Here is a 55,801-nt window from a genome sequence, read left to right on the forward strand (position 1 = left end):
GACGCGAAACCGTCCCTGCTGATCGCCTCTGACGATCAGCTTTCGCGCTTTAGCGATCTGCCGGTCCCTGTATTTAGTTACAACACACTATTACCCCCAGCGGGCAGTGAACCGCTGCGGCTGGCAAAGCCGGCGCACACGGCGTACATCATCTTTACCTCAGGCTCAACGGGGCGGCCAAAAGGCGTGATGGTAGGGCATACCGCCATCGTTAATCGCCTGATGTGGATGCAGGATCACTATCCGCTGGACGCGCATGACGTGGTGGCGCAGAAGACGCCGTGCAGTTTTGACGTCTCGGTCTGGGAGTTCTGGTGGCCCTTTATCGCCGGCGCGAAGCTGGTGATGGCCGAGCCGGACGCGCACCGCGATCCGCAGGCGATGCAGAACTTCTTCGCGCATTATGGCGTGACCACGACACACTTTGTGCCGTCGATGCTGGCGGCATTCGTTGCCTCGCTGACGCCGGGAAATGCCGACTGCTGTCAGACCCTGAAGCAGGTGTTCTGCAGTGGGGAAGCGCTGCCGACAGAACTGTGTCGGGAGTGGGAGCACCTTACTCATGTCCCGTTGCATAACCTTTATGGTCCAACAGAAGCGGCGGTGGACGTGAGCTGGTATCCGGCGTCGGGTCCGGAACTGGCGGCGGTAGCGGGCAACAGCGTGCCGATTGGCTTCCCGGTGTGGAATACGGGGCTGCGCATTCTGGATGCGATGATGCGTCCGGTGCCGTTCGGCGTGGCCGGTGACCTCTATCTTACCGGGATCCAGCTTGCGCAGGGGTATCTCGGTCGTCCGGACCTGACCGCCAGCCGCTTTATTGCCGATCCCTTTGCACCTGGCGAGCGGATGTACCGCACCGGTGACGTGGCGCGCTGGCTGGATAACGGCGCGGTGGAATATCTGGGCCGCAGTGACGATCAGCTGAAAATTCGTGGTCAGCGTATCGAACTTGGCGAAATCGATCGTGCGATGCTTTCGCTGCCTGACGTGGCGCAGGCCGTAGCGCACGCGTGCGTCTTTAATCAGGCGGCGGCAACCGGGGGCGATGCCCGACAACTGGTAGGGTATGTCGTCTCCGGGTCCGGCTTGCCGCTGGACCGCGATGCGCTGCTGCACTCGCTTAAAGCTCAATTGCCGCCCCATATGGTGCCGGTGGTGCTGCTGCAAATCAGCGCGCTGCCGCTCTCTGCCAACGGAAAGCTTGACCGCAAGGCGCTTCCGTTGCCGGAATTGACCCGCAAGACGTCCGGGCGGGCGCCAGAAACAGACGCTGAAGTGGCCGTCGCGCAGGCATTTTCTGCCCTGCTCGGTTGTGAGGTGAACGATATCGATGCCGATTTCTTCGCCCTCGGCGGTCATTCCCTGCTGGCGATGCGCCTGGCCGCGCAGCTCAGCCGTACGTTTGCCCGCAGGGTCACGCCGGGACAGATTATGGTGGCCTCGACGGTCAGCATGCTCAGCGCGCTGCTGGATTCATCGATGAATGACGAGCAGGCGCAGCGTCTGGGCTACGAGACCCTTCTGCCGCTGCGTGAAAGCAACGGTCCGACGCTGTTCTGTTTCCATCCGGCATCCGGCTTTGCCTGGCAGTTTAGCGTGCTGGCGCGCTATCTCAGCCCGCGCTGGTCAATCACCGGCATTCAGTCGCCGCGTCCGGAAGGGCCGATGCAGCAGTGCGCTACGCTGGACGAGGTGATCGAACAGCATCTGCAGACGCTGCGCGCGCAACAGCCGCAGGGGCCGTATTATCTGTTCGGCTACTCGCTTGGCGGCACGCTGGCGCAGGGCATTGCGGCCCGTCTGCGCGAGCAGGGGGACGCGGTGGCGTTTCTCGGCTTGCTGGATACCTGGCCGCCGGAAACCCAGAACTGGGCAGAGAAAGAGGCCAATGGTCTCGATCCGGACGTACTGGCAGAAATTGAACGCGAGCGTCAGGCGTTTATCGCCGCGCAGCAGGGACAAGGCTCTGGCGAGCTCTTTAACGCCATCGAAGGGAATTACGCCGATGCCGTCCGCCTGCTGACAACGGCGCACAGTTCACGGTTCGACGGTAAAGCGACGTTGTTTGTTGCCGGGCGCACGCAAACGCTGGATCCGCAGCAGGCCTGGGCGCCGTGGGTGGGGGAACTGGAGGTTTACAGCCAGGATTGCGCCCACGTGGATATCATTTCACCGCAGGCGTTTGAGACGATAGGACCGGTGCTGAAGGCGATATTGGGGTAGCGGTTTCCCCTCACTCTCACCCTCTCTTTCTGGAGAGGGTGAGGGCATCAGACTGCACGCTTGCCCAACGGCACCACCAGCGGCGTACCGGCCACGGGATCGTCGATAATCATGCAGCGCATGCCGTAGATCTGCGCGATCAGATCCGGCGTCACAATCTCTTTTGGCGCACCCTGCGCCACAATTTCGCCGTCGCGCAGCGCAATCAAATGCGTGGCATAGCGGCATGCCTGATTTAAATCATGCAGCACGGCCGCCAGCGTATAGCCCTGCGTGCGGTTCAGCTCGCTCAACAACTCCAGCAGATCGATCTGATGGCTGATATCCAGCCACGTGGTAGGCTCGTCCAGCAGCATGATGGCGGTTTCCTGCGCCAGCACCATCGCAATCCACGCCCGCTGGCGCTGCCCGCCGGAGAGCGTATCCACGCTTTGCCGGGCCAGATCGGTAATGCCCGTCGCCTGCATCGCCCGCTTCACCGCCTCATCATCCTCTTTACGCCAGCGAGTAAACAGCGGCTGATGCGGATAGCGCCCGCGCGAGACCAGTTCCTGCACCGTGATATCCCCAGGCGTGGTGGCGTTTTGCGCCAGCAGGCCAATACGGCGCGCCACCTCTTTGCTGGCAAAGTGCTGGATCTGCTCGCCGTCGAGATACACGCAGCCCTCAACCGGCGTCATCAGGCGGCTGAGGGTGCGCAGCAGGGTCGATTTACCGCAGCCATTCGGGCCGATAATCGCCGTAAAATGGCCGTCCGGGATAGCCACCGTCAGGTCACGGGCAATGATTTTTTTGCCATAGCCGAGGGTTAAGTGTTCGCCGCGCAAGCGGGTTGTACTGTTTGTCATTTCTTGCGTGACTCCTGAACTAACAAGACGATGAGATAAATCCCGCCGAGACTGACGGTCACGACGCCTACCGGAAGTTGATAAGGCATAAATAACCGCTGGGCGCAGAGGTCGGCGGCCAGCAGTAACGCTGCGCCACACAGCGCCGCCTGGGTTAATCCCCAGCGCGCCGTGCCGCTGATGCGCCGGGCAATGTGCGGTGCAACCAGCGCGATAAACGAGATCGGCCCGGCGATGGCGGTGGCGGCAGCGGTCAGTAACACTGCCACCAGCATCAGCATCAGGCGCGAGCGCTCAACGCCCACGCCCAGCGCACAGGCGCTGTCATCGCCCATCTCCAGCAGGCGCATCCGGCGTACCAGCAACACCGCGCCAATAAACATTACCAGGATCAGCGGGGCAGCGGGCCAGGTTTTGCCCCACGTCAGGCCATTGAGTGAACCGGCATACCACAGCCCGGCAGAGAGCGCGGTGTCGAGCGAAGCCTGCAGCAATAGCCAGGTGTTGAAAGCCATTAACATGGCGCGAATGCCGATACCGATAATGATCAGGCGGAAGGTGTCGATACCGTTGCGCCAGGCCAGCGCCCAGATAATGAGCGCGGTGACTATCCCGCCGGTCATCGCGGTGAACGTGATGGCCGTCAGGTGCTGACCAAACAGCACCATCGCCACCAGCACGCCGCTCCAGGCGCCGGTGTTCAGCCCCATTACGTCCGGGCTGCCAAGCGGGTTGCGCATCAACGACTGAAAAATGGCACCGCTGACGCCGAGCGCCGCGCCCACCAGAATCGCCATCGCCACGCGCGGCAGTCGCCACTCGGTGACCACCAGGGTGACATTGCGCGGTGCACTGCCAAGCAGCGCGTTAAAAACCTGCGCGAAATCGAGCGTGACCGCGCCGCTGCGCAGGCTCCAGACCGCCAGCATCAGAATGACGACGGCCAGCAACGACACGCTGGTGACTAAACGTCGGGACGGGGCCATCATGCGCCACCTCCGCGTTTACGTCGCACGAGGAAGATCAGCACCGGTGCACCGATAAACGCGCTTACCACCGAGACGCGCAGTTCACCAGGCACCAGCAGGCGACCCACAACATCCGCGAACAGCAGCAGGGCAGGGGTAGCCAGCAGCGTGACCGGCAGCGACCAACGGTGATCGGCACCCACCAGCCAGCGTGCCATGTGGGGCATCATCAGGCCGATAAAAGCAATGGGGCCGACTACCGCAGTTGCGCTGCCGCACAGTACGGTGATCGCGACAAGACCCGTTAGCTGCGTGCGCGCCACGCGGTTGCCGAGCGCGGTTGCGGTGTCGCTCCCGAGGCTCAGGCTATTGAGCGCCCGGCTTAAACACAGCGCGACGGCGGCGGCGATGACGACCGGGATCACCACCACTTTTAAGGTTGCCAGGGTGCGGATATCCAGCGAACCGGCCTGCCAGAAGCGCAGCTGGTCGTAAACATCCGGGTTAAGCAGGGCGATGCCGTTGGATAACCCTTCCAGCACGGCGGCAAGCGCCACGCCCGCCAGCGTCAGGCGTACCGGACTCAGCTGTCCGCCACCCTGGCTACCGGTAAACGCCACCACCAGCGACGCCGCCAGCGCGCCGCAGAAGGCCATCACCAGTTGTTCAGAGGGAGAGGTAAAACCGAAGAGCGCCGCGCCAAGCACAATCGCAAAGCTGGCGCCGCTGTTTACCCCAAGAATACCGGGGTCGGCCAGCGGGTTACGGGTGAGCGTTTGCATTAAGGCACCGGCAAGACCCAGCGCCCCTCCTGCCAGCAGTCCGGCAAGGGTACGGGGAAGGCGGGCATCAAGCACGATGGTGCAGTCGGCGCTCTGACAGCTGCCAGTGAGCGCATCGACAATAACGGACGCGGGCAGCGGCTTCGCGCCGACCAGCAAACTGAGTGCAATCGCAAGGATTAACAGTAGCAATAACACGGGCACGGCAACGGCGCGCACCGCGGAAGAGGAAAACGACATAGCAACATCCATGATTTGATAATGATAGTGATTATCGTTATCTATCTTATTTGGCTATGTTAGCATGTGCGCCAATGGAATTGGTAGAAATACACTCAAGGCCTTGTCATGAATCAAAAATCCTGGCTGCTCAACCTCAGCCTGCTGAAGACGCACCCCGCATACCGCGCTGTCTTTATCGCCCGTTTTATCTCCATCCTCTCCCTCGGCCTGCTTGGCGTTGCCGTGCCGGTGCAGATCCAGTCCATGACCCACTCCAGCTGGCTGGTGGGGCTTTCGGTCACCTTAACCGGTGGGGCAATGTTTATCGGCCTGATGGTGGGCGGCGTGCTGGCGGACCGGTACGAGCGTAAAAAACTGATCCTGCTGGCACGCGGCACGTGCGGCGTAGGCTTTATCGGGCTGTGTCTGAACGCCATGCTGCCGGAGCCGTCACTGATTGCCATTTACGCCCTCGGTCTGTGGGACGGTTTTTTTGCGTCACTCGGCGTCACGGCGCTGCTGGCAGCCACGCCCGCGCTGGTCGGGCGCGAAAACCTGATGCAGGCGGGGGCAATCACCATGCTGACCGTGCGCCTCGGGTCGGTAATTTCACCGATGGTCGGTGGCCTGCTGCTGGCGACCGGCAACGTGGCGTGGAACTACGGGCTGGCGGCGGCGGGCACCTTTATCACTACGCTCACGCTCCTGCGTTTGCCGCGTCTGCCGCCTCCGCCACAGCCGCGCGAACATCCGCTGACATCACTAATGGCCGCGATCCGTTTTCTGTTCAGCAATCCGTTGATAGGTGGCATTGCGCTGCTCGGCGGTCTGCTGACGATGGCCAGCGCCGTACGCGTGCTTTACCCGGCGCTGGCGGGCGTGTGGCAGATGAGCGCGTCGGAAATCGGCGTGCTGTACGCGGCTATTCCGCTCGGCGCGGCATGCGGCGCGCTGACCAGCGGTAACCTGGCGCAGAGTGCGCGTCCCGGGCTGATCATGCTGCTGGCTACCCTGGCGTCGTTTATTGCGATTGGTTTCTTCAGCCTGATGCCGGTATGGGCGCTGGGCGTAATGTGCCTGGTGATTTTTGGCTGGCTAAGCGCCATCAGTTCATTGCTGCAGTACACCCTGATCCAGACCCAGACGCCGGAAGGGATGCTGGGGCGTATCAACGGTCTGTGGACCGCGCAGAACGTGACGGGCGATGCCATTGGCGCGGCTATCCTCGGCGGGCTGGGGGCGATAATGACCCCGGTGGCTTCAGCGAGCAGCAGCGGCTTTGTCCTGGCTATGCTGGGAGTGATATTGCTGGTGGTCCTGGTTGAGCTGCGTCGGTTCAGGCAGGAGGTTGTGTTGAACGACAGTGCGGCCTGACGCGTTCACACCGGCCCTCTCACCAAGAGGGCCGGGTTAGCCTCTTACCTGAACAGTGCGTCTAAACGCTGCAGTACCCGCATTGCACTGTAATAATCCAGGCGGAACGTCTCTGTTCCCAGTGCCCAGACGCGCTTGTTCTGCACGGCAGGAAGGTGCGCCAGCAGCGGATTGGCGTAAATCGCATCCACATCTTTCTGATCACCGGCAAACAGGAACAGCCCTTCGCCGTTCAGCCCGGTTGCCAGATTTTCCCCGCCTAACTGAATAATATCGTGACGCTGACCCTGGCTTTTGGAGGTGTGCAATCCGGCAGGCAGTTCAGCCAGCGTAAAGCCCAACTGCTGTAATAACTGGCCCTGAGCGGATTCCGTCGTCCACAGGTTTGCCGAGTGTGCGGCGGCGGTGTAGACGATGGCGTTCACCGGCTGCGGCGGTAATGTCATCTGCTGTTTCACCTGGGCAAGCTGCTTATCAAACGCGGCGATGCGCTCGGCGGCCTGTTTTTCCTGACCCGTGATTGTGCCGAGCTGTTTTAGCAGCGCCTGCCAGCTTTTGTCGTCGTAGTTAATAACAAGCGTCGGCGCGATAGCTGAAAGCTGGTCATACAACGCCAGCGCCGAATCCCCGCCGGTGGCACTGATCAAAATCAGGTCCGGCATCTGGGCGGCCACCGCTTCGGCGCTCGGCTCGCCAATGTACAGACGCGCAAGCTGACGCTGTTTCGCAATATCGCCCCACTGGCGCAGGAATCCCTGCGCATCCGCCACGCGATTGTTGGGCGTGGTGGCGCCGCTGGCAATGACCGGCGCGTCAATCGCCAGCAGGGAGCCGGTCAGGGTCACGCTGGTGGAGACGATGCGCGTCGGTTTGTGCTCAAGCGTATGCACGCCGCGGCTGTCTGTCACCTGACGCGGCCAGTCGGCGGCAAGCGCTGAGGTAAGTCCTAAAACAAAAAGTCCGATGAAAAGCAGGGGATTACGGCAGACGGCAAGACATTTCACAACGTGGCATCCTGTTTCTGTTGAAGTTAATGCTTCTCATTTTCATGTCTGCGACGACGGGATGCAAGCGTTACCCGAAGAAGATGTTTGCTCTGCGGTTGACAGCGACGCGATGTGAGATTAGGTTAGCGAGCGTAAATATAAATGATAATCATTATTACTGCCTTTATCATTTTAGGAGGATGAAATGGATACGTCCCTGGCTGAGGAAGTTCAGCACACCGCCAGCACGCTGCAATCAGACAGCTTTTTCTTTATGTCGCCTTACCGCAGTTTTACCACGTCCGGCTGTTTTTCCCGCTTCTCTGAATCCGCCGTCGGGGGTGACGATCCGGCAGGACAGTTTCAGCAGAAATTAGCCCAGGCTTTCCGCAACGCAAAAGCCAGCGGCATTGCCCATCCTGTGATGGTGGGTGCCATTCCGTTTGATACCCGCAAGCCGTCGTCTCTGTTTATTCCGCAACGCTGGCAGACCTTTTCTCGCCCGGCGCGTCAGCAGTCCGCCCGCTATGTTGCTGGCTCACAGGCGCTGAAGGTGGAAAAACGCACCGAGATCCCGCCGCAGCCGGTATTTGAAGAGATGGTCGCCCGCGCGGCTGCCCTCACCGCCACGCCGCAGGTGAACAAAGTGGTGCTGTCGCGCCTGATTGATATCGTCACCGACAAACCGATTGATAGCGGTGCGCTCATGGAGCGGCTGATCGCCCAGAACCCGGCAAGCTACAACTTCCACGTACCGCTGGAAGACGGTGGCGTGCTGCTCGGCGCAAGCCCGGAACTGCTGCTGCGTAAAGAAGGGGCGCATTTTAGCTCTCTGCCGCTGGCAGGCTCCGCGCGTCGTCAGCCGGATGACGTGCTGGATCGTGAGGCGGGCAACAAGCTGCTGGCGTCCGAAAAAGATCGTCACGAGCATGACCTGGTGACCCAGGCGATGAAAGCCATTCTCAAACCGCGCAGCCATCATCTCAGCATGCCGTCCTCCCCACAGTTGATCACCACTCCCACGCTCTGGCATCTGGCCACGCCGGTGGAAGGTGAGGCGCGTGAAAACGAAAACGCGCTGACGCTGGCCTGCCTGCTGCACCCGACGCCAGCCCTGAGCGGTTTCCCGCATCAGGCTGCTAAGGCGTTGATCGCCGGGCTGGAGCCGTTCGATCGCGAGCTGTTCGGCGGCATCGTCGGCTGGTGTGACAGTGAAGGCAATGGCGAATGGGTGGTCACCATCCGCTGCGCACGTCTGCAGCAGAATACCGTTCGTCTGTTTGCCGGCGCGGGCATTGTCCCGGCCTCTTCACCCGTGGGCGAGTGGCGTGAAACCGGCGTAAAACTCTCCACCATGCTCAATGTTTTCGGTTTGCATTAAGGAACACTCATGACCCTTCCCTTTACCCGTTGGCCCGAGGATTTTGCCCGGCGCTACCGTGAAAAAGGCTACTGGCAGGATCTGCCGCTGACCCACATCCTGACGGATCAGGCGAATAACGATGCGGTGGCGATCGTCGACGGTGACCGTCGCATAACGTACCGCGAGTTTAACCAGGCCGTGAATAACCTGGCATCGCGGCTGCAGGCGTTGGGGCTTCATCGCGGTGAAACGGCGCTGGTGCAGCTTGGCAACGTGTGCGAGTTTTACATGACCTTTTTCGCTCTGCTGCAGGTGGGCGTGGCGCCGGTCAATGCGCTCTTTAGCCATCAGCGCTCGGAGCTGAACGCCTACGCCGCGCAGATCAAACCTGCGCTGCTGATAGCCGATCGCGAGCACGCCCTGTTTGCAGGGGATGACTTCCTCAATACTTTTGTCGATGAGCACCGTTCGGTACGTGTCGTGCTGCTGCGCGGCGACAAAGGTGAACATGCGCTGGACGCGGCGATTGCGCATCCGGCAGAAAATTTCATTCCGAACCCGACTCCTGCCGACGAAGTGGCGTTCTTCCAGCTCTCGGGCGGGAGCACCGGCACGCCGAAGCTGATCCCGCGTACGCATAACGACTATGACTACAGCATCCGTCGCAGCAATGCGATCTGCGGGATTACCGCGGACACGCGTTATCTGAATGCGCTGCCAGCGGCCCATAACTACGCCATGAGCTCACCCGGCTCGTTAGGCGTCTTTACGGCGGGGGGCTGCGTGGTGCTGGCAAACGATCCGAGCGCCACAATCTGCTTCCCGCTGATAGAAAAACATCAGATTACGGTTACCTCGCTGGTGCCCCCGGCTGTCAGCCTGTGGCTGCAGGCGATTGCCGACGGTGCAGGGAATGCTCCGCTCTCATCGCTGACGCTGCTGCAGGTCGGTGGGGCGCGCCTGTCCGCGTCGCTCGCGGCGCGTATTCCGGCAGAAATTGGCTGCCAGCTGCAGCAGGTGTTTGGTATGGCGGAAGGGCTGGTGAACTACACCGCGCTCGATGATACGCCGGAACGCATTATCAATACGCAGGGGTGCCCGATGTGCCCGGATGACGAAGTGTGGGTGGCGGACGAGCACGGTAATCCGCTCCCGCGCGGTGAAGTCGGGCGCCTGATGACCCGCGGGCCGTATACCTTCCGCGGCTATTTCAACAGTCCGGAGCACAACGCCAGCGCCTTTGATGCAGACGGCTTTTACTGCTCCGGGGATCTGATCGCCATTGACGAACAGGGCTACATCACCGTTCAGGGACGGGAGAAAGATCAGATCAACCGCGGCGGCGAAAAGATTGCCGCAGAAGAGATTGAAAACCTGCTGCTGCGCCACGACGCGGTGATCCACGCGGCCCTGGTGAGCATGGAGGACAGCCTGCTGGGTGAAAAGAGCTGCGCGTATCTGGTGGTGAAAGAGCCACTGCGTGCGGTGGAGGTGCGCCGCTTCCTGCGTGAGCAGGGCGTTGCAGAATTTAAACTGCCGGACCGCGTGGAGAGCGTTGATGCGCTTCCGTTAACGCCCGTCGGCAAAGTCGATAAGAAACAGTTGCGCCTGTGGCTAGCTGAACGCGCCCGGGGCTAAGGAACAGAGTATGGCCATTCCACAATTAACCGCTTATGCGCTGCCGACGGCCGCAGATCTGCCAGACAACAAAGTGAACTGGGCGTTTGAGCCAGAACGTGCCGCGCTGTTGATCCATGATATGCAGGAGTATTTCCTGAACTTCTGGGGCGAAAACAGCCCGATGATGGCCCAGGTGGTCGCGAATATCGCCAGACTTCGCGATTACTGCAAGCAACACAATATTCCGGTTTACTACACCGCTCAGCCGCAAGCGCAGAGCGATGAAGACCGCGCCCTGCTGAACGATATGTGGGGACCGGGGCTGACCCGCTCACCAGAGCAGCAGCGCATTGTGTCTCAGCTGACGCCGGATGAAGCCGATACGGTACTGGTGAAGTGGCGCTACAGCGCGTTCCACCGCTCGCCGCTGGAGTTGATGCTGAAAGAGACGGGGCGCAACCAGCTGCTGATCACCGGGGTTTACGCCCATATTGGCTGCATGACGACCGCTACAGACGCCTTTATGCGGGATATCAAACCGTTCTTTATCGCCGATGCGCTGGCCGATTTTTCCCGCGATGAGCACCTGATGTCCCTGAACTACGTCGCAGGGCGCGCCGGCCGGGTGGTTATGACGGACGACCTGCTGCCGTCCATTCCGGCCACGAAAGCGGCGCTGCGTGACATCATCCTGCCGCTGCTGGATGAATCAGATGAGCCGATGGATGACGAAAACCTGATCGACTACGGCCTGGACTCGGTGCGCATGATGGCGCTGGCCGCCCGCTGGCGCAAAGTGCACGGCGATATCGACTTCGTGATGCTGGCGAAAAATCCCACCCTCGACGCCTGGTGGGCGCTGCTCTCCCGCGAGGTGAAGTGATGGCCGGGTTCGATTTTACCGGCAAAACCGTCTGGGTAACGGGCGCGGGTAAGGGCATCGGTTACGCGACGGCACGGGCGTTTGTTGAAGCGGGCGCGCAGGTCACCGGATTCGACCTGGCCTTCCCGCAGGAAGCGTATCCCTTTGCCACCGAAACGCTGGACATCGCGGATGCCGCACAGGTCCGCGAGGTGTGCGGGCGCGCGCTGGCGAGGCTTGAGCGTCTGGACGTGCTGGTGAACGCGGCGGGAATTCTGCGTATGGGCGCGACCGACCAGATTGCGCAGGAGGACTGGCAGCAGACCTTTGCGGTTAATGTCGGCGGGGCATTTAACCTGTTCCAGCAGACGATGGGCCAGTTCCGTCGCCAGCAAAGCGGGGCGATTGTCACCGTGGCGTCTGACGCGGCCCACACGCCGCGTATCGGCATGAGCGCCTACGGTGCGTCGAAAGCGGCGCTAAAAAGCCTGGCGCTGACCGTCGGGCTTGAGCTGGCGGGCAGTGGCGTGCGCTGTAATCTGGTGTCGCCCGGGTCAACGGATACCGATATGCAGCGCATCCTGTGGAAAAGCGACGATGCTGAGCAGCAGCGTATTCGCGGCTTTGGCGAGCAGTTCAAGCTCGGTATTCCGCTGGGCAAAATCGCCCGTCCGCAGGAGATTGCCAGCACGGTGCTGTTCCTCGCGTCCGATGCTGCCAGCCATATCACGTTGCAGGATATCGTGGTGGACGGCGGCTCCACGCTGGGGGCGTAGATGATCTGGAAACGTCACTTATCGCGTGAAGAAATGAACGCCACCAGTCTGAACTCCATGGTGGCGCATCTGGGCATCGTCTATACCCGCATCGGTGACGATACGCTTGAGGCCGAAATGCCCGTGGATGCGCGTACCCATCAGCCGTTCGGTCTGCTGCACGGCGGGGCGTCGGCGGCGCTGGCGGAAACACTGGGGTCGATGGCCGGGTTTCTGATGACCCGCGACGGACAAAGCGTGGTGGGAACGGAGCTGAACGCAACGCACCATCGCGCGGTATCGCATGGGAAGGTGCGCGGAGTGTGTCAGCCGTTGCATCTTGGGCGAACCAGCCAGAGCTGGGAGATTGTGGTGTTCGACGAGCAGGGGCGGCGGTGCTGTACCTGCCGGTTGAGTACCCAAATTTTGGGCTAGCGTTGCACGGTCAACATCCCTCTCCCCGCTGGGGAGAGGGGGAAGGCTTACAGCATTGAAATCACCCGCTTCAACAAGCGTATTCTCGGCGCAATCGACGCTTTATCCAGCCACTCCGCCGGGCTGTGGAACCCGGCACCGATTGGCCCCAGCCCGTCCAGGGTCGGAATGCCCAGCGCGGCGGTGTGGTTGGCATCACTGCCACCACCGACCGCCTGCCAGGTAATGGCTATTCCTTCCGCCTGACCTGCCGCTTCGACCTGCTGCATCAGCGCCTGCGTGGCTTTACTCGCTGCCATCGCCGGTTTGTGGTTCACGCGCGTCAGCGAGGTCGTGACGCCCTCTAAAAAGCCTTTTTCACACAATGCCTCAAGCGCCTGGTTCACCCGGCTGTACTCATCGTTTTCCCAGAAACGCACGTCCAGCTCGGCAGCGGCTTTATCGGCCACCACGTTTGCCGCGCTGCCGCCGTGGATCACCCCAACGTTGAGCGTGGTGCCACGTTCCTGGTCGGTCAGGGCATTAATGGCAATAATGCTGTTTGCCAGGGCGGTTATCGCCGAGCGGCCTTTCTCTGGTTCGTTACCCGCGTGTGCCGCCACGCCGCTGAACGTCAGGTGATAGCCCGCCATCCCTTTGCGAGCCTTCACCAGCGAACCGTCGGCGCGCGCGGCTTCGCATACCAGCACGCAGCGGGCGCGTTTTGCCAGTTCGCCAATCCATTCGTGTGAATAGACGGAGCCGGTCTCCTCGTCGGGATTCATGGCGATCGCAATGGCCAGACGATCGTGGTCGGCTGCGTCCAGCTCACGCATCGCCCACAAGATATTCAGCAGGCCGCTCTTCATATCCGATACGCCAGGGCCATAAAGACGGGTGGCGTCCTCGCTCAGCGGGCGCTCAGCGACGGTGCCGGGGGCAAATACCGTATCAAGATGGCCGACCAGCAGAACGTCGAACTGTGCCGCCTGTGGCTTATTACTGACGAATACGCCCGGGCCGACCTTGTCGCCCAGATTGACCCGTTCGGTGTGCCAGCCTTCGCGCTGCCAGAGCGTTTCAATAATGCCAGCCACGGTTTCGACGCCTGCGACAGTACGGGTGCCGCAGTCCACGTTCACCAGGGTTTTCAGCTCTTCAATATAATGGTCAAGGTTCATATTAACGTCCTGTTCAGAGAATAATGCGCATCAGCAGCATGGCTAAGAAGGCGTTGATGACCGAAATGGCAATCATCAGCGGAATACGTTTGGCGCGGGTGCCGATCACACCCAGAATGCGGCCGAGATACTGCACCTGTGAGCCCATCAGATAGATAGCAGGTGCCAGAATCGCCAGGTGCTCGCCGGTAATAATCCCTTTATCAAACAGGCCGATCGCCACGCCGATCCCACCGCCCATCGACATCCAGCCGCCAATCAGCACGGCAGCCGCTTCACCCGGCAGGCCAAACAGGCCCATCAGCGGGGAGAAGATCATCCCCAGCCCTTTCAGTGCCCCGGTAATTTCCAGCGCCTTGATGATGATAAAAGCCATGACCACGTTGGGCAGGGTGCTGCCGGTGGCAATACTCCAGCCCTTGCGTGCGCCTTCGACAAACACATCGGTAATCACGGGATGAGATTGTGGGGCACTCATACGGTCTCTCCTTGTGTCGGTTGTTGCTCAGGGGCATCTTTGCCGATGACGGTCAGGATCAGGCGCAGCAGATTCGCGCCGACAATCTTCATGATGAACATCACGGCGATGCAGGCACCAATGGAGGTCGGCAACGCGGCCGTCCCGTCAACGGCGACCAGGGTAAAGAGGATGGCACCAGAGGAGAAAAAGTTGGTGATCATCGCCCCGGCGGAGAACTGGAACATGGCGAAAACGTCTTTCTCTTTTTCGCTAATCTGCCCTTCATCGGACAGGTTGCGGGTGAGGGATGCACCCACATCGGTGCTCTGCAGGCTGCCAATCAACGCCAGCCCGGTGGTGCCCGGAATGCCCAGCAGCGGGCGCAGCAGCGGCGTTAACAGCTTACGTGCCGCACGCAGCGCACCATAGTGCTCCAGCACGTTGATCATCCCGAGGGCAAACATCACGGCCGGAATTAAACCGAGCGCAAAGAGAAACCCGTCCATTGCGCCACTGCCGCCGGTACCGCGAAAGGCGCTGGTGGCGGTAGTCAGGGTGCCGTCTTCAAGGCTGGCCTTGCTGACCACCTTGCCAAACGCACCGTTGAGGGTGGTGAAATCAAACACGCCGTACCACTCTTTTCCGCCCAGCAGGCCAGAGAAGAAAACGGCTGCGAATGCCAGCGCAACGTACGCGCCGGGCCCGACCTTGAGATCCTGAGGTACTGAACTGTTCATATCCTTTTCCTTGTATGCACGCGATTGCGCAGGGTCATTCTGGCGAGGTTTTGAGCAAAAAAAATGATACAAATCATTTCGTAAGGCGGTGTCGGGACGAAAAAAGCAAAAGTGTGACCCGTGGCGGCAGGGGTGTTTCAGTGGAAGGTGATCGGCTTAACAATGTGGTGTAAATGTCTGGTTTGACCACGCATTATTGCGTTTCAAAGTTGTTAAATTTTGAGCGTTGTTCTAGAAACAAAATGTAACATCTCACTGTTTCACAACAACGGACAACAACTATGAACAACTCAGGGAAATACCTTACGTGGGCAGGGCTCTCCGTTGTGGGAGCATTTGCCCTGGGCTATATCGCCCTCAACCGGGGGGAACAGATCAACGCGCTGTGGATCGTTGTCGCCTCGGTCTGTATTTATCTGATCGCGTACCGTTTTTATGGCCGCTATATCGCGAAGACGGTGTTAGGGGTCGACGGCACGCGCATGACGCCTGCGGTTCGTCATAACGACGGTCTGGACTATGTGCCTACCGACAAGAAAGTGCTGTTCGGTCACCATTTTGCGGCGATTGCCGGCGCGGGCCCGCTGGTGGGGCCGGTCCTGGCGGCGCAGATGGGTTATCTGCCGGGGATGATCTGGATCCTCGCGGGCGTCGTACTGGCCGGTGCGGTGCAGGACTTTATGGTGCTGTTCGTCTCCACCCGCCGCGACGGACGTTCGCTCGGTGAGCTGGTGAAAGAGGAGATGGGAGCCACGGCCGGGGTGATCGCCCTGATCGCGACCTTTATGATCATGGTGATCATCCTCGCGGTGCTGGCGATGATCGTGGTGAAAGCGCTGACCCACAGTCCGTGGGGAACCTATACCGTGGCCTTTACCATTCCGCTGGCGCTGTTTATGGGGATCTACATTCGCTACCTGCGTCCGGGACGCATTGGTGAAGTGTCGGTCATCGGCCTGGTCTTTCTGGTGTTTGCCATTATCTCCGGCGGCTGGGTGGCTGAGAGCCCGACGTGGGCACCGTTCTTCGATTTCACCGGCGTACAGCTGACGTGGATGCTGGTAGGGTACGGATTTGTGGCGGCGGTGCTGCCGGTGTGGCTGCTGCTGGCCCCGCGCGATTACCTCTCCACCTTCCTGAAAATTGGCACGATTGTGGGGCTGGCAATCGGCATTTTAATTATGCGCCCAACGCTGACCATGCCTGCGCTGACCAAATTTATTGATGGCACCGGCCCGGTCTGGACCGGCAACCTGTTCCCGTTCCTGTTTATCACCATCGCCTGTGGCGCGGTGTCTGGCTTCCACGCGCTGATTGCCTCCGGTACCACGCCGAAAATGCTCGCTAATGAGAATCAGGCCTGCCTGATTGGCTACGGCGGCATGCTGATGGAATCGTTCGTGGCGATAATGGCGCTGGTCTCCGCCTGTATTATCGACCCGGGCGTTTACTTCGCGATGAACAGCCCAATGGCGCTGCTGGCACCGGCCGGCACCGTTGACGTGGTGGCCTCTGCCGCGCAGGTGGTGAGCGGCTGGGGCTTTGCCATTACCCCAGACACGTTGACCCATATCGCCAGTGAAGTGGGCGAGCAGTCTATTATTTCCCGTGCGGGGGGCGCGCCAACGCTGGCGGTGGGTATGGCGTATATTCTGCACGGCGCGCTGGGCGGGCTGATGGACGTGTCGTTCTGGTATCACTTCGCCATTCTGTTTGAAGCGCTGTTTATTCTGACGGCGGTGGATGCAGGAACGCGTGCGGCACGCTTTATGTTGCAGGATCTGCTGGGGGTGATCTCACCGAACCTGAAACGTACCGATTCATTACCGGCGAACCTGCTGGCAACGGCGCTGTGTGTACTGGCGTGGGGATATTTCCTCCATCAGGGCGTCGTCGATCCACTGGGGGGGATTAACACCCTGTGGCCGCTGTTTGGTATTGCCAACCAGATGCTGGCGGGCATGGCGCTGATGCTCTGTGCGGTAGTGTTGTTCAAGATGAAGCGTCAGCGTTATGCGTGGGTGGCGTTACTGCCAACCGCATGGCTGCTGATTTGTACCCTGACGGCAGGCTGGCAGAAAGCCTTCAGCCCGGACAACAAAGTGGGCTTCCTGGCTATCGCCAACAAGTTCCAGGCGATGATCGACAGCGGTAAGATCCCGGCGCAATATACGGAATCACAACTGTCGCAGCTGGTGTTTAACAACCGTCTGGACGCCGGACTGACCATCTTCTTTATGGTGGTGGTTGTGGTGCTGGCGTTGTATTCTCTGAAGACTGCACTGGCGGCGCTGAAAGAAGACAAGCCGACGGCAAAAGAGACACCGTATGAGCCAATGCCTGAGAACCTGGAAGAGATTGTGACCCAGGCGAAAGGGGCGCATTAATCGCTCAACCTCACCCTCTCCCCGCCGGGGAGAGGGGATAAAAGACGAGATACCCACTATGTTCGACACCCTCTCCAAAGCAGGAAAATACCTGGGCCAGGCCGCCAAAATGATGATCGGCGTTCCGGATTACGACAACTACGTCGAGCATATGCGCGTCAACCACCCTGACCAGACGCCAATGACCTATGAAGCTTTCTTCCGCGACCGCCAGGACGCCCGCTACGGCGGCAAGGGCGGCGCGAAGTGCTGTTAACCCTCTTTCGGTAAACAAAGGCTGCTCTGCTTTTGTTTACATTCAATATGCGATCAGGCGTTTAACCCGCCATCGACATCCAGTCCCGTGCCGGATATTTGTCCGGCGGCAGGACTGGCCAGGAAGGTGACCGCGGCGGCGATGTCTTCCGGCTGGCCGTAATGTCCTACCGCAATCATCTGGCGCTGAGATTCAGCCTGTTCTCCATCCTCCGGGTTCATATCGCTGTTTGTCGGGCCAGGATGCACAAGGTTCACGGTAATGCCGCGCGGGCCGAGATCGCGAGCCAGACCCCGGGTAAGGGAGTTGAGTGCAGATTTGGTCATCGAATAGACGGCAATACCGGGCATCGCCACACGGTTTGCCAGACAACTGCCGATGTTGATAATGCGCCCGCCGTCAGACATATGCACCAGCGCTTCCTGAATGGCGATCACCACGCCCCGGATATTGACGTTAATCAGGGCGTCAATATCCGCCAGCGTCATGGACTCCAGCGGACCGCCGCGTGCGATCCCGGCGTTGTTGACCAGAATATCCAGCCCGCCCAGGGAGCGCGCCGCATGGGTAACCGCATCCTGAATGGCCTGTGCGCTGGCGCTGTCGGCCTGAATCGCCTCGCTGTGGCGCCCAAGCGCCTTTATCTCTTCGGTGACCGCCTGGGCTTTGTCGGCGGATTTTTCATACGTAATAACCACATCGGCACCGGCGCGTGCCAGTGAAAGTGCGATGGCACGACCCAACCCACGGCTGGCGCCGGTAACCAGCGCCTTCTTACCTGTTAAATCGATCTGCATGATGACCTCGTTGCGAGAGTGATGAGAATCATCATTAGGTATAGTCGGTCGGAACGATTAACGGCTGAAGGATTCCACTTTCTCAAACGCGGCGCGCAGAACCGCAGGGGTGAGCGCGACCGGCAGATAGTGGATAGATTCCACCGGGCGCAGCGTATGGGCAATGACCTTGTCCAGCTCGTCGCGGTTGTTGATATCCACCTCCAGTTCGCGAAGTGTGGTGGGCAGGGTAAAGCGCTGATAGGCCGCCACCAGCTCGGCCAGCACGTCATCCTGGCCGAGCAGCGCACTTTGCACCAGGATGCCGTAGGCCACTTTGGTACCGTGCAGGTATTTTTCCGTTTGCGGCAAAACGGTTAAACCATTGTGCACCGCATGCGCGGCCGCCACGCGGGTATAGCGCTCGCCCAGACCGCCCACCATTCCGCCCCCGGCAATAATGGCATCCACAACGTCCCTGAACGCCTGCGTCGCTTCGCCACGCTGCTGGTCGGCCAGCGCCTCTTCGCTACGGGAAAGCAGCACGTCGCGGATCGCCAGCGCGCCGTTGATCCCCAGACGAACGGTCAGAGGCAGGTGTTCGGGTTGTGGGGCCAGGACCACCGCTTCATACCACTTCGCCAGCGTATCGCCGATGCCTGCCAGCAGGTACTCCGCTGGGGCATTGAGGATAATGTGCGGTTCCACCAGCACCAGGAAGTTAGCATCGTCGAACACCTCAAACTGCAGCGCCTGACCGGCATCGTTATACCAGACGGAGAGCGGCGTCCAGGCGGCGCAGGTGGCGGCGATGGTGGGAATAGCCACCACCGGCACGCCGAGACGGCGCGCCACCGCTTTGGCGGTATCAAGCAGTGCGCCACCGCCGACACCAATCACCACGCTGGCGTTATTGCCAGACGCCGTCACCAGATCGGTGACGTCACGTTCGCTGCAGTGCCCTTTAAAGCGCAGATGTTTTGCCCCCGGCGCGTGAAAGCTTTCCGGCAGGAAAGGGCGCGCGCCTTCAATGGCGCGTTCGCCATAAATCCACACCGCGCGGGAGAGCTGTTCCGGCGTAAAGAATTCATTCAGGTGCGCAAGGCTTCCCGGATGCGAGAAATAGTTCGCCGGGCCCGGCACGACGCGGATATCGGTGTTGCTCATGTGTTGTCCTTTTTTTAGCAAGCGCTAACCCGATGTTATGTCTGGACATCCGGATGGCTAATAATATTTCGCTTTATCTTATGCCTTTTCCGTCGTTGTCAGTCAACCGGAGCTGTGAAAAATTCGATAAATCACAATATGAAAGAAGGATTTAACGCGGATGGTTTCCAGTCGCCTTGAGATGCGCGGTATCAGCCTGGCCTTTTCCGGCTTTCAGGCGTTGTCGCGCGTGGATTTGACGTTAATGGGCGGCTCCGTACATGCGCTGACCGGCGCAAACGGCGCGGGGAAATCGACGCTGATGGCGGTGCTGTGCGGCACTTACGATCGCTACGAAGGTGAGATCTGCATTAATAACCAGCCGGTGACGATCCGCGAGCCGCTTGATGCCAAACGGCTGGGTATCCACCTGGTGCAGCAGGAAGTGGACGTCGCGCTGATACCAGGGCTGAGCATTGCCGAAAACATCATGCTCGATCAGCTCGCACAGCCGGGGCATCGCTATCGCTGGCGCGCAATCCGCCAGCAGGCGAAACAGGCGCTGGCGCAGCTGGGTATCGCTCTGGATGTGCGACGCATCGTCGACACCTGCACGCTGGCAGAAAAGCAGCAGATTTTGCTGGCGCGGGCGCTCTCACACCACTGCCGTTTTCTGATTCTGGATGAACCGACCGCGCCGCTGGATAGCCATGAAAGCGAACGGCTTTTCGCCGTAGTGAGACGTCTGCAAAAGCAGGGGATTGGCGTGGTGTTTATCTCTCACCGTATTCACGAACTGAACGCTATTTGCGACACCTTAACCGTGCTGCGCGACGGCAAGCTGATTGAATCCGGCCCGATGGCGAACCTCAGCGGTGACGCAATCGTTGAGAAGATGCTTGGCCATGAGCTTAACGATATCTATCCGCCGGCCCGTCCTGCGCACAGTGACGAGACGTTACTGCGCGTGGAAGGGCTGCACGATGACGCGCTGTTGAAAGATATCTCCCTGCACCTGCGAAAAGGCGAAATTCTGGGCATTGCCGGGCTGGCGGGAGCGGGCAAAACGGAACTCTGCAAGGCGCTGTTTGGGGCCAGCAAAAGCCGTGTAGCGCGTGGTGAGCTAAATCATCAGCCCTGGCAGCCGCGCGATCCGGCGGATTCGGTATTGCGCGGTCTGGCGCTGGTACCGGAGGAACGGCGCAAAGAGGGCATTTTTATTGATGAACCGGTGAGCATGAACCTGGCGGTCACCGCGGATAACAGCTTCTCGCGCTGGAGCCTGTTCGGCCACCGTCAGGCGTGGCGCTGGGCGGAAGAGGTGATTGCCCGCGTCGGCGTGCGTGCGCGTGGGCCGGGGCAGGTGCTGCGTCGTCTGTCGGGGGGCAACCAGCAGAAGATTGCCATCGGCAAGTGGCTGCGCAACGACGCCAGCGTGTTGATTTTCGATGAGCCGACCAAAGGCGTCGATGTCAAAGCGAAAACCGATCTGTTCCAGTTAATTGACGGCCTGGCGCGCGAGGGCAAAGGGGTGATTTACGCCTCCGGTGAATTCGCTGAACTGGTGGGGCTGTGCGATCGCATTTGCGTGCTGTGGGACGGACGTATCGTGGCGGAAATCGCCGGGGCCGAGGCCCACGAAGAGACACTACTTTATTATTCAACCGGAGGAACGGCGTCGTGAGCAAGGCCCTTTCAGTAACGGCGGCGGCGTCTGGCCGTCAGCAAATTTTTGATTTTCTCTACAAGTGGGGCATGTTGCTGACCGTGGTGGCGCTGGTGGCCATCTTTGGCCTGGCGTCGGACAACTTCCTCGATCCGAACAACATTATCAATATCCTGCGCTCAATTGCCATCGTGACGGTGATTGCTATCGGGGTGTCAATTTCGCTGACCATCGGCGGGTTTGACCTGTCGGTTGGTTCAACGGCATCGCTGGCTAACGCGCTGGTGGTGTCACTGTTCGTCTGGTACGGCTTCGGCACCACCGAATCGATACTGATTACCCTGGCGCTTTGTACTCTGGTTGGCCTGTTTAACGCGTTTCTGATTGTCATCCTGCGGATCCCGGACATGCTTGCCACGCTTGCCAGCCTGTTTGTTATCCAGGGCGTGGCGATGACCTACAGCTACGGCGGGTCAATTACCGAAAACATGGTGCTGCCGAGCGGCGACATGGCTGAAGGGACCATTCCGGCGGCATTCAGCCTGCTGGGACAGGTGCCGACTATCGTGATCATCATGCTGGTGGTGACGATCCTCGCACAGCTGGGGCTGTCACTGACCACCCACGGACGACGCATGTATGCCATCGGCGGTAATCCGGAGGCGGCACGTCTCTCCGGTATTCGCACCACGCGCTACAAGGTGGCGGCCTACGTGATTGCCTCTCTGCTCGCCGGATTAGGCGGCATTTTACTGGCCTCCCGGATTGGCTCGTCACAGGTGAATGCGGGCGGCGGCTATCTGATGGATGCGGTTGCGGCGGCGTGGATTGGCTTCTCGCTTGCCGGGTCCGGAAAACCGAACGCGCTGGGTACGCTCGTCGGGGCAGTCATTCTTGGCGTGCTGTCGAACGGTCTGGTGATGCTTTCCGTACCCTATTACGCGATGGACATTATAAAAGGGCTGGTGCTCGCCGTGGCGCTGGCGATTACCTACATACAAAAACGCTAACGATTGATCACAACACAACGGGAAAACAGAATGAAAAAAATCACCCTCTCTCTGGTGGCATTAGGGTTACTGACGTCGCTGCCAGGCCTTGCGGCAACCCCCGCACCGCTTCCGCCCGCCATTGCAAATCATGACGGCCCCATCCGCATTGCGGTGATCCGTAACCTCGGCTCTGACGACAACACCACGCAGTTTGTCGCCGGTGCCATTCAGGAAGGCAAAAAGCTCGGCTTTAAGGTCAGCACCTTTTTGAGCAATGGCGACGACGCCAAATTCCAGGACTTCGTTAATCAGGCGATCAGCCAGAAATATGACGGGATTATCCTCTCTCAGGGGCGCGACCCCTATGCGACCGCGCTGGTGAAAAAAGCCGTCGATGCCGGCATTAAAGTGTCGGTGTTTGATACCGCCGTTCAGGGCGACATTCCCGGGGTGACCGTGACCCAGCAGGATGATGCTTCCCTGACCCATCTCTCTTTCGGCCAACTGGCGAAAGATTTCAACGGCAAAGCCAACATCGTGAAGCTGTGGGTTGCCGGTTTCCCGCCGATGGAACGTCGTCAGGCAGCCTATAAAGCGCTGCAGAAGCAGTATCCGGACATTAAAGAGCTGGAGTCTATCGGTGCCGTTTCGTCTGACGTGCAGGGAGATACCGCGAATAAAGTGGGCGCTATTCTGGCGAAATACCCGAAAGGCAAAATTGACGCCATCTGGGGAACCTGGGATGCCTTCAGCCAGGGGGCCTACAAAGCCCTGAAAGAGAACGGCCGCACCGAAATCAAACTCTACAGCATCGATATCTCAAACCAGGATCTTCAGCTGATGCGCGAGCCAGGTAGCCCGTGGAAAGTGAGCGTGGCGGTGGATCCGAAGCTGATTGGTGCAACCAACGTACGTCTGATTGCCAACAAGATTGCCGGTGAAACCACACCCGCCACGTATGATTTCAAAGCGGCGGCGATCCCGCAGGCGCTGCTGACCGCACAGCCAGGCGCGGTGAACGTGGCGTCGCTGGGGAAAATCATTCCAGGCTGGGGTCAGACCGAAGATTTTATCGCCCCGTGGTTTGCGACGCTTGAAGCGAAACATCAATGAGTGTGCTTCCCACGCCTGAATACAGCCGCAATATGCGGCTGATTGGCCATAGCGATCAGGGCGGTCGCCCGGACGGCGTGCAGCTGATGGTGCATCGCGGTTTCGCGTACATCGGGCATATGGTCTCGCAGGGCTTTTCCATTGTGGACGTGCGTGACCCTAAACATCCCAAACCGGCAGGCTATATGCCCGCGCCGCCCGGCACCTGGAACGTTCATCTTCAGGCGCACGACGATCTCCTGCTGGTCATTAATGCGCGAGACTTGTTCGCGGATGCCCGTTTCGCTGACGAAAAGGTCTACTACACCCGTCAGGTAGGAGAAACCGTACGCGACGTGCAGAACAAAGGCTGGAGCGCCGGGTTGCGGGTGTTTGATATCTCCACCCCTGACAAACCGCGTGAGATCGGCTTTTTATCCCTGAGCGGCATCGGCATTCACCGTATCTGGTACGTCGGCGGGCGCTGGGCGTATGTTTCGGCGCTGATCGACGGCTTTACCGACTATATTTTCCTGACGATCGATCTGGCCGACCCGCAAAAGCCTGAGGTGGCCGGGCGCTGGTGGCTGCCGGGGATGAACCAGGCCGACGGTGAGCAACCCAATTGGCCGGAAGGTAAACGCTACGCGCTGCACCACGCGATTATTGCCGGGGATACCGCTTACGGGAGCTGGCGCGACGGGGGACTGACGCTGCTGGACGTGAAGGATCGCACGCAGCCGAAGCTGATTAGCCATCGCAACTGGAGCCCGCCGTTTGGAGGTGGCACGCACACCGCGCTGCCATTGCCGGATCGTGACCTGCTGGTGGTGCTGGATGAAGCGGTACTGGATAACCAGGAGGACGGTGAGAAGTTCATCTGGCTGTTTGATATTCGCGAGCCGTCGAACCCGGTAAGTATTTCCACATTCCCGCAGCCGCAGGAGCGGGATTATGTGGCGAAAGGGGCGCATTTTGGACCACACAACCTGCACGAGAACCGGCCGGGAAGCTTTGTCAGCTCTACGCTGATTTTTGCGACCTGGCAGAATGCGGGCGTGCGCGCGTTTGATATTTCCAATCCTTACCGTCCGGTTGAAACCGGTGCGCTGGTGCCGGCGGCGCCTGAGAGGATGATGGATACGCGGCCGAATCGACCGCAGGTGATCCAGTCATGCGATGTGTTTGTCGATGCGCAGGGCATTATCTACAGCACGGATTATAACGGTGGATTGTCGGTGATTGAGTATCTGGGGTAACGGCGCGCTGGTGTCTTTCTGACGGCCCTCTTCATCGGGAGAGGGCCGAGGCGTTTAACTGTACTGACGCACCCGCGCCACCAGATCTTCGGCGGTGTCGATACGGTCGGCAATCACAATCAGCGCCTTGCCAAGCGTAATCGCGTGGCGCAGGCATTCGTGGCGCATTGCTTCATCCTGAATGGTCTCGATATCCGCCACGTGCGACAGACCGACACTGCGGCGAATCAGCTCCGTGCCGCAGAATCCGATCGCGTCTTTCCAAACCTTTTTCAGGAATTCAGAGGCGTAGCCCGGGGCAGCAAGTGCCGCATCGCGCGTTTTCTCACTGGCCAGGATCTGGAAGCGCTCCGCGAAGGTGTTCCACAGCGTCTGAATGTCGGCCAGACGCTGTTCACGGGCCGCGGCGGCATCGCGAATACCCAGATGCCCCGGCAGGCCGCAGAAATTGAGCAGCAGGTTGCCGATGGCGGTGCCGACGTCAAAACCGATGGGACCGAAGTAGCCGAACTCTGCGTCGATGGCTTTCAGACTGCCGTCTGCCACGAAAATCGAGCCACTATGAATATCGCCATGCAGCAGGGCTTCAGCGTGTGAGAAGAAGCGGTGCTTCAGCGAGGCCACGGCAATTTTTAACTGAGCGTCATCGCGCAGGGCGGCAACGTCTTTTTCCAGTTCAGCAGGGTAGTTGTTACGTTCGTGGACCTGGTACGGATCGTTGAAGAACAGATCTTCGGTGATCTCGCACATCTCCGGATTAAGGAATTTCGCGACCTGCGCTTTCTTGTCATGCGGGTGCAGGTAAAAGTCGCTGGTATGGAACAGCGTGTGCGCGAGGTATTCACCCAGCTGACGCGCCGCCTGCGGGTAGTAGGTATTTTTGATCAGCTCCCCGCGCCAGATGGCATGGCTGGAGAGATCTTCCATCACCATCACCGCCAGTTCGGGGTCGAAGTGGTGGATTTTCACCGTGTGCTGCGGGCTGTGCTGGTAGTGTTCGACCAGCGTTTGCGCCTCCAGGCGGGCGCGATCCAGGGTCAGTGGCCAGGATTCGCCGACGCAGCGCACATACGGCAGCGCCTGCTTAACAACGATGCGGCTTACGCCCTCGGTATCGTAAATTTTGAACACCAGATTGAGGTTACCGTCGCCCACTTCCTGCGCCTCCACCAGCGATGAGGGATCATCAAGGACGCCGAACTGCTTTGCATACTCCACGGCATCCTGGGCGGTAAAGGTACGGTATTGCGACATTGCCTGTTCCTCACTGGTTTAGCTAATAAAGACATTTAGACGTCTATACATCTGGATTTCATCCTGACACAATGTGCTACAACAACGCAACAGGGAATTAACGACATGCAGACATTACAGACGACCAGCCTGCGAGTGGCGGAGAATCAGTTATTTATTCTCGATCAGCAGGCGCTTCCTCAGGAGAAACGCTGGCTTGACGCCTCGACGGTAGAGGCGCTGGTCGGCCATATTCACGCCCTGCGCGTACGCGGGGCACCGCTGATTGGTCTCTCTGCAAGCCTGCTGCTGGCCCTTCTGGCGGAAAATGGCAAAAGCCGTGATGAACTGGCTGTGGCGCTGGAGACCCTGCGGGCATCCCGCCCGACGGCGGTGAACCTGATGAACAACCTCGACCGCATGAAGCTGGCTCTCTGGCAGGAGGATTTTGTGCCTGCGCTGGTGGCGGAAGCGCTGCGTCTGATTGATGAAGACAAGCAGCTGTGCGAGGCCATCGCGAACGCCGGCAGTACGCTGGTGAAACCCGGCAGTCGTCTGCTGACCCACTGCAATACCGGCGGGCTGGCGACGGCAGGGGTTGGCACCGCGCTCGGCGTGATTGCCCGCGCGCATCAGGAAGGACGCGTCAGCTCTGTCTGGGTGGATGAAACCCGCCCCCTGTTGCAGGGTGGAAGACTGACGGCATGGGAGCTCGGCGAGCTGGGCGTGCCGTATCAGCTGATCGCCGATTCCATGGCCGCCAGCCTGATGGCAAAAGGGCTGGTTGACGCGGTGTGGGTGGGCGCAGACCGTATTGCGGCTAACGGCGACGTGGCGAATAAAATTGGCACTTATTCTCTGGCGGTTCTGGCAACGTTCCACGGTATTCCGTTCTATGTCGCTGCCCCGCATACCACGCTTGACCCGGCGTGCCCGAACGGTGAGGCAATCCCCATTGAACAACGTGCGGCCAGCGAAGTGACGGGCGTGGCCGGGAGCTTTGGCGCGGTGCAGTGGGCTCCTGAAAACGCGCAGGTCTACAACCCAGCCTTTGACGTCACGCCAGCGGCATTGATAAGCGGTTGGGTGCTGGATACGGGCATCGTCACGCCGGAAGAGGTGGCAAAAGGGAAATTCACCTGAGGACGACTATCCTTTAAGGGGTTCCCTTTAGGAGGACAGTCACGTGACGCTTGATCCTGATACAGACTTAAAACTGGAACGCGTGGTGGATGCTCCGCGCGATCTGCTGTGGCTCTGCTGGACGACACCCGAGCACATCAAAAACTTCTTCATTCCGGTTCCGCACAAAGTGACCGAGTGTGATCTTGACCTGCGCGTTGGCGGGCGGTTTAACACGGTGTTTGAGGTAGACGGGCAACGGATGGATAACCGGGGGGTGTTTCTCGAAATCGATCCCGGCAGGAAGCTGGTCTTTACCGACGGTTATACGGAAGGCTGGAAGCCCGCCGAAAAGCCGTTTATGACCGCCATTCTACTGCTGGATGATGTGGGGGAGGGCAAAACGCGTTATACCGCCATTGCTCGCCACCCAACGGCGGAAATCCGCGAGCAGCATGAACAGATGGGCTTCCACGAAGGGTGGGGCATTGTGCTGGACCAGCTGGTGGCATATACGAAGGGATTGAAACACTGACGTTTTTTCGCCCCCTCTCCCTGAAGGGAGAGGGGAAAAATCATGCCAGACGCGGATACGCATCCGCAATCGCATCGCCGGTGAACTGCGCAATCCACCCCTCGGGGTTATCAAAAATACGAATGGCGGTAAAGTTCGGCTCTGAGCCCATATCAAACCAGTGCGGCGTTCCGGCAGGCACGGAAATCAGGTCGTTTTTCTCACACAATACCTGACACACCTCGTCGCCAACGTGCAGGCAAAACAGCCCCGCACCCTCAACAAAGAAACGCACTTCATCTTCCCCGTGAGTATGCTCGTTCAGGAACTTTGCGCGCAGCGCCTCTTTTTGCGGGTTGTCGGCACGCAGGCTGATGACATCCCAGCTCTGATAACCTTTCTCTGCCACTAGCGTGTCGATCGCATGCTGATAAGCCGCGATAACCGCATCGGGGGCAGGATCGCGGCCTAAGTCGCGGTCTGCGGCCCAGCGTTCAAAACGAACCCCTCTGGCGTTGAGCTGTTGGGCGATGTCGGCAGCGTCGGTGCTGTGCCAGCGAGGTTGACTGGGGTCTTTATCGGAATAAATGGTCAATGCGCTCATGAAGGGATCTGCTCCGGGTTAATCTCGTCGAACTGGTGTACCTGATGGTGATGGCTTGCACCGTCATCATCGCCGCGAATCAGCTGCAGGGTGCGAAAACCTGCCTGCTCAGCGGCGTCCAGCTCCTGATGTATATCCGACAGGAACAGGATCTGCGACGGGGGGATGCCCGTTTGTGCCGCAATGTTCTGGTAAGACTGGACGTCGCGCTTGGCACCGATGTGGGTATCAAAATAGCCGCTGAACAGATGAGTAATATCACCTTCGTCGCTGTAGCCAAATAACAGTTTCTGCGCCGCGACGGAGCCTGAGGAATAAACATAGAGATCAATACCCTGCGCTTTCCATTTTTCCAGCGCAGGCAGTACGTCAGGGTAGAGGTGGCCGGTAAAATCGCCGTTAACGTAGCCGTCGTGCCAGATGATCCCCTGCAGCGCCTTTAACGCGGTTGACTTGCGGTCTTCATCCATAAACGTAAAGAGTGTGTCGATAAGGTCGCTTACGCTGGCGTGCGGGTGGTTAATTTCATCACGCAGGTTGTCCAGAATCGATTTGACCGGCTCGGCGTACTGCTGCGCGGTCACAAAGGCCGCCAGACGCTCACGCGCGTAGGGGAACAAAACATCATGGACAAAACGGATATCGCTGGTGGTCCCTTCAATATCCGTCACAATCGCGCGAATCATACTCTCTCCCAGTGTCGTAAACGCATTTCGCATTCAAATAAGAATTCCAGTCCTTCCAGATGACGGCGGGCCTCGGCCACATCGCGTCCCCAGCAGGTTAAGCCATGACCGCGCAGAAGAAAACCATAATTAAACGGGTGCGTCTGAGCGTATTCGGCAATGCGCACGGCGAGTGCGTCGATATCCTGGTCGTTATCAAACACCGGGATGGCGATCGTATCCAGATGCGTGCTCTGCCCGGAGAGGGATTTTTGCATCTCAAAGCCGGTGATCTTCAGTTCGGGCTCTTTGACCAGCCGCGACAAGACCGTGGCATTGACGGTATGGACGTGCAGAACCGCGTTGGCTTCGGGAAACAGACGATAGATGAGCGTGTGAAGCCCGGTTTCAGCCGACGGCGTGCGGCCAGACGGTGCACGGTTGGTCGCAATCTCCACCTGCAGAAAATCGTCGGTGGTCAGGCTGCCTTTATCTTTACCGGATTCACTGAGCCAGCACAGATGCGCATCCTGACGCACGGACATGTTGCCTCCGGTCGCGGGAGCCCAGCCTTTTGCGCCGATCCAGCGGCAGGCGTCGACCAGGTGTGTGAGTTGCAGGTTGTCGGTCATCTTCCTTTTTCCCTCTCGGTCAGGAATATTCATATTGTTTAGACGTCTAAGCGTCTTGATTGCCAAAGACTAACATCGTGTTATAGTGTCAGCAACATAAGTATTACATGCAGGCACAACACAATGAGCAATAACGCATTGATTCCTCAGAGTAAACTTCCCAGTCTTGGTACCACCATCTTTACGCAAATGAGCGCACTGGCCCAGCAGCACAACGCCATTAATCTCTCGCAAGGGTTCCCGGATTTTGATGGCCCGCGTTATTTGCAGGAACGTCTGGCGTACCACGTTGCGCAGGGGGCGAACCAGTATGCACCGATGACGGGCGTGCAGGCTCTGCGGGATGCCATTGCAGATAAAACGGCTGAGCTGTATGGCTATAAGCCAGACGCTACCAGCGACATCACGGTGACGGCAGGGGCGACCGAAGCGTTGTATGCCGCAATTACCGCGCTGGTGCGCACGGGTGATGAGGTGATCTGCTTTGACCCGAGTTATGACAGCTACGCGCCGGCGGTTGAACTCTCCGGCGGCGTGGTGAAACGCATCGCGCTACAGCCACCGCATTTCCGTCCGGACTGGCAGGCGTTTGCTGCCTTGCTGAGCGACAAAACCCGTCTGGTTATTATCAATACCCCACACAACCCGTCGGCGACCGCATGGCAGAAAGCCGATTTCGCAAAGCTTTGGCAGGCGATTGCCGGGCGTGAAATTTACGTGCTGAGCGATGAAGTGTATGAGCACATCTGTTTTGCACAGGAAGGGCATGCCAGCGTGCTGGCCCATCCGCAGCTTCGCGAGCGTGCCGTGGCGGTATCGTCATTTGGTAAAACCTATCACATGACCGGCTGGAAGGTGGGGTACTGCGTGGCTCCCGCGGCCATCAGCGCTGAGTTGCGTAAAGTGCATCAGTACCTGACGTTTGCCGTAAACACGCCGGCCCAGCTGGCCCTGGCTGATATGCTGCGCGCCGAACCGGAGCACTACCGCGACCTGCCGGCATTCTACCGTCAGCGTCGGGATCTGTTTGTGAATGCGCTAAGCCAGAGCCGTCTGGAGATTTTACCCTGCGAAGGGACCTACTTCCTGCTGGCGGACTACAGCGCGATTTCGGATCGGGATGACGTGAGTTTTTGCCAGTGGCTGACAAAAGAGGTGGGCGTTGCTGCCATTCCGCTGTCCGTATTTTGCGCCGACCCGTTCCCGCATAAGCTGATCCGGCTCTGTTTTGCGAAACAGGAATCGACGCTTCTCGCGGCGGCGGAGCGGCTGAATACACTCTGAGCGTGTCATCCCTCTCGCGTTAGAATAACGGCGGTCTGCCCATAATAAGTGAGAGGAATATCAGTCAAAATAACGCGAAAGCGCGTTATAAAATATAAGTCAGGATTATGTATTAACAAAGAGAACGGGCTGTGAGCGACACAGCCCGTCGCTGTTATTTTTCTGTTACTTCGTTAATAAATTTCGCGAATGCCGTACTGTTCAATGCCGAACGATTATAAATCATAAAAATGTCAAGCGAGGGAAGGGTGAACGGTGCAGTGATTTTTTTGAGCCTTAGCACTTCACTGTATTTATCAAATAAAATTTCGGGTACGTAACCAATTAAATGAGAGGCACTTATCATCGAAATAATAGTAAATACAGAGTCACAGCGAAAACCGATTGTCTTTTCCGCATGCACTTTTTCTGCCATCGATTGATAGGTTTTAACGCCCGGCTCATCACTGAGGAATATCGTAAACTTCTCTTCCTGAAGCTCTTCCATGGTGGCCACCTCTTTCATCCGCGGATGATCCTGGCTGCAGACCAGCAGGACGGAATAAGATGCATATGGCACACAAATCATTGAACGGTTGCTAACCGGGGCCATTGAGAAAATTAAGTCTGCCTTACGGTATGCCAGCAGATCTTCTGCGGAGTCAGCAGAGAGCAGCATGTCATGCAGTTCAATCTCGTAATTGTGCTCTCGCATCAATAATTTAAGCGGGCCCAGCAGGTTTTCTGTGGTCAGGATTTGCGGGCTGTACACCACAAAATTCTTTTTTAGCGTTGAGCCATGCATGATGTTAATCGTCTGCTCAAGCTGGTTGAGGTTTTGCTCAAGATGATGGTGCAGGTTCACGCCTACCGTGGTGGGCGTAATCCCTTTCCCGGAACGAATGAACAGGGGATCGTTGAGCTGATTACGCAACCTTTGCAGCGACTGGCTGACCGCCGAGGGCGTAATATAAAGCGTTTCTGCTGCCTTGCTGATGCTTAAGTGCTGATAAATACACTCGAAAATTACCAGCAGATTAAGATCAAATTTTTTTAGATCGTAGAGATTAGCCATGTTTCATCCTGAGTGGACTGCGTTGCGTTAACACATCACTGATAACTATAGAAGGAAGTTAATCATTTACCATCCATGCAATTAACTTACTTAATTAGAGTTGTATGTTGACTTAATATATCACGATGGCAGATTTATAAAATAGAGCTTCAATGAATATTAAGATATTTTTATCTCTAAAACTGCGAGGGTGTTTGCATTAAAATAGTCTCAATTATATATAGACAAATAATTATCATTCATTTTTATTAATCCTCGCCGGCGCGTCTTACGTTCTGCGCGATAAACCGTGTTCGATGAAACCTATCACAGCCATAGATACGATTGGCGCTCATGTGCATTGCCCTCGCGCTGTGCGGGTGTTGTAATCAAGGCGCTGTTACGGCCTTGATATGAGGTATGTAGAGCGCAACGCAACGCCAGCAATTGCTGGCACTGAAAGTTCCTGTGGAAAGTTCAGGTATCAGGGCCGCCCATCAGGGCGGCCTTTTTACTTTTGGCTTTTCGTTAATTCAATTCATCACGTTGTCTTGTTCGGGTTGTTAGGTATGGCTGATTGATTTGATAAAGCAAACGCATTAGCCCACCCGGCGAAAGTTGGTTACCTTACATCTCAACGAAAACACGGAGGAAGTACAGATGTCTTTGATTAATACCAAAATTAAACCTTTCAAAAACCAGGCGTTCAAAAACGGTGAATTCATCGAAGTGACCGAGAAAGATACCGAAGGCCGCTGGAGCGTCTTCTTCTTCTATCCGGCAGACTTCACCTTCGTTTGCCCGACCGAACTGGGTGACGTTGCAGACCATTACGACGAACTGCAGAAGCTGGGTGTAGACGTTTACTCTGTTTCTACCGACACCCACTTCACCCACAAAGCATGGCACAGCAGCTCTGAAACCATCGCGAAAATCAAATACGCGATGATCGGCGACCCGACTGGCGCCCTGACCCGTAACTTCGACAACATGCGTGAAGATGAAGGCCTGGCTGACCGTGCTACCTTCGTTGTTGACCCGCAGGGCATTATCCAGGCAATCGAAGTTACCGCTGAAGGTATCGGCCGTGATGCTTCTGACCTGCTGCGTAAAGTGAAAGCGGCGCAGTACGTTGCTTCTCACCCAGGTGAAGTTTGCCCGGCGAAATGGAAAGAAGGCGAAGCGACTCTGGCACCGTCTTTAGACCTGGTTGGCAAAATCTAAGTTTCCCGCAGTCTTTCGCGCAGAGCATCGCCTGCTCTGACGCGACAGGCTCCGGAAATGACAGTCGTAATGGGCGCGCCCGCGCCCATTTTATTCCAGCACCATGATGCAAGTTGCATTCAGGCCGCCCGAGTAAGGCAGCTTGCATGATGACGTTTTTAGAGAGGGAAGAACAATGCTCGACACCAATATGAAAACCCAGCTCAAGGCCTACCTTGAGAAACTGACCAAACCTGTTGAGCTGATTGCCACGCTGGACGACAGCGCTAAATCGGCAGAGATCAAGGAACTGCTGGCAGAGATCGCCGAACTGTCACCGAACGTGACCTTCAAAGAAGATAACGGTCTGGCGGTGCGCAAGCCCTCCTTCTTGATCACCAATCCGGGTTCTGACCAGGGGCCGCGTTTTGCCGGTTCTCCACTGGGCCACGAATTTACCTCGCTGGTGCTGGCACTGCTGTGGACCGGTGGTCATCCGTCAAAAGAGGCGCAGGCGCTGCTCGAGCAGATCCGCGATATTGACGGCGATTTTGAGTTTGAAACCTATTACTCACTCTCCTGCCATAACTGCCCGGACGTGGTGCAGGCGCTGAACCTGATGTCGGTGCTGAACCCGCGCATTAAGCACACGGCGATTGACGGCGGTACGTTCCAGAACGAAATCACCGATCGTAACGTCATGGGCGTTCCGGCGGTCTTTATGAACGGTCAGGAGTTTGGCCAGGGCCGTATGACGCTGACCGAAATCGTTGCCAAAGTGGACACGGGTGCCGAAAAACGTGCGGCAGAAGCGCTGAACAAACGTGACGCGTATGATGTTCTGATTGTCGGCTCCGGCCCGGCGGGCGCGGCGGCTGCAGTTTACTCCGCCCGTAAAGGCATTCGTACCGGCCTGATGGGCGAACGCTTCGGTGGCCAGGTGCTCGACACCGTGGATATCGAAAACTACATCTCTGTGCCGAAGACCGAAGGCCAGAAACTGGCTGGCGCACTGAAGGCGCACGTCAGCGATTATGAAGTGGATGTGATCGACAGCCAGAGCGCCAGCAAGCTGGTTCCGGCCGCGGTTGAAGGGGGATTACACCAGATTGAAACTGCCTCCGGCGCGGTGCTGAAAGCGCGCAGCATTATCATTGCCACCGGCGCCAAATGGCGCAACATGAACGTCCCGGGTGAAGATCAGTATCGCACCAAAGGCGTCACCTACTGCCCGCACTGCGACGGCCCGCTGTTTAAAGGTAAACGCGTGGCGGTGATCGGCGGCGGTAATTCTGGTGTGGAAGCGGCGATTGACCTGGCGGGTATCGTTGAACACGTCACCCTGCTGGAGTTCGCCCCAGAGATGAAAGCGGACCAGGTGCTGCAGGACAAAGTGCGTAGCCTGAAAAACGTCGATATCGTGCTGAATGCGCAGACCACGGAAGTGAAAGGTGACGGCAGCAAAGTGACCGGTCTGGAATACCGCGACCGCGTGAGCGGTGACGTGCATAGCGTGGCGCTGGCGGGGATCTTCGTACAGATTGGTCTGTTGCCAAACACCACCTGGCTGGACGGCGCGATTGAGCGCAACCGCATGGGCGAAATTATTATCGATGCGAAATGCGAAACCAGCGTGAAAGGGGTGTTCGCGGCAGGGGACTGCACCACAGTTCCGTACAAACAGATCATCATTGCCACCGGTGAAGGGGCGAAAGCGTCTCTGAGCTCGTTCGATTATCTGATTCGCACCAAAACGGCATAAAAAGAAAGCAAGACTACACCTGCAACAGCAAGAGGCCACCGAAAGGTGGCCTCTTTTTTTTACCTGACGACCATCACCGGAATGTGGGTGTGGCGGATCACGCTCGACGCGTTAGAGCCCAGCAGGTGGGTGGTAATGGAAGGATTACGGGAACCGATCACCACGACGTCTGCTTTCAGTTCATTGGCCAGTTCATTAACGGCATCCCGCACGCTGCCGAACCTGACGTGAGTTTTGATACGTGAAGGGTCGATGCTGAAATGCCCGACCATGGTTTGTAGACGATTTTCAGCTTCGTGCTGAAGATGCTCTTCGAAACGACGTACATCGGCGGCAAAGCGGTGCAGACTCAGGCTGGCGGAACCCGGTAACACGTGTAAAAGATGAATGATCCCGTCCTGCTGCGCCAGGAACTCCGCGTGGCGTACGGCCTTGTCGCTCAGCTCCATCTCGAAAACATCAACCGGCATAATGATTGTCTGATACATACCCGTTTCTCCTTGTTTATAAACGCTGAATTCATTCAACCACAAAATATGAATGGTTTCTGTAAGCGCGGCGCCACTTTTTGATCTCGCCAGGAAAAATCTCAAAAGATCCGTCATCACGGGCAAGTCTTCTGGGGTAGCTACCCTTTATACACTGTCCTGGATCCTTTCGGAGGTTGCATGAAAGCACTCACGTATCACGGCCCGCATCATGTTCGCGTCGAGAATGTCCCCGATCCCATCATTGAACAGCCAGACGATATTATTCTGCGGGTCACGGCTACGGCGATTTGCGGGTCCGATCTGCATCTCTATCGCGGCAAAATCCCGAAGGTGCAACACGGCGATATTTTTGGTCATGAATTTATGGGGGAAATCGTTGAGTGTGGCAGGGAGGTGAAGAGTTTACAGAAGGGCGATCGCGTGGTTATCCCGTTTGTGATTGCCTGCGGTGACTGTTTCTTCTGCCGTCTGCAGCAGTACGCGGCCTGCGAGACGACCAACGCCGCGCAGGGCGCCGCGCTGAACAAAAAGCAGATTCCCGCGCCAGCCGCGCTGTTTGGCTATAGCCATCTCTACGGCGGCGTGCCGGGAGGCCAGGCGGAATATGTTCGCGTACCGAAGGGTAACGTTGGGCCGTTCAAGGTGCCGCCGCTGTTGTCCGATGACAAAGCGCTGTTCCTGTCAGATATTTTACCCACCGCCTGGCAGGCGGCAAAAAATGCGCAGATCGACAAAGGATCGAGCGTGGCCGTGTTCGGCGCCGGGCCGGTGGGGTTGCTGACCATTGCCTGCGCGCGACTGCTCGGGGCGGAACAGATCTTCGTTATCGACCATCACCCGTATCGCCTGCGATTCGCTCAGTCGCGCTACGGCGCAATCCCTGTCAACTTTGATGATGATAACGATGCCGCCGAAAAAATCATTGAGCAAACTGCCGGCCAGCGTGGTGTCGATGCGGTGATTGATGCCGTCGGGTTCGAAGCCAAAGGCAGCACCACGGAAACAATCCTCAGCAACCTTAAAATTGAAGGTAGCAGCGGCAAAGCGTTGCGTCAGTGTATCGCGGCTGTCCGGCGCGGCGGCGTTGTCAGCGTCCCTGGCGTTTACGCCGGGTTTATTCACGGCTTCCTGTTTGGCGATGCCTTCGATAAAGGGCTGAGTTTCAGGATGGGGCAGACACACGTCCACGCCTGGCTGGGCGAGTTGCTGCCGCTTATCGAAAAAGGGCTGCTTACGCCGGAGGAGATTGTGACCCACTATCTGCCGCTGGCGGATGCGGAACGCGCCTACAAGATTTTCGAAAAACGGGAGGAGGAGTGCCGCAAGGTCATTCTGGTGCCGGGGGCGGAAACGCCTGACGCGGCAGCACAGCAGGTGAAAGGCCTGGTCAATGCTTTCCCGGGTGGGGTGGTGTGAGATTATCGCTTACCGATGACGCTCAAGATAAAGCACCGCCATGACGATGATCGCCAGAATAATGAGAAAAATAAGTGTGATAACCACTATCTCACTCATGACCGTCCCCGCGGCACCCAAACAGATTAAGCGTGGGTTAAGGGGTTTTCGGGCGATATAGGATAATCGGGTGAATTTGCGGAAAGAGGATGCGGGTGCATCCTCTGTGCAACGCGGGAGCGTTTGTTCAGATGGGGTTAACGCAGGTAGTCGCCCGCGGCTTCTGGCTGGTAGAGCAGCTCCAGCACTTCCAGATGCGCCGCGGCACCGCCTGGCAACGCCCAGTTGATGGTGTCTCCCGTACGCAGACCTAGAAGCGCGGCACCCACAGGGGCAAGGACCGAAAGCTGTGCACTGCTGTCGGTCATCTGCGCCGGGTAGACCAGCGTTCGGGTCAGCTCTTCACCGGTGGCCAGGTTACGGAATTTAACCCGGCTGTTCATGGTGACCACGTCGTGAGGCATGGATTCAGGCGTGCACATCTGTGCCCGGTCAAGCTCTTCATTCAGGGCGTCAGCCACCGGAAGCGAAGCGAATTCTGCTTTTTCCAGCAGTCTGTCAATACGTTCTGCGTCAAGCTCATTGATAATGATGGTGGGTCTGGACATTTTTTACTCCATGTCGTTAATGCTGCGTGTAACGCAGAAACCAATCCAAAAGAAAACCCTCGCCGTCTGGCAGCGAGGGTTTAACTCTTCTGATGATACTGGCTGAGCGCACAACTTTGAAGTGATACAGGTCACATTCATGGGTCATATGAATTTTCGGTGAAAAACGTGCTCCCTTGTCAATTTGCATTATTCTTTTTAAGCGCCCCCTGCGGGCGACTATCCGCATTCAGTGTTTCTTCTCAGGAGATCTCATGAGCGATTACGACAAAATTACGTTGAAAGACGGCAGTTATTTATATTTTAAAGACTGGGGAAGCGGGCAACCCGTGGTGTTTAGCCACGGCTGGCCGCTGACGGCGGATGCCTTTGAAGACCAAATGTTATTCCTGGGGTCAAAAGGATTTCGCGTAATTGCACATGACCGCCGCGGACATGGCCGCTCAGCGCAGCCGTGGGATGGGCACAATATGGATCAGTACGCCGACGACTTGGCTGAGCTGACGGCGCGTCTGAATCTGAAAGACGCTGTTCACGTGGGGCATTCAACCGGCGGTGGCGAAGTGGCGCGCTATATTGGTCGCCACGGTACGGATCGCGTGGCGAAAGCGGTACTTATTGGTGCCGTGACACCGATTATGATCAAAACCGATTTCAACCCGAACGGTGTGCCGAAAGAGGTGTTTGATGGTATTCGGGAAGGCGTGATTAACGATCGCGCAGCTTTCTTCTATGCGCTGACCGAGGCGTTTTATGGCTATAACCGCCCGGGGGCAAAAGAGTCCAAAGCGGTGCGGGAGAGCTTCGTTGAGCAGGGGCTTCAGGGGTCGATCAAGGCGCTGTATGACTGCGTAAAAGCGTTTTCTGAAACCGATCTGCGTGAAGATCTGAAAAAGATGACTATCCCGACGCTGGTGATCCACGGCGATGACGACCAGATAGTCCCGATCGAGACCTGTGGTCGGGTGGCTGCAGAGATCCTGCCGAACGCTGAACTGAAGGTCTATGCCGGGGGTTCTCACGGCATATGCACCACGCATAAGCACCAGATCAATGACGATTTGCTGAAATTTATTCAGTCTTAATTCCTGGCGGATTGCGTTACGCTGAGTGTCCTGATCCAGGGTACTGAGCGAAACGCAATTCGTGTCTGCCCCACCATTAAGAGAGCACTATGTATTTCTATCAACCTTCTCTGGGACACGGCCTGCCGCATGACCCACTGAACGCGATTATTGGCCCACGCCCGATTGGCTGGATCTCCTCGTGCGACAACGCCGGTCAGCTGAATCTCGCGCCGTATAGCTTCTTTAACTGCTTTAACTATCGTCCGCCCATCATCGGTTTTTCCAGCAACGGCTGGAAAGACAGCGTGCGTAATATTACCGAAACCGGCGAGTTTGTCTGGAACCTGGCGACGCGCGATCTGGCTGAAGCGATGAATGCGACCTCGGCGATGCTTCCCCACGATGAAAATGAATTTACCTTTGCGGGATTAACGCCAGCGGCCAGCCAGCTGGTGAACGCCCCGCGGGTGGCAGAAAGCCCGGTTAACTTTGAGTGTCGCCTGTCGCAGTGTATTCAGCTTACCGGGGCCGACGGCACACCGGTTGATACCTGGCTGGTGCTCGGCGAAGTGGTGGGTATTCACATCGCCGAAACGTTGCTGGAAGAGGGGATTTATCAGACGGCGAAAGCGCAGCCCATCCTGCGTGCGGGTGGGCCGACGGCTTACTATGGCATCAGTGACGAGCACCGGTTTGACATGACCCGACCGATCGTCAATCAGTGACCGGCTTTATCAATGACGAATTGTTTTCCGCAGTTACCCGGGTGTGGCTGCGGAGCAAATGAGGTTGCAGAAAGCGGGTTATTAATGGTGTCTGCCTTCAGTGAGATCTGCATTTCGGTCAGGTAGGACGGGTTGCCATTACAGGTAAGCTTGAACGCTTTGACATTCTCCTTGCCCCAGCCTTTGGCCACGGCGCTGTCAAAGTCGCTGCGGCTTACGGTTTTTCCATAGTTATCGGCGAGGAACTTGCCGACCGCGCTGTTTTTTATCTCCTGATTCATGCGCACCATCGTGCCGAAATACGCGTCAGGATCAAAACCAAAGCACACGCCGTGTTTGGCATATTCGTAGCGTTCCAGGCAGGAGTTACCGCCAGCACCTGGCATAACGCTGTTCAGCTTCGCAGCACCTGAAAGCGACAGTCCGGTTTCGGCGGCAGCGCATTTGCGGCTGGCCTTCACCTCCGGCATGTTCGGGATTGGACGGGTTGCGCAGCCAAAACGCATCCAGCGACGTTCATCCACCCCCCGTGCGGCAACAGACTTTGGCAGCCCCGGCCATAATCCGTGCACGGTCAGAAAATCGGTTTTGTTATCACTCTCTTTTTGTAAACGGCACTCTTCGGGCTCGTTGCGGTTACGGTCGGCCATGCTCTGGCAGAACCCGGTTTGCCAGGAAAGAGCCAGAACGTAGCGATCGAAATCGCCATACTGCGTTGCCTTGAGTGGGTCGGCCTGTGCGGAGAATACACAGAGTGCCAGCGCGATTGCGCCAGACGGAATAACGATATCCTTCCTGAACATGTGATTTCCTGATCGAATGAGCATGAATAATTTCTGGAAATTATTAAAGCACAAAAAGCGCCCGCAGGCGCTTTCTGGATATCAGGAATTTAGCTTAAGCTGCGCCGGGTACCAGCACCTGCGTGGCAATAATCACGATAATCAGCCCCACAATCACGGGGACGGAGGTGCGTTTGATCACTTCAAAAGGCGAGATTTTTGCCATCCCGGCAACGGCTACAACCACACCCGATACCGGCGAAATGGTGCGACCGAGGTTTGACGCCTGCAGCATGGGAATGGAGAGATAGGCCGGGTTAATGCCTGAGGAGTGAGCCAGTTTCGGGATCATCTCAACAAAGGCGTAGAACGGCGCGTTACCTGAACCGGTAGTCATGGCGGCGAGCATGGTCAGCACTACCAGAACCAGCATCAGGATAATACTGGCCGAGCCGAACGAGGTGGCGATGGAAATCAGGCTCTGAATAAAGCCGATGGTGCTCAGACCCTGGGCGAAGACGCCTGCTGCAACCAGCAGCATAACGACCCCTGCAAACGCATCCGCCATACCGCGATAGGCCACTTCCAGACCCGAGAAGACTTTCTGCGTGTTAAACCCACGCACAAACTCCAGCAGGGCGGCCAGCAGCATGCAGATCACCAGAATGGTGATGATGTGCAGCTGCGGGCCCCATTTACCGTCAAAAATAAGCACGCCAATAATAGGTGTGAACGGCAGAATGGCATAAAACGCCGGCGCGGTGGTGGTGATTTCACTCACGTCCAGCATCTCGTGGCTGATGTTCTCTTTCTTATCGAGATAACGCTGCCAGAAGAAGTGCGCGATGCCCATGCCGACAATGGCGACGATAGAAATGGGCAGCGTGGTTTTGAACGCAAAGTCGATAAGCGACATCTCAGCGGCTTTGGCTGCGAGCACGACATCACCGGAGGTGGGGGAAAGAATAATGGCGGCTGGCGAGGCGCAAATCGCGGCGGCCGCGCCGCGGCTGATACCGACGTTAACCATGATCGGGAACAGGGTGGCCATTAACAATACGCCAAGACCGGTTGCGGACGACACGGCGAGGGACATCAGGCAGGCAAGGAAATAGGCCGCGACCATCAGCAGATACGGGGAGTTAATGTACTGCAGCGGTTTGGACGCCAGTTTAACCACCATATCATTCGCGCCGATATGGGTCATGTACGCCGCAAAACCGCACAGCATCATGATCATCATACCCAGGTCGCCACCGCGGCTCATGAGCAGGATTTTAATGTATTCAACAATGTCAGTGGCGGTGTAGCCCGTACTGTCTGCGCTGGCCGGTAACACCTGATGGCCCATGATGGCGCTGATAATGAGCAGGGTTAGCCCGCCGACAAATAACACCCCTGTGGCCGAGTAACCTTTAATGATGTAGCGCGCTACACCGACAATGACGACGACTCCGATAAGGAGCTCGATAAACGTAAGCATGGTTTCCCCTGTGTCCTTGCTGCCCGAGAGCACAAATAATCAATAAAAAAGAAGGATGAAATGTGCCGAATTAATGTTCTGTCCTTGCTGATTAAAATCAATAAACAGACTACTAAAGAAGATATTAACGGTATTTTTGCCATCGCCCCGGCATTTATCTCATGCGCATATTGACCGGTAGAGATATCACTATATGTCAATTAAATGATAATGGGTTGTTAAATATTTTGTGGGTTTAAATTCGCCGCAGAAAGAAAAGGCAAAAACCCTTTGGGAACTGGGTTTCTAATGGCTGCTGGCAGCCCTCCGGGACGGGCCCTGGAGACCGTCATTGCTGGCGTTGGTTGGATTGTCCAGCGTATTAAAGCCTAATAAAGGCTTACTTTTATTGTGTTTATTATGGCGTGAAGGTATGTTCCTCTCAGAATATTCCCAGGAAGACGCTGATTAATTAGGAATAACGCTGATGCTGTTAAGCTTTGATTAAACTATTTTATGGTAAACTTTGCCTCGAATACTAAGAATGGTAATTGCATTGTGATTGTACGTAATAAATTTTTCCTCATTTTGTTGTTTATTTTTGGGCAGTTAGCATTGTCGTCTGTTGCACACGCCGAGAGCAATGCAACCGATAAAGGCTGGTTCTCCACCTTCACTGATAATGTGTCGCAGACCTGGACTGCGCCAGAGCATTATGACCTGTATGTTCCGGCAATAACGTGGCATGCGCGTTTTGCCTATGACAAAGAAAAGACTGACAAATATAACGAGCGCCCGTGGGGGGCTGGTTTTGGTCAGTCTCGTTGGGACGAAAAAGGGAACTGGCATGGCATCTATCTGATGGCCTTTAAAGATTCCTTTAACAAATGGGAACCAATCGGGGGTTATGGCTGGGAGAAAACCTGGCGTCCGTTAGCCGATGAAAACTTCCATGTGGGGCTGGGCTACACCGCCGGTGTGACCGCACGCGACAACTGGAACTACATTCCGATTCCGGTGCTGCTGCCTCTGGCCTCTATCGGCTATGGTCCGGCAACGTTCCAGATGACCTATATCCCGGGGACATACAACAACGGTAACGTTTACTTCGCCTGGATGCGTTTTCAGTTTTAACTGAAAAAACGTCACGTGGTGGTGAAAAAATGTGCAGCCGTTGATTCCGTTGAGATAAAAAACCGTCAGCAGAAATTAACGCGACTTTAGTCACTTTTTATCAAAGAACCGCTGGACAAAAGGTCCCACAATTGATGTACTGGTATCCGACACAGCATTTGTGTCGTTTTTTAATGTAAAGGTAATTTTGATGTCTAAGATTAAAGGTAACGTTAAGTGGTTTAATGAGTCCAAAGGATTCGGTTTCATTACTCCTGAAGATGGCAGCAAAGACGTGTTCGTACACTTCTCTGCAATCCAGTCTAATGGTTTCAAAACTCTGGCTGAAGGTCAGCGTGTAGAGTTCGAAATCACTAACGGTGCCAAAGGCCCTTCTGCTGCTAACGTAATCGCTCTGTAATTCAGACGCGTCAGCAAGAATTTCAAAACCCGCTCACTGAGCGGGTTTTTTTTCGCGTTGAATCAGCTAAGCAGATACATTTTGAGGAAGCTGGCAACGATCAGCACGCTCAACAACACCACACCTGCGCTCATCAGGTTCTGTTTCATTCTGTCACCCTCGTTCAGTATTGCGTTCAGAGTGACAGAGAAAAATTAAGCCAACATTAACGCAGCGTCTGTTAGTGCGTCGTGGCGGAAGAAAATAGCCAGAATGCGATCCCCGTCATCGCAAAGGAGCCGAGCATATTAATCGCAATGTTCATCAGCGCCCAGCCGACACGCCCTTCCTGAAACAGGAAAACCACTTCCGCCGAGAACGTGGAGAAGGTGGTTAAACCGCCGCAAAAGCCGGTGGTAATTAATAGCTTCCACACGGGATCGATATGCGTCATACGGTTAAACCAGGCCAGCCCCACGCCAATAATGAAAGCACCTATCAGGTTAGCCGCCAGCGTACCCATTGGAATAGCCTGATGCAGGGGATTAAAACGCATACTCAAAAACCACCGCGCAACGCTACCCGTACCCCCACCAATAAAAACGGCTAAAAGTAGTTGTAACACTGTAAATACCTGCTATTTGATGTGTAAGAGTGGCGAGTTTAACGCGGTTTTTGCTGAGGGGACAAATATGTATGTTGCGGTAGGACAGTTTGCGGTTACGCCTGACTGGCAAGAGAATGCAGATAGATGTGTCTCTCTGATGAGGCAGGCCCGCCTGAAAGAAGCATCCTTGCTGGTGCTGCCGGAGGCGCTGCTGGCAAGAGATGACAACGACCCGGACCTGTCGGTGAAGTCTGCCCAGCCCCTGGACGGCGGATTTTTACAGCACCTGCTGGCGGAAAGTGCGGGCAATGGTTTGACCACCCTCTTTACGGTGCATGTCCCCTCAACGGCGGGACGGGCGGTAAATACCCTCGTGGCCATCCGTGACGGCGCGATCGTTGCGCGCTATGCCAAACTCCATCTTTATGATGCCTTCAGCATTCAGGAGTCACGGCGGGTGGATCCGGGAGACAGCATCCCACCGCTGCTTGATGTCGATGGCTTTAAGATTGGGTTGATGACCTGCTACGACCTGCGTTTTCCTGAGCTGGCACTTACGCTCGCGTTAAAGGGGGCTGACGTGCTGGTTGTGCCTGCCGCGTGGGTCAAGGGGCCGCTTAAAGAGCATCACTGGGCAACGCTCCTTACAGCGCGTGCGCTGGATACAACCTGTTATGTTGTGGCCTCGGGGGAGTGCGGCAATAAGAACATTGGGCAGAGCAGGGTGGTGGATCCGCTGGGAGTTACGATAGCCGCTGCGGCGGAGGCCCCGGTTTTGCTGATGACAGAGTTACAGCGGGAGAGGATTACGCTTGCACGGCAGCAATTACCGGTTCTTCGCAACCGTCGGTTTGCGCCACCGCAATTATTGTGATGTTTTTTTCAACAATGCTTGATTCACCTTGTTACAGATTGCTATTGTGTGCACGCGTCAAATGACCGTTAATACAATCAGGTTTTTGGCGCTGAATGCAGCCTGGTTTATGTAAAGAAGGTATCTATGGGTGAGATTAGTATTACCAAACTGCTGGTGGTTGCCGCACTGGTCGTCCTGCTGTTTGGTACCAAGAAGTTACGCACGCTGGGTGGTGACCTGGGTGCCGCCATCAAAGGCTTTAAGAAAGCGATGAACGACGATGATGCGGCTGCGAAGAAAAGCGCCGAGGGTGACATCCCGGCAGAGAAGCTTTCTCACAAAGAGTAACGGCAATGCCTGAGGGCTTGCGAAAAAAAACCGGCTCAAGAGGCCGGTTTTTTTGTATTACTGTAAGTGAATATTACAGTCTTATTTCACTTCTTCGCCTTTTGCCTGCATATCGGCATGGTAAGAGGAGCGAACAAATGGGCCGCAGGCTGCGTGGGTAAAGCCCATCGCCAGCGCTTCGGCTTTCATCTCATCAAACTCATCCGGGCTCACGTAGCGCTGCACGGGCAGGTGGTGGCGGCTTGGCTGCAGATACTGTCCCAGCGTCAGCATGGTCACACCGTGGCGGCGCAGATCGCGCATCACTTCGATGATCTCAGCATTCGTTTCACCGAGACCAACCATCAGGCCTGACTTGGTTGGAATATGGGGATGCGCTTCTTTAAAACGCTCCAGCAGCTTCAGAGACCAGTTATAGTCCGCACCAGGACGTACCTGACGGTAGAGACGTGGCACGTTCTCCAGGTTGTGGTTAAACACGTCTGGTGGCGTCGCGGTCAGGATGTCCAGCGCGCGATCCATACGGCCGCGGAAGTCTGGAACCAGCGTCTCAATTTTGATGTTCGGGCTTTTCTCGCGAATAGCGGTAATGCAGTCAGCGAAGTGCTGAGCACCGCCATCACGCAGATCGTCACGGTCAACGGAGGTAATAACGACATAACGCAGCGCCATATCGGCGATGGTCTGTGCCAGTTTCTGAGGTTCGTTAGCGTCGGGCGCTACCGGGCGGCCATGAGCCACATCGCAGAACGGGCAGCGGCGGGTACAGATGGCACCCAGAATCATAAACGTCGCGGTACCGTGATTGAAACATTCAGCAAGGTTCGGGCAAGAGGCTTCTTCACAGACGGAGTGAAGGCCGTTCTTGCGCATCGCCGCTTTGATCCCCTGGATACGCGAAGAGTCAGCCGGAAGTTTAATTTTCATCCATTCCGGTTTTCTTAACAGCGCTTCGCGCTCTGTAGCCACGTTTTTAACCGGGATAAGGGCCATTTTATCGGCATCGCGGTATTTAACACCGCGTTCCATCACAATGGGTTTACTCATAGCGTGCGTGTTCCAGTTGCGAATATCGAAGGAAAGCGTTTCTATTCAAGGGAATGTTGTATTTATCAACTATTTTTGAACGAACGACAGGCAGTATATCATTGAAACGGTCGGTAAAGCAGCCTGCCAGGTCGCCAATTTGTAAAATAGTTGTTGTTTTGTGCGTTTTGCCCGGCAGGGGGCAGGGGCTTGTGCCGTATCAACCTGTCAGAAGGCCTGGCGGATGACGCGGATAACGTTTTCCAGTACCGGATCGCGCAAGCTGAGTTTGTTGTAATGCAGTGAAATCTCGATAGATTCCGCATTGAGCTGGTTGAGAGGAATGCTCTCCAGCGGCCAACATTTACGCAACAAGGTATACAGACGCGAAGGCATGATGCAGAGCATGTCGCTGCTGCCAATCAGGGAGGCAGTGGTGAACATATTGTAACTACTGAAGCTGATCTGGCGTTCCGGGAATATCTCATCGATTCGCTGACGCAGCGCATGGTTGGACTGTCCTTCGGTCATGAAAGACGAATGATCGTAGTTGCGCAGATTTTCAATGGTCAACGGCGCGCTCAGGGCGGGATGCTGCTGGCGACACACCAGCACCAGGTTATCCGCATACAGGACATGTTGTCCGAGCGCTCGGGCGCTAAAGCTGCCGCTTTCTATAATCAGGTCGGTCTGAAACTGAGCAAGCTGAATATCAGGCTCGTTGAGCGGCACATTTCGCAGCAGGAGCTGGGGAACATGCTCTTTTATCGCCTGAAAAATAGCGGGCATCACCAGCACGCCGACAGACGGGGTGCAGCCGATAGTGATGGTTCTCTGTTTGTCATAGCTGCCGGTTAAATCCAGCGCACCCAGAATCGACTCCAGCCCCTGGCTGATGTACTCATGCAGATGGGTAGCGTAGGCCGTCGGCGTAACCCCCTGGCCCTTACGAATAAATAACGGGTCGGGAAATATAGCGCGCAGTTTTTGAATTGACTGGCTTATTGCTGAAGGCGTGAGATTAAGAATTTTCGCAGCATTAACGATACCCTTATGGACATATACTGCCTCAAAAATAGTCAACAAATTGAGATCAATATTACGTAAAGTCCGAAAAATTTGTGGCTTGTCCTCACCACCTGGGTCATTCAGTCGTTTGGCTGGTAAATTATTATACTCCACGCTTTCACTCCGTATACATTCACATTATGAATGATAGTTGAATTTATTTATTATGCTTGTAGAGATTCGTAAAGTGTTGGTTTTGTTTCACTTGTTTATCAAAAACAAACAGTTGTGTGATTATCACGCAAGTTACTTACGCCCTGTATGCAGTTCTGGCTGGAGGCTAAATAATATGTAGCGGTAATATTCGGGCGCTTCGAAAATATAGAATAAGCGGATTATTGTAAAGCGTAAAAGCGGTAAATAAACAGTGGCCCGTCAAATAATCGAGCCATGATGCATGATATATTAAGCAGTGATATATTCGTAAGATGGATTGTTAAGTAGGGCTAAAACGTTCTTCAAAAGCACAGGACGAATATTCTCGGGCGTTGCGCTTTCAACCCACTGGCGCATTTGCGTCATCTCCATTCCGGCGTAGCCGCAGGGGTTTATGCGCTGGAAGGGGGTAAGATCCATATTAATATTCAGTGCCAGCCCGTGGAAGGAGCAGCCCTTGCGGATACGCAGCCCCAGTGAGCAAATCTTACTTTCTCCCACATAGACGCCCGGCGCATCGGCACGCGGATGGGCTTCAATACCGTATTCCGCCAGCGTGTTAACCACGGTTTGTTCCAGCAGGGTAACCAGTTCGCGAACGCCGAGCTTTCTGCGCTTCAGGTTCAGCAGAACGTACATCACCTGCTGCCCAGGCCCGTGGTACGTGACCTGCCCACCGCGATCGCTTTGAATTACCGGGATATTACCCGTCATCAATAAATGTTCCGCTTTTCCCGCCTGTCCCTGTGTAAATACCGGCAGGTGTTCGACCAGCCAGATCTCATCAGGGGTGGTGTCATCGCGTGAATCGGTGAAATCATGCATGGCCTGGGAGACAGGCTCGTAAGGTTGCAGCCCGAGATGACGGACAAGAATTTTATCCTGATACAAAAGGACGTCTCCGAAGACGAGGGACAAAAGGTGAGGGAGAGTATATCACAAGCGGGGAGGCGGGTTACCCGGCAAACCGGGTAACCGCAGAGGGACTACAGCACCATACGAACAATTTCGATATTGCCGAGCTCTTCGTACAGCGTCTCAACCTGCTCAATGTGGGTTGCGGTAATGGTAATGGATACCGAGTGGTAGTTGCCCTTGCTGCTTGGTTTTACTGACGGAGAGTAGTCACCCGGCGCATGGCGCTGTACCACTTCAACCACCTGATCAACCAGCTCAGGTTTCGCCAGACCCATTACTTTGTAGGTAAACGGGGTAGGGAATTCAAGCAGTTCGTTAAGTTTGGTTTTCATGTCAGCTCCGGCGTAGCGTCAAAAAGAATAACTCCCACGACAGGTGGGAGTTATCAGGATATCTAGTATATGGGGATCAAAATCACACTTTCAAGTGTTCAATTTTTAGCCAAACCAGTGATGGAACATCAATTTAATGTAATCAATGATTTTGCCGAAGAAATTGCCTTCCGGGATTTCTTGCAGAACAACCAGCGGACGCTGATCGATGGTTTTACCATCCAGCTGGAAGTTGATGGTGCCCACCACCTGGTTTTTCTGCAGTGGCGCGTGCAGCTCAGTGGTGTTCAGTACGTAGCTGGCTTTCAGATCTTTCATGCGACCACGAGGAATGGTCAGGTACAGATCTTTATCCACGCCAAGGGAAGCACGGTCGTTATCACCGAACCAGACTGGCTCAGAAGCAAACTCTTTACCGGCTTTCAGCGGGTTCACGGTTTCGAAGAAACGGAAGCCCCAGGTCAGCAGTTTCTTGCTTTCCGTTTCACGACCTTTGAAGGTACGACCGCCCATCACGGCAGAGATCAGACGCATCTGGCCTTCGGTGGCAGAAGCAACCAGGTTGTAGCCAGCTTTATCGGTATGGCCAGTTTTGATGCCGTCAACGTTCAGGCTGTTATCCCACAGCAGGCCGTTACGGTTGGTCTGACGGATACCGTTGAAGGTGAACTCTTTCTCTTTATAGATGGAGTATTCGTTCGGCACGTCACGGATCAGCGCCTGACCAATCAACGCCATATCACGTGCGGAGCTGTACTGACCATCTGCGTCCAGACCATGTACGGTCTGGAAATGGCTGTTCTTCAGACCCAGCGCGGTGACGTAGCTGTTCATCAGACCGACGAAGGCATCCTGGCTTCCTGCGGCGAAATCGGCCATTGCCACGCACGCATCGTTACCGGATTGCAGGTTAATACCACGGATCAGCTGAGAAACAGGAACCTGCATGCCCGGTTTCAGGAACATCAATGATGAACCTTTAAATACCGGGTTGCCGGTTGCCCACGCATCGTTACCGATGGTGACCAGATCCGTTTCTTTGAACTTCCCTGCTTTCATGGCCTGGCCGATAACGTAGCTGGTCATCATTTTGGTCAGGCTGGCCGGATCGCGGCGGGCGTCGGCATTCTGTTCAGCCAGCACTTTGCCAGAGTTGTAGTCGATCAGGATATACGATTCCGCGTCGATTTGCGGAACGCCAGGGATCATGGTCTTGATATTCAGGTCATCGGCGTGAGCTGCAGAGAGAGCAGTTGCGCAAAGGGCCGTGGTCAGCGCCATGCGCTGCACAAAACGAGCAGAAAAAGTGGTCTTCATGGTCAGAACAACGACATCCGTGATGGAATTAAAAAAAGTGCCTTACTATAGCAAATGCTATTCAGGCAGGCATCCGACTTTAAGCATGAGTTTGTGAATGTGTTTTACACAAATTGACACTTTGGATGCCGCCAGTTCATTATTTCGCTACAGCGATAAATGATTGTAGTTGGGCTTCATTTTGCAGGCGCTGCTGCAGAGACGCTGCCTGCGATTTGCTGGCAAACGGTCCCATCTGAATACGCCATACTGCGCCGTTTTGCGCAACGCGTCCCGGAACACCAAACTGCTGGCTCAGACGCTGTTGATACTGCTGCGCACGGGCCTGATCGCTTACCGCCCCAACCTGAACCACAAAGCCGCCGCTGGCCGCCGCCGGAGCCGCAACCGGTGTGCTTTGCGCCGTCGCCGGAGCCGTTACGGGCGCAGGCTCAGTGGCAGGAGCGGCAACAGGAGCTGGTGCTGGCGTAGGTTCGCTGCCTTCCAGCACACCGGTGGCTAACGTTGTCGGCGCGCCCAGGAAGCCGCTACTCTTTACCGGCGCACCCGTCGTGTCTTCGCTCTGCAGCGTATCATTGCTGATTGGGCGCACTTCTCCTGCTGGCTGAGAAGGCTCTGCCGGAGAAGAGACGCTTCCCATGCCGCCGTCCAGGTTCGGGCGGTCGGGAAGGGCGTAAGTCTGTTTCGCCACCGTCGTACACGCGGTACCTGGCCCGGAGAGGGTGCCATCCTGCGCCACGATAATCGGGTCAATACGGACTTTGGTATTGTTCGAGGTGTTCAGGCGGTCTGCAGCCGCGCGTGACAGGGAGATCACCCGGTCGTTACCGTAGGGACCACGATCGTTAATGCGTACCACGATCATACGACCATTCGCCAGGTTGGTGATACGGGCGTAGCTCGGGACAGGCAGGGTCGGGTGAGCCGCCGTCAGTTGCATCGGATCGAACGCTTCGCCGGTCGCCGTCAGGTTGCTGCCTGGCTCGGCATCATAAATGGCGGCAAAGCCAGCCTGGCTAAAGCGGGAGGGATCCTGAACAATTTTGTAGCTTTTGCCGTCGCGCTCGTAATCCTGATTCGCGCTGGCATTGAGCGGTTCATAAACGGGATCGGCACCGCTGATTTCAACGATCGGGCCATTACAAACCGCAGGCTGCGGCGGCGCGACGGTTGCCTGTTGCTGACCATCATCACTTGTGCAGGCCGCAAGTAAACTTGCCGCAATGCAGATCCCCAGCCACTGCTTACGCATTCCGATCCCCTTATTTTTATACGCTTTTTGACAACATTTTTCTGTGGGTATGGATCGACATCACGATACCAAACCCGGCCATCAACACGATCAGTGCCGAGCCTCCGTAGCTCACCAGCGGGAGCGGGACGCCAACAACCGGCAGAATACCACTCACCATACCAATATTTACGAAGACATAAACGAATAAAATCAGCATCAACCCGCCTGCCATCACGCGGCCAAACGTGGTTTGCGCACGTGCGGCGATCCACAGCCCTCGCATGATCAACAGCACATACAGCGCCAGCAGAATCAGGATGCCAACCAGGCCCAGCTCTTCCGCCAGAACCGCAAAGATAAAGTCGGTGTGGCGTTCCGGTAAGAACTCCAGCTGGGACTGGGTGCCGTGCAGCCAGCCTTTACCGCGCAGGCCGCCGGAACCGATCGCAATCTTGGACTGAATAATATGATAGCCCGCACCCAGCGGATCGGTTTCCGGATCGAGCAGCATCATGACGCGTTGTCGCTGGTAATCATGCATCAGGAAGAACCAGAGAATCGGGATGAATGCTGCCACCAGCACGACTGCAATGCCAATCAGACGCCAGCTTAAACCCGACAGGAACAGGACAAACAGGCCGGAGAGGGCGATAAGAATCGAGGTGCCGAGGTCAGGCTGCGCCGCAACCAGCAGCGTCGGCAGGAAAATCAGCACCAGCGCAATGGCGGTATTTTTCAGCGAAGGCGGGCAGACGTCACGGTTAATAAAACGCGCCACCATCAAGGGAACCGCTATTTTGGCTATTTCAGAGGGCTGGAAGCGGACAACGCCCAGATCCAGCCAGCGCTGCGCGCCTTTAGAGATGGCCCCAAAGGCATCTACCGCAACCAGCAGCACAATACAGAATATGTACAGATACGGTGCCCAGCCTTCATAGACCCGCGGCGGGATCTGCGCCATGACCACCATAATGACCAGACCCATCGCGATCTGGCCGATTTTGCGCTCCATCATGCCGATGTCCTGGCCGCTGGCGCTCCAGATAACCAGGGCGCTGTAAACCAGCAGAGCCAGCAGGATCAGCAGCATGGCTGGGTCGATGTGGATTTTATCCCACAGCGATTTTTTATTTGGATTATCCGTCATGATTATTGGTCCTCCGCCGCAGCGGCGGCCGGGTTTTCAGCCGGCAGTTCGGTGTTGTTATCACCCAGCATAATGTGGTCGAGGATCTGGCGCATGATGGTCCCCACGGCCGGACCTGCACCGCCGTTTTCCAGAATCATCGCCACCGCAACCTGCGGGTTATCATAAGGGGCAAAGGCCGTCATCAGCTTATGGTCACGCAGACGTTCAGCAATACGGTGCGCGTTATAGGTTTCATTGGCTTTCAGACCGAAGACCTGCGCAGTACCGGATTTGGCGGCCACTTTATACGGTGTGCCGGCGAAATACTTATGTGCGGTCCCGTTAGGGCGGTTCGCCACGCCGTACATACCGTCTTTAGCAATTTCCCAGTAACCGGAATGAATGTCACCCACCGGGGCTTCATGCGGCTGGATCCACGGCACTTTTTTGCCGTCTTCAACCGTACTTTGCAGCAGGTGCGGAACTTTCACTACGCCATCGTTGATGAGGATCATCATCGCTTTGTTCATCTGAATCGGGGTCGCCGTCCAGTAGCCCTGACCGATACCCACCGGAATGGTATCACCCTGATACCACGGCTTCTTAAAGCGCTTCAGCTTCCACTCACGGGTTGGCATGTTACCGGAACGTTCTTCTGAAAGGTCAACGCCGGTGTAATGTCCATAGCCGAATTTGCTCATCCACTCTGACAGGCGGTCAATGCCCATGTCATACGCAACCTGGTAGAAGAAGGTATCCGCAGACTCTTCCAGCGATTTGGTGACGTTGAGGTGACCATGACCCCATTTTTTCCAGTCGCGATAGCGTTTTTCAGAGCCTGGTAATTGCCACCAGCCCGGGTCAAACAGACTGGTATTGCGGTTGATGACGCCCGCGCTCAGCGCAGAGACCGCCACGTACGGTTTTACCGTTGACGCTGGCGGGTAAACCCCTTGTGTGGCGCGGTTCACCAGCGGTGTATTCGGGTCATTGAGCAGACCGGAATAGTCTTTGCTGGAGATACCATCGACAAAGAGGTTCGGGTCGTAGCTTGGCATGGACACCATCGCCAGAATGCCGCCGGAACGCGGATCGGTGACGACAACGGCAGCACGGCTGCCCGCCAGTAGGGTTTCAATATACTGCTGCAGCTTGAGGTCGAGCGTCAGGTAGACGTCATGCCCCGCCTGCGGTGGCACTTCTTTGAGCTGGCGAATGACGCGGCCACGGTTGTTAACTTCAACCTCTTCATAGCCGGTCTGCCCGTGCAGGACATCTTCGTAGTAGCGTTCGATCCCCAGCTTACCGATATCGTGCGTCGCCGCGTAGTTCGCCAGTTTGCCGTCTTTATCGAGGCGTTCAACGTCTTTATCGTTGATCTTGGAAACGTAACCAATGACATGCGTCAGTGCGGAACCGTAAGGGTAGTAGCGACGCTTGTAACCTTTCACTTCCACGCCGGGAAAACGATACTGGTTCACGGCAAAGCGGGCCACCTGGACTTCCGTCAGGTTCGTTTTAACCGGGATTGAGGTGAAACGGTGGGAGCGGGCTCGCTCTTTTTTGAACGCGGCGATATCATCGTCGGTCAGATCGACAACGCCTTTTAGCGCTTCAAGCGTATCCTGCACATTATCGACTTTTTCCGGCATCATTTCGATTTGATAAATGGTGCGGTTTAACGCCAGCGGAGTGCCGTTACGGTCGTAGATAATGCCGCGGCTGGGCGCGATGGGCACCAGCTTGATACGGTTTTCGTTTGAACGCGTCTGATAATCGGTAAAGCGGACAATTTGCAGATTATAGAGGTTGGCGATCAGCACGCCGGTAAGCAGCAAAATCCCCGTAAAGGCGACCAGCGCCCGGCGCACAAACAGCGCGGACTCAGCCGTATAGTCGCGAAAAGAATTCTGTAGTTTCATCCGCTGCTTAATCTACCCTGGTCAGTCACTACTCGCGGTGATATGGGTGGTTGGTAGTAATGCTCCACGCGCGATACAGGCTTTCTGCCACCAGTACCCGAACGAGCGGGTGGGGAAGCGTCAGCGCGGAGAGAGACCAACTTTGTTCTGCCGCCGCTTTGCAGGCAGGAGATAACCCTTCAGGCCCGCCAATCAACAGACTGACGTCACGACCATCCTGCTTCCAGCGCTCCAGTTCGTGCGCCAGCTGCGGCGTATCCCAGGGTTTACCTGGAATATCGAGGGTGACGATGCGGTTTTTGCCTGCGGCAGCCAGCATCAGCTCTCCCTCTTTATCGAGAATACGTTTGATATCGGCGTTCTTGCCGCGTTTCCCGGCGGGAATTTCCACCAGTTCGAACGGCATGTCTTTTGGAAAACGACGCAGATATTCAGTAAAACCGGTTTGTACCCAGTCCGGCATTTTGGTGCCGACGGCGACCAGTTGCAACTTCACGCATTAACCCCAGAGTTTTTCCAGTTCATACAGGCGACGGCTCTCTTCCTGCATGACATGGACAATCACATCGCCGAGATCGACAACCACCCAGTCAGCGGTCGCTTCGCCTTCAACGCCAAGCGGTAACAGGCCTGCTGCACGCGATTCCTGAACAACGTGGTCGGCAATCGAAACAACATGACGCGTTGAAGTACCGGTGCAGATAATCATGCAGTCGGTGATGCTGGATTTACCCTTAACGTCGATAGCGATGATGTCCTGACCTTTCAGGTCATCAATTTTGTCGATAACAAAATCCTGGAGTGCTTTACCCTGCAAGTTTTCCCCCTGGGGTGAATGAGATTGTATAACTATGAATTCGTGGCCAGACAGTATACCTGAACTGACGCCAGTGTCGGGACAAATGTCTCCGGCCGGGCTTTTGAAGGCGGGTATCATCCCACCCTCCGCCTGAGATTGCATCGCCATTTTTGTAAAACAATTTCTGTAAAGCAATGATCGGCGGGAAAGTCTGGCAGCGGAGGATAACAGTATGGCTTAACCTGTCAAGGCAGGATAATCATTACGCCGCTTTTTCATGCGCCCCCGCTATGCGTCTGCGCTTTTCTGATACAACCCATGCGCGTGAATGTAGTCCAGCACAGCTGATGGCAGCAGATCGTCACAGGCTAATCCCTGCTGCAGACGCTCGCGAATGAGGGTCGCAGAAATATCGAACCACGGCGTCTCTGCCAGATAAATCTTCCCGGCAGGCTGGTTGTGCAAGTCTTCAATATTGTCTGTGAGATGCGCCTCAAGCCACTGCTGATACTGCTCTTTTCGCATGGTCAGCGGATAGCCCGGACGGCGACAGACAAGCAGGTGGCTGTTTTCCAGGATCGTTTCATACTGGTGCCAGGTGGGAAAATTGAGCAGGGAGTCCTGACCAATAATAAAGGCCAGCGGCGTGTCCGGCCCTTGCTCCGCTCGCCACTCCTGCAGCGTTTGCGACGTCCAGGACGGTGTGTCGCGGCGCAGTTCTCGCTCATCAAGGCTAAAAAGCGGTTTATCCGCGATGGCCAGAGCGAGCATCTCTTTTCTCTGCTCGCTGCTCGCCTCAGGTTGCGGACGGTGTGGCGGCACATTATTGGGCATGATGATTACGCGCTGAAGGCCGATCAGATTCGCCAGAATTTCAACCGGCTTCAGATGTCCGTAATGGACCGGGTCGAAGGTACCACCGTACAGGGCCTGTAAAGAATGCATACTATCCATCGATAAATACGTCTGCCAGCGCCTTATGGCAGAGCAGCAAAGAGAGACTTTCCAGCTCCGCCCAGACCGACTGACCATAATCTTGTTTCAACGTAAGCTCAGCGCGCATCAGAAGCTGCACGGCCTGACGCAGCTGTTCATGACTCAGGCGGTTGATGGCCTCGGTGGTCATCGCCCGACGGTTTTGCCACACCCGATGTTTATCAAACAGCGAACGTAATGGCGTATGTGCAGACTGACGCTTGAGGGTAATCAGCAGTAATAATTCACGCTGAAGAGTGCGCAGCAAAATAACCGGTTCGCTACCTTCCAGACGCAGCTGTTGCAGTATATGCAGGGCGCGTTTGCTTTTCGCTGCCAGCAGTGCATCCACCCAGTGGAAGGGCGTAAAGTGCGCGGCATCGTTAACGGCCTGCTCCACGCGTGGCAGTGTCAGCTTACCGTCTGGCCAGAGCAGGGAGAGCCTGTCCAGCGCCTGCGCCAGTGCCAGCAGGTTGCCTTCATAGCAGTAGCAGAGAAGCTGGTTTGCGGCGTCGTCCAGCTGAAGATTGTTTTGCTTCGCTCTTGTCGCGACCCATTTTGGCAGATGGGCTTGCTCAGGCGTCTGA

57 protein-coding genes (2 of these 57 only partly in view) are annotated in these 55,801 nt (G+C 56.4%); 25 read left to right on the forward strand and 32 right to left on the reverse strand.

From position 1 onward, the window contains the following. Positions 1-2,226, forward strand: partial view of an enterobactin non-ribosomal peptide synthetase EntF gene (gene entF, locus AC2FAP_RS00520; protein WP_410389787.1) — the 3' portion only. The gene continues 1,632 nt to the left of window position 1, outside the view; only the last 2,226 of its 3,858 coding nucleotides appear in the window; its start codon lies beyond the left edge, outside the window; it ends in the stop codon at positions 2,224-2,226. 47 nt (positions 2,227-2,273) lie between these two features. Here entF and fepC read toward each other — a convergent pair whose 3' ends face one another. The 3 genes from fepC to fepD are packed head-to-tail and all read right to left on the reverse strand — an operon-like array spanning position 2,274 to position 5,064. After that, positions 2,274-3,074 carry an iron-enterobactin ABC transporter ATP-binding protein gene (gene fepC / locus AC2FAP_RS00525; protein ID WP_250368687.1) on the reverse strand — a complete coding sequence of 267 codons (801 nt, stop codon included), beginning with the start codon at positions 3,072-3,074 and terminating at the stop codon, positions 2,274-2,276. Beyond that, entirely contained in the window at positions 3,071-4,060 is a 990-nt protein-coding gene (fepG, locus tag AC2FAP_RS00530) for an iron-enterobactin ABC transporter permease (protein ID WP_025204701.1), read from the reverse strand. Before fepG ends, fepC begins: the two co-directional genes overlap by 4 nt. Beyond that, on the reverse strand, positions 4,060-5,064 hold the full coding sequence (fepD, locus tag AC2FAP_RS00535) for a Fe(3+)-siderophore ABC transporter permease (protein ID WP_032677660.1): 1,005 nt from the start codon (positions 5,062-5,064) through the stop codon (positions 4,060-4,062). Before fepD ends, fepG begins: the two co-directional genes overlap by 1 nt. A gap of 108 nt (positions 5,065-5,172) precedes the next feature. On the opposite strand from fepD, the gene entS reads away from it, so the two are divergent. Then, a complete protein-coding gene (gene entS / locus AC2FAP_RS00540) occupies positions 5,173-6,420 on the forward strand; it encodes an enterobactin transporter EntS (RefSeq protein WP_014169068.1) in 1,248 nt (415 codons plus the stop codon). 44 nt (positions 6,421-6,464) lie between these two features. Here entS and fepB read toward each other — a convergent pair whose 3' ends face one another. Continuing rightward, entirely contained in the window at positions 6,465-7,424 is a 960-nt protein-coding gene (gene fepB, locus AC2FAP_RS00545; protein WP_032677662.1) for a Fe2+-enterobactin ABC transporter substrate-binding protein, read from the reverse strand. A 187-nt stretch (positions 7,425-7,611) separates the two neighbouring features. Between fepB and entC the strand changes: the two genes are divergently transcribed. The 5 genes from entC to entH are packed head-to-tail and all read left to right on the forward strand — an operon-like array spanning position 7,612 to position 12,441. Next, the gene (gene entC, locus AC2FAP_RS00550; protein WP_014169070.1) at positions 7,612-8,787 is read left to right on the forward strand and encodes an isochorismate synthase EntC; all 1,176 of its coding nucleotides are present in this window, start codon (positions 7,612-7,614) and stop codon (positions 8,785-8,787) included. Between the two features lie 9 nt (positions 8,788-8,796). Next, complete coding sequence (gene entE / locus AC2FAP_RS00555; RefSeq protein WP_485452805.1) at positions 8,797-10,407, forward strand: (2,3-dihydroxybenzoyl)adenylate synthase EntE; 1,611 nt, start codon at positions 8,797-8,799, stop codon at positions 10,405-10,407. A gap of 10 nt (positions 10,408-10,417) precedes the next feature. Continuing rightward, complete coding sequence (locus AC2FAP_RS00560) at positions 10,418-11,272, forward strand: isochorismatase (protein ID WP_485452806.1); 855 nt, start codon at positions 10,418-10,420, stop codon at positions 11,270-11,272. Further along, positions 11,272-12,027: a 2,3-dihydro-2,3-dihydroxybenzoate dehydrogenase EntA gene (gene entA, locus AC2FAP_RS00565; RefSeq protein ID WP_485452807.1), complete on the forward strand. Its 756-nt coding sequence runs from the start codon at positions 11,272-11,274 to the stop codon at positions 12,025-12,027. Before AC2FAP_RS00560 ends, entA begins: the two co-directional genes overlap by 1 nt. After that, positions 12,028-12,441 (forward strand): proofreading thioesterase EntH, encoded by a 414-nt coding sequence (gene entH, locus AC2FAP_RS00570; protein WP_014169074.1) that lies wholly within the window; start codon positions 12,028-12,030, stop codon positions 12,439-12,441. Between the two features lie 47 nt (positions 12,442-12,488). On the opposite strand, the gene AC2FAP_RS00575 is transcribed toward entH, so the two are convergent. The 3 genes from AC2FAP_RS00575 to AC2FAP_RS00585 are packed head-to-tail and all read right to left on the reverse strand — an operon-like array spanning position 12,489 to position 14,798. Further along, a complete protein-coding gene (locus AC2FAP_RS00575; protein WP_047357089.1) occupies positions 12,489-13,601 on the reverse strand; it encodes a M20 family metallopeptidase in 1,113 nt (370 codons plus the stop codon). Between the two features lie 13 nt (positions 13,602-13,614). Then, positions 13,615-14,079: a YjiG family protein gene (locus AC2FAP_RS00580; protein ID WP_014169076.1), complete on the reverse strand. Its 465-nt coding sequence runs from the start codon at positions 14,077-14,079 to the stop codon at positions 13,615-13,617. After that, positions 14,076-14,798, reverse strand: coding sequence for a nucleoside recognition domain-containing protein (locus tag AC2FAP_RS00585; RefSeq protein ID WP_485452808.1), 723 nt, complete (start codon positions 14,796-14,798; stop codon positions 14,076-14,078). The genes AC2FAP_RS00580 and AC2FAP_RS00585 overlap by 4 nt, the downstream gene beginning before the upstream one ends. Positions 14,799-15,079: 281 nt before the next feature. Between AC2FAP_RS00585 and cstA the strand changes: the two genes are divergently transcribed. Then, positions 15,080-17,185: a pyruvate/proton symporter CstA gene (gene cstA / locus AC2FAP_RS00590; RefSeq protein ID WP_014169078.1), complete on the forward strand. Its 2,106-nt coding sequence runs from the start codon at positions 15,080-15,082 to the stop codon at positions 17,183-17,185. 58 nt (positions 17,186-17,243) lie between these two features. After that, positions 17,244-17,441: a YbdD/YjiX family protein gene (locus tag AC2FAP_RS00595; RefSeq protein ID WP_014169079.1), complete on the forward strand. Its 198-nt coding sequence runs from the start codon at positions 17,244-17,246 to the stop codon at positions 17,439-17,441. A 53-nt stretch (positions 17,442-17,494) separates the two neighbouring features. On the opposite strand, the gene AC2FAP_RS00600 is transcribed toward AC2FAP_RS00595, so the two are convergent. Beyond that, entirely contained in the window at positions 17,495-18,238 is a 744-nt protein-coding gene (locus AC2FAP_RS00600; RefSeq protein ID WP_014169080.1) for an SDR family NAD(P)-dependent oxidoreductase, read from the reverse strand. 57 nt (positions 18,239-18,295) lie between these two features. Then, positions 18,296-19,384, reverse strand: a complete 1,089-nt coding sequence (locus AC2FAP_RS00605) for an oxidoreductase (protein ID WP_333061182.1) — start codon at positions 19,382-19,384, stop codon at positions 18,296-18,298. Positions 19,385-19,544: 160 nt separating this feature from the next. Between AC2FAP_RS00605 and AC2FAP_RS00610 the strand changes: the two genes are divergently transcribed. Genes AC2FAP_RS00610 through AC2FAP_RS00625 form a run of 4 tightly spaced genes read left to right on the forward strand, consistent with a single transcriptional unit; the run spans position 19,545 to position 24,372 of the window. Beyond that, positions 19,545-21,047, forward strand: coding sequence for a sugar ABC transporter ATP-binding protein (locus tag AC2FAP_RS00610; RefSeq protein ID WP_020885019.1), 1,503 nt, complete (start codon positions 19,545-19,547; stop codon positions 21,045-21,047). Continuing rightward, on the forward strand, positions 21,044-22,039 hold the full coding sequence (locus AC2FAP_RS00615; protein ID WP_025204689.1) for an ABC transporter permease: 996 nt from the start codon (positions 21,044-21,046) through the stop codon (positions 22,037-22,039). The genes AC2FAP_RS00610 and AC2FAP_RS00615 overlap by 4 nt, the downstream gene beginning before the upstream one ends. A gap of 30 nt (positions 22,040-22,069) precedes the next feature. Further along, complete coding sequence (locus AC2FAP_RS00620; RefSeq protein WP_020885017.1) at positions 22,070-23,134, forward strand: sugar ABC transporter substrate-binding protein; 1,065 nt, start codon at positions 22,070-22,072, stop codon at positions 23,132-23,134. Beyond that, positions 23,131-24,372, forward strand: a complete 1,242-nt coding sequence (locus tag AC2FAP_RS00625; RefSeq protein ID WP_485452809.1) for an LVIVD repeat-containing protein — start codon at positions 23,131-23,133, stop codon at positions 24,370-24,372. The genes AC2FAP_RS00620 and AC2FAP_RS00625 overlap by 4 nt, the downstream gene beginning before the upstream one ends. A 54-nt stretch (positions 24,373-24,426) precedes the next feature. On the opposite strand, the gene mtnK is transcribed toward AC2FAP_RS00625, so the two are convergent. Beyond that, the gene (mtnK, locus tag AC2FAP_RS00630) at positions 24,427-25,626 is read right to left on the reverse strand and encodes an S-methyl-5-thioribose kinase (RefSeq protein WP_193163104.1); all 1,200 of its coding nucleotides are present in this window, start codon (positions 25,624-25,626) and stop codon (positions 24,427-24,429) included. A 105-nt stretch (positions 25,627-25,731) separates the two neighbouring features. Here mtnK and mtnA point away from each other — a divergent pair, with 105 nt between their 5' ends. Continuing rightward, the gene (gene mtnA, locus AC2FAP_RS00635) at positions 25,732-26,748 is read left to right on the forward strand and encodes an S-methyl-5-thioribose-1-phosphate isomerase (RefSeq protein WP_485452810.1); all 1,017 of its coding nucleotides are present in this window, start codon (positions 25,732-25,734) and stop codon (positions 26,746-26,748) included. 43 nt (positions 26,749-26,791) lie between these two features. Next, on the forward strand, positions 26,792-27,262 hold the full coding sequence (locus tag AC2FAP_RS00640; protein WP_014169088.1) for an SRPBCC family protein: 471 nt from the start codon (positions 26,792-26,794) through the stop codon (positions 27,260-27,262). Between the two features lie 40 nt (positions 27,263-27,302). On the opposite strand, the gene AC2FAP_RS00645 is transcribed toward AC2FAP_RS00640, so the two are convergent. The 3 genes from AC2FAP_RS00645 to AC2FAP_RS00655 are packed head-to-tail and all read right to left on the reverse strand — an operon-like array spanning position 27,303 to position 29,142. After that, positions 27,303-27,845: a 1,2-dihydroxy-3-keto-5-methylthiopentene dioxygenase gene (locus tag AC2FAP_RS00645; RefSeq protein WP_063925311.1), complete on the reverse strand. Its 543-nt coding sequence runs from the start codon at positions 27,843-27,845 to the stop codon at positions 27,303-27,305. Next, on the reverse strand, positions 27,842-28,531 hold the full coding sequence (gene mtnC / locus AC2FAP_RS00650; protein WP_041162485.1) for an acireductone synthase: 690 nt from the start codon (positions 28,529-28,531) through the stop codon (positions 27,842-27,844). Before mtnC ends, AC2FAP_RS00645 begins: the two co-directional genes overlap by 4 nt. Then, positions 28,528-29,142, reverse strand: coding sequence for a methylthioribulose 1-phosphate dehydratase (locus AC2FAP_RS00655; RefSeq protein WP_485452811.1), 615 nt, complete (start codon positions 29,140-29,142; stop codon positions 28,528-28,530). Before AC2FAP_RS00655 ends, mtnC begins: the two co-directional genes overlap by 4 nt. 123 nt (positions 29,143-29,265) lie before the next feature. Here AC2FAP_RS00655 and AC2FAP_RS00660 point away from each other — a divergent pair, with 123 nt between their 5' ends. Next, positions 29,266-30,426, forward strand: a complete 1,161-nt coding sequence (locus tag AC2FAP_RS00660) for a pyridoxal phosphate-dependent aminotransferase (RefSeq protein ID WP_025204683.1) — start codon at positions 29,266-29,268, stop codon at positions 30,424-30,426. 154 nt (positions 30,427-30,580) lie between these two features. Here AC2FAP_RS00660 and citR read toward each other — a convergent pair whose 3' ends face one another. Then, positions 30,581-31,480, reverse strand: a complete 900-nt coding sequence (citR, locus tag AC2FAP_RS00665) for a DNA-binding transcriptional repressor CitR (protein WP_032677673.1) — start codon at positions 31,478-31,480, stop codon at positions 30,581-30,583. A gap of 639 nt (positions 31,481-32,119) precedes the next feature. Here citR and ahpC point away from each other — a divergent pair. Further along, positions 32,120-32,683 carry an alkyl hydroperoxide reductase subunit C gene (gene ahpC, locus AC2FAP_RS00670; protein WP_008501015.1) on the forward strand — a complete coding sequence of 188 codons (564 nt, stop codon included), beginning with the start codon at positions 32,120-32,122 and terminating at the stop codon, positions 32,681-32,683. 175 nt (positions 32,684-32,858) lie between these two features. Further along, complete coding sequence (ahpF, locus tag AC2FAP_RS00675) at positions 32,859-34,424, forward strand: alkyl hydroperoxide reductase subunit F (protein ID WP_032681429.1); 1,566 nt, start codon at positions 32,859-32,861, stop codon at positions 34,422-34,424. 59 nt (positions 34,425-34,483) lie between these two features. Here ahpF and uspG read toward each other — a convergent pair whose 3' ends face one another. Next, positions 34,484-34,912, reverse strand: a complete 429-nt coding sequence (gene uspG, locus AC2FAP_RS00680) for a universal stress protein UspG (RefSeq protein ID WP_020885008.1) — start codon at positions 34,910-34,912, stop codon at positions 34,484-34,486. Between the two features lie 180 nt (positions 34,913-35,092). On the opposite strand from uspG, the gene AC2FAP_RS00685 reads away from it, so the two are divergent. Beyond that, positions 35,093-36,331 (forward strand): zinc-dependent alcohol dehydrogenase, encoded by a 1,239-nt coding sequence (locus AC2FAP_RS00685; protein WP_449541410.1) that lies wholly within the window; start codon positions 35,093-35,095, stop codon positions 36,329-36,331. 9 nt (positions 36,332-36,340) lie between these two features. Here AC2FAP_RS00685 and yldA read toward each other — a convergent pair whose 3' ends face one another. Together yldA and rnk are read right to left on the reverse strand one after the other, a co-directional pair. After that, complete coding sequence (yldA, locus tag AC2FAP_RS00690; RefSeq protein ID WP_271661446.1) at positions 36,341-36,430, reverse strand: small membrane protein YldA; 90 nt, start codon at positions 36,428-36,430, stop codon at positions 36,341-36,343. A gap of 137 nt (positions 36,431-36,567) precedes the next feature. Beyond that, entirely contained in the window at positions 36,568-36,978 is a 411-nt protein-coding gene (rnk, locus tag AC2FAP_RS00695) for a nucleoside diphosphate kinase regulator (RefSeq protein WP_014169101.1), read from the reverse strand. Between the two features lie 254 nt (positions 36,979-37,232). Between rnk and AC2FAP_RS00700 the strand changes: the two genes are divergently transcribed. Together AC2FAP_RS00700 and AC2FAP_RS00705 are read left to right on the forward strand one after the other, a co-directional pair. After that, positions 37,233-38,063: an alpha/beta fold hydrolase gene (locus AC2FAP_RS00700; protein ID WP_250368696.1), complete on the forward strand. Its 831-nt coding sequence runs from the start codon at positions 37,233-37,235 to the stop codon at positions 38,061-38,063. A gap of 89 nt (positions 38,064-38,152) precedes the next feature. Beyond that, positions 38,153-38,770, forward strand: coding sequence for a flavin reductase family protein (locus tag AC2FAP_RS00705; RefSeq protein ID WP_025204679.1), 618 nt, complete (start codon positions 38,153-38,155; stop codon positions 38,768-38,770). Here the strand turns inward: AC2FAP_RS00705 and rna are convergent. Then, on the reverse strand, positions 38,764-39,573 hold the full coding sequence (gene rna, locus AC2FAP_RS00710) for a ribonuclease I (RefSeq protein ID WP_020885004.1): 810 nt from the start codon (positions 39,571-39,573) through the stop codon (positions 38,764-38,766). The genes AC2FAP_RS00705 and rna overlap by 7 nt on opposite strands. Before the next feature lie 94 nt (positions 39,574-39,667). Continuing rightward, positions 39,668-41,035 carry an anaerobic C4-dicarboxylate transporter DcuC gene (dcuC, locus tag AC2FAP_RS00715; protein ID WP_020885003.1) on the reverse strand — a complete coding sequence of 456 codons (1,368 nt, stop codon included), beginning with the start codon at positions 41,033-41,035 and terminating at the stop codon, positions 39,668-39,670. 495 nt (positions 41,036-41,530) lie between these two features. Between dcuC and pagP the strand changes: the two genes are divergently transcribed. Together pagP and cspE are read left to right on the forward strand one after the other, a co-directional pair. Continuing rightward, a complete protein-coding gene (pagP, locus tag AC2FAP_RS00720) occupies positions 41,531-42,148 on the forward strand; it encodes a lipid IV(A) palmitoyltransferase PagP (RefSeq protein ID WP_014169108.1) in 618 nt (205 codons plus the stop codon). Between the two features lie 190 nt (positions 42,149-42,338). Further along, complete coding sequence (gene cspE / locus AC2FAP_RS00725; RefSeq protein ID WP_002439184.1) at positions 42,339-42,548, forward strand: transcription antiterminator/RNA stability regulator CspE; 210 nt, start codon at positions 42,339-42,341, stop codon at positions 42,546-42,548. 220 nt (positions 42,549-42,768) lie between these two features. Here cspE and crcB read toward each other — a convergent pair whose 3' ends face one another. Further along, complete coding sequence (crcB, locus tag AC2FAP_RS00730; RefSeq protein WP_014169110.1) at positions 42,769-43,152, reverse strand: fluoride efflux transporter CrcB; 384 nt, start codon at positions 43,150-43,152, stop codon at positions 42,769-42,771. A 67-nt stretch (positions 43,153-43,219) separates the two neighbouring features. Between crcB and AC2FAP_RS00735 the strand changes: the two genes are divergently transcribed. Together AC2FAP_RS00735 and tatE are read left to right on the forward strand one after the other, a co-directional pair. Then, the gene (locus AC2FAP_RS00735; RefSeq protein WP_279260445.1) at positions 43,220-44,008 is read left to right on the forward strand and encodes a deaminated glutathione amidase; all 789 of its coding nucleotides are present in this window, start codon (positions 43,220-43,222) and stop codon (positions 44,006-44,008) included. 126 nt (positions 44,009-44,134) lie between these two features. Beyond that, complete coding sequence (gene tatE / locus AC2FAP_RS00740) at positions 44,135-44,338, forward strand: twin-arginine translocase subunit TatE (RefSeq protein WP_014169112.1); 204 nt, start codon at positions 44,135-44,137, stop codon at positions 44,336-44,338. 81 nt (positions 44,339-44,419) lie between these two features. Here tatE and lipA read toward each other — a convergent pair whose 3' ends face one another. The 12 genes from lipA to holA all read right to left on the reverse strand — a co-directional run. Continuing rightward, positions 44,420-45,385 carry a lipoyl synthase gene (gene lipA / locus AC2FAP_RS00745; RefSeq protein WP_025204675.1) on the reverse strand — a complete coding sequence of 322 codons (966 nt, stop codon included), beginning with the start codon at positions 45,383-45,385 and terminating at the stop codon, positions 44,420-44,422. Positions 45,386-45,592: 207 nt separating this feature from the next. Then, positions 45,593-46,546, reverse strand: coding sequence for a YbeF family transcriptional regulator (locus AC2FAP_RS00750; protein ID WP_047743940.1), 954 nt, complete (start codon positions 46,544-46,546; stop codon positions 45,593-45,595). Positions 46,547-46,837: 291 nt separating this feature from the next. Then, positions 46,838-47,479: a lipoyl(octanoyl) transferase LipB gene (gene lipB / locus AC2FAP_RS00755; protein WP_449541408.1), complete on the reverse strand. Its 642-nt coding sequence runs from the start codon at positions 47,477-47,479 to the stop codon at positions 46,838-46,840. 95 nt (positions 47,480-47,574) lie between these two features. Next, positions 47,575-47,838 (reverse strand): DUF493 family protein YbeD, encoded by a 264-nt coding sequence (gene ybeD / locus AC2FAP_RS00760; protein ID WP_003858718.1) that lies wholly within the window; start codon positions 47,836-47,838, stop codon positions 47,575-47,577. A 105-nt stretch (positions 47,839-47,943) separates the two neighbouring features. After that, complete coding sequence (gene dacA, locus AC2FAP_RS00765; RefSeq protein ID WP_014169116.1) at positions 47,944-49,155, reverse strand: D-alanyl-D-alanine carboxypeptidase DacA; 1,212 nt, start codon at positions 49,153-49,155, stop codon at positions 47,944-47,946. 139 nt (positions 49,156-49,294) lie between these two features. Further along, on the reverse strand, positions 49,295-50,407 hold the full coding sequence (gene rlpA / locus AC2FAP_RS00770; RefSeq protein WP_025204674.1) for an endolytic peptidoglycan transglycosylase RlpA: 1,113 nt from the start codon (positions 50,405-50,407) through the stop codon (positions 49,295-49,297). A 16-nt stretch (positions 50,408-50,423) separates the two neighbouring features. Next, on the reverse strand, positions 50,424-51,536 hold the full coding sequence (gene mrdB / locus AC2FAP_RS00775; protein WP_014169118.1) for a peptidoglycan glycosyltransferase MrdB: 1,113 nt from the start codon (positions 51,534-51,536) through the stop codon (positions 50,424-50,426). Positions 51,537-51,538: 2 nt separating this feature from the next. Then, the gene (mrdA, locus tag AC2FAP_RS00780; protein ID WP_014169119.1) at positions 51,539-53,440 is read right to left on the reverse strand and encodes a peptidoglycan DD-transpeptidase MrdA; all 1,902 of its coding nucleotides are present in this window, start codon (positions 53,438-53,440) and stop codon (positions 51,539-51,541) included. A gap of 28 nt (positions 53,441-53,468) precedes the next feature. Continuing rightward, positions 53,469-53,936, reverse strand: a complete 468-nt coding sequence (gene rlmH / locus AC2FAP_RS00785; RefSeq protein ID WP_003858701.1) for a 23S rRNA (pseudouridine(1915)-N(3))-methyltransferase RlmH — start codon at positions 53,934-53,936, stop codon at positions 53,469-53,471. Between the two features lie 3 nt (positions 53,937-53,939). After that, positions 53,940-54,257, reverse strand: a complete 318-nt coding sequence (gene rsfS / locus AC2FAP_RS00790) for a ribosome silencing factor (RefSeq protein ID WP_003858696.1) — start codon at positions 54,255-54,257, stop codon at positions 53,940-53,942. Positions 54,258-54,527: 270 nt separating this feature from the next. Beyond that, positions 54,528-55,193 carry a nicotinate-nucleotide adenylyltransferase gene (gene nadD / locus AC2FAP_RS00795; RefSeq protein ID WP_032670621.1) on the reverse strand — a complete coding sequence of 222 codons (666 nt, stop codon included), beginning with the start codon at positions 55,191-55,193 and terminating at the stop codon, positions 54,528-54,530. After that, a protein-coding gene (gene holA / locus AC2FAP_RS00800) for a DNA polymerase III subunit delta (RefSeq protein WP_040016926.1) crosses the window boundary here: on the reverse strand, positions 55,186-55,801 show its 3' portion. It continues 416 nt past the right edge of the window; 616 of the gene's 1,032 nt are visible here — the last part of the coding sequence; its start codon lies off the right edge, out of view; the stop codon is at positions 55,186-55,188. The genes nadD and holA overlap by 8 nt, the downstream gene beginning before the upstream one ends.

It is taken from the genome of Enterobacter cloacae complex sp. 394I7, from assembly GCF_057320345.1.

What these genes read in the sequence shown, in the direction of transcription:
- AC2FAP_RS00620 (WP_020885017.1), top strand. Translation starts at nt 22,070, where the DNA reads ATGAAAAAAATCACCCTCTCTCTGGTGGCATTAGGGTTACTGACGTCG.
- AC2FAP_RS00600 (WP_014169080.1), bottom strand. Translation starts at nt 18,238, where the DNA reads ATGCAGATCGATTTAACAGGTAAGAAGGCGCTGGTTACCGGCGCCAGC.
- AC2FAP_RS00645 (WP_063925311.1), bottom strand. Translation starts at nt 27,845, where the DNA reads ATGAGCGCATTGACCATTTATTCCGATAAAGACCCCAGTCAACCTCGC.
- cstA (WP_014169078.1), top strand. Translation starts at nt 15,080, where the DNA reads ATGAACAACTCAGGGAAATACCTTACGTGGGCAGGGCTCTCCGTTGTG.
- AC2FAP_RS00560 (WP_485452806.1), top strand. Translation starts at nt 10,418, where the DNA reads ATGGCCATTCCACAATTAACCGCTTATGCGCTGCCGACGGCCGCAGAT.
- ahpF (WP_032681429.1), top strand. Translation starts at nt 32,859, where the DNA reads ATGCTCGACACCAATATGAAAACCCAGCTCAAGGCCTACCTTGAGAAA.
- AC2FAP_RS00595 (WP_014169079.1), top strand. Translation starts at nt 17,244, where the DNA reads ATGTTCGACACCCTCTCCAAAGCAGGAAAATACCTGGGCCAGGCCGCC.
- AC2FAP_RS00655 (WP_485452811.1), bottom strand. Translation starts at nt 29,142, where the DNA reads ATGACCGACAACCTGCAACTCACACACCTGGTCGACGCCTGCCGCTGG.
- mtnC (WP_041162485.1), bottom strand. Translation starts at nt 28,531, where the DNA reads ATGATTCGCGCGATTGTGACGGATATTGAAGGGACCACCAGCGATATC.
- mtnA (WP_485452810.1), top strand. Translation starts at nt 25,732, where the DNA reads ATGCAGACATTACAGACGACCAGCCTGCGAGTGGCGGAGAATCAGTTA.
- AC2FAP_RS00585 (WP_485452808.1), bottom strand. Translation starts at nt 14,798, where the DNA reads ATGAACAGTTCAGTACCTCAGGATCTCAAGGTCGGGCCCGGCGCGTAC.
- AC2FAP_RS00575 (WP_047357089.1), bottom strand. Translation starts at nt 13,601, where the DNA reads ATGAACCTTGACCATTATATTGAAGAGCTGAAAACCCTGGTGAACGTG.
- dacA (WP_014169116.1), bottom strand. Translation starts at nt 49,155, where the DNA reads ATGAAGACCACTTTTTCTGCTCGTTTTGTGCAGCGCATGGCGCTGACC.
- rna (WP_020885004.1), bottom strand. Translation starts at nt 39,573, where the DNA reads ATGTTCAGGAAGGATATCGTTATTCCGTCTGGCGCAATCGCGCTGGCA.
- AC2FAP_RS00700 (WP_250368696.1), top strand. Translation starts at nt 37,233, where the DNA reads ATGAGCGATTACGACAAAATTACGTTGAAAGACGGCAGTTATTTATAT.
- fepC (WP_250368687.1), bottom strand. Translation starts at nt 3,074, where the DNA reads ATGACAAACAGTACAACCCGCTTGCGCGGCGAACACTTAACCCTCGGC.
- uspG (WP_020885008.1), bottom strand. Translation starts at nt 34,912, where the DNA reads ATGTATCAGACAATCATTATGCCGGTTGATGTTTTCGAGATGGAGCTG.
- mtnK (WP_193163104.1), bottom strand. Translation starts at nt 25,626, where the DNA reads ATGTCGCAATACCGTACCTTTACCGCCCAGGATGCCGTGGAGTATGCA.
- mrdA (WP_014169119.1), bottom strand. Translation starts at nt 53,440, where the DNA reads ATGAAACTACAGAATTCTTTTCGCGACTATACGGCTGAGTCCGCGCTG.
- rnk (WP_014169101.1), bottom strand. Translation starts at nt 36,978, where the DNA reads ATGTCCAGACCCACCATCATTATCAATGAGCTTGACGCAGAACGTATT.
- AC2FAP_RS00735 (WP_279260445.1), top strand. Translation starts at nt 43,220, where the DNA reads ATGTATGTTGCGGTAGGACAGTTTGCGGTTACGCCTGACTGGCAAGAG.
- fepG (WP_025204701.1), bottom strand. Translation starts at nt 4,060, where the DNA reads ATGGCCCCGTCCCGACGTTTAGTCACCAGCGTGTCGTTGCTGGCCGTC.
- AC2FAP_RS00685 (WP_449541410.1), top strand. Translation starts at nt 35,093, where the DNA reads ATGAAAGCACTCACGTATCACGGCCCGCATCATGTTCGCGTCGAGAAT.
- AC2FAP_RS00605 (WP_333061182.1), bottom strand. Translation starts at nt 19,384, where the DNA reads ATGAGCAACACCGATATCCGCGTCGTGCCGGGCCCGGCGAACTATTTC.
- citR (WP_032677673.1), bottom strand. Translation starts at nt 31,480, where the DNA reads ATGGCTAATCTCTACGATCTAAAAAAATTTGATCTTAATCTGCTGGTA.
- ybeD (WP_003858718.1), bottom strand. Translation starts at nt 47,838, where the DNA reads ATGAAAACCAAACTTAACGAACTGCTTGAATTCCCTACCCCGTTTACC.
- yldA (WP_271661446.1), bottom strand. Translation starts at nt 36,430, where the DNA reads ATGAGTGAGATAGTGGTTATCACACTTATTTTTCTCATTATTCTGGCG.
- entE (WP_485452805.1), top strand. Translation starts at nt 8,797, where the DNA reads ATGACCCTTCCCTTTACCCGTTGGCCCGAGGATTTTGCCCGGCGCTAC.
- AC2FAP_RS00705 (WP_025204679.1), top strand. Translation starts at nt 38,153, where the DNA reads ATGTATTTCTATCAACCTTCTCTGGGACACGGCCTGCCGCATGACCCA.
- entS (WP_014169068.1), top strand. Translation starts at nt 5,173, where the DNA reads ATGAATCAAAAATCCTGGCTGCTCAACCTCAGCCTGCTGAAGACGCAC.
- entH (WP_014169074.1), top strand. Translation starts at nt 12,028, where the DNA reads ATGATCTGGAAACGTCACTTATCGCGTGAAGAAATGAACGCCACCAGT.
- dcuC (WP_020885003.1), bottom strand. Translation starts at nt 41,035, where the DNA reads ATGCTTACGTTTATCGAGCTCCTTATCGGAGTCGTCGTCATTGTCGGT.
- tatE (WP_014169112.1), top strand. Translation starts at nt 44,135, where the DNA reads ATGGGTGAGATTAGTATTACCAAACTGCTGGTGGTTGCCGCACTGGTC.
- mrdB (WP_014169118.1), bottom strand. Translation starts at nt 51,536, where the DNA reads ATGACGGATAATCCAAATAAAAAATCGCTGTGGGATAAAATCCACATC.
- AC2FAP_RS00580 (WP_014169076.1), bottom strand. Translation starts at nt 14,079, where the DNA reads ATGAGTGCCCCACAATCTCATCCCGTGATTACCGATGTGTTTGTCGAA.
- fepD (WP_032677660.1), bottom strand. Translation starts at nt 5,064, where the DNA reads ATGTCGTTTTCCTCTTCCGCGGTGCGCGCCGTTGCCGTGCCCGTGTTA.
- AC2FAP_RS00610 (WP_020885019.1), top strand. Translation starts at nt 19,545, where the DNA reads ATGGTTTCCAGTCGCCTTGAGATGCGCGGTATCAGCCTGGCCTTTTCC.
- nadD (WP_032670621.1), bottom strand. Translation starts at nt 55,193, where the DNA reads ATGGATAGTATGCATTCTTTACAGGCCCTGTACGGTGGTACCTTCGAC.
- ahpC (WP_008501015.1), top strand. Translation starts at nt 32,120, where the DNA reads ATGTCTTTGATTAATACCAAAATTAAACCTTTCAAAAACCAGGCGTTC.
- entC (WP_014169070.1), top strand. Translation starts at nt 7,612, where the DNA reads ATGGATACGTCCCTGGCTGAGGAAGTTCAGCACACCGCCAGCACGCTG.
- AC2FAP_RS00660 (WP_025204683.1), top strand. Translation starts at nt 29,266, where the DNA reads ATGAGCAATAACGCATTGATTCCTCAGAGTAAACTTCCCAGTCTTGGT.
- AC2FAP_RS00625 (WP_485452809.1), top strand. Translation starts at nt 23,131, where the DNA reads ATGAGTGTGCTTCCCACGCCTGAATACAGCCGCAATATGCGGCTGATT.
- lipA (WP_025204675.1), bottom strand. Translation starts at nt 45,385, where the DNA reads ATGAGTAAACCCATTGTGATGGAACGCGGTGTTAAATACCGCGATGCC.
- entA (WP_485452807.1), top strand. Translation starts at nt 11,272, where the DNA reads ATGGCCGGGTTCGATTTTACCGGCAAAACCGTCTGGGTAACGGGCGCG.
- cspE (WP_002439184.1), top strand. Translation starts at nt 42,339, where the DNA reads ATGTCTAAGATTAAAGGTAACGTTAAGTGGTTTAATGAGTCCAAAGGA.
- rlpA (WP_025204674.1), bottom strand. Translation starts at nt 50,407, where the DNA reads ATGCGTAAGCAGTGGCTGGGGATCTGCATTGCGGCAAGTTTACTTGCG.
- pagP (WP_014169108.1), top strand. Translation starts at nt 41,531, where the DNA reads ATGGTAAACTTTGCCTCGAATACTAAGAATGGTAATTGCATTGTGATT.